Source organism: Pseudomonas sp. GW821-FHT05H12 (genome assembly GCF_059419385.1).
In genome coordinates this window covers 55,477-110,044 of the sequence record NZ_JBWKRS010000003.1, presented here as the reverse complement: position 1 = coordinate 110,044, position 54,568 = coordinate 55,477, and the positions used below count along the sequence as shown (strand labels likewise).

At 61.9% G+C, this 54,568-nt stretch carries 57 protein-coding genes (2 of these 57 running past the window's edge); 25 read left to right on the top strand and 32 right to left on the bottom strand.

What is annotated here, in order from left to right; all coding sequences use genetic code 11:
• Positions 1-904, bottom strand: the 5' portion of a protein-coding gene (locus tag AC07SU_RS03795; protein ID WP_494996246.1) for a DUF2868 domain-containing protein. It extends 476 nt beyond the left edge of the window; only the first 904 of its 1,380 coding nucleotides appear in the window; its start codon is at positions 902-904; its stop codon lies off the left edge, out of view.
• 69 nt (positions 905-973) lie between these two features.
• Here AC07SU_RS03795 and AC07SU_RS03790 point away from each other — a divergent pair, with 69 nt between their 5' ends.
• Positions 974-1,486, top strand: coding sequence for a dihydrofolate reductase (locus tag AC07SU_RS03790; protein WP_176996794.1), 513 nt, complete (start codon positions 974-976; stop codon positions 1,484-1,486).
• 96 nt (positions 1,487-1,582) lie between these two features.
• Here the strand turns inward: AC07SU_RS03790 and AC07SU_RS03785 are convergent, their stop codons facing one another.
• Positions 1,583-2,974, bottom strand: a complete 1,392-nt coding sequence (locus AC07SU_RS03785) for an L-cystine transporter (protein WP_176996793.1) — start codon at positions 2,972-2,974, stop codon at positions 1,583-1,585.
• 241 nt (positions 2,975-3,215) lie between these two features.
• On the opposite strand from AC07SU_RS03785, the gene AC07SU_RS03780 reads away from it, so the two are divergent.
• The 4 genes from AC07SU_RS03780 to AC07SU_RS03765 all read left to right on the top strand — a co-directional run bounded on the left by AC07SU_RS03780 (position 3,216) and on the right by AC07SU_RS03765 (position 8,561).
• The gene (locus AC07SU_RS03780) at positions 3,216-4,277 is read left to right on the top strand and encodes an HAD family hydrolase (RefSeq protein WP_256349846.1); all 1,062 of its coding nucleotides are present in this window, start codon (positions 3,216-3,218) and stop codon (positions 4,275-4,277) included.
• Positions 4,278-4,492: 215 nt separating this feature from the next.
• Positions 4,493-5,026, top strand: coding sequence for an RNA polymerase sigma factor (locus AC07SU_RS03775; RefSeq protein WP_176996792.1), 534 nt, complete (start codon positions 4,493-4,495; stop codon positions 5,024-5,026).
• The gene (locus AC07SU_RS03770; RefSeq protein ID WP_494996245.1) at positions 5,023-5,970 is read left to right on the top strand and encodes a FecR family protein; all 948 of its coding nucleotides are present in this window, start codon (positions 5,023-5,025) and stop codon (positions 5,968-5,970) included. Before AC07SU_RS03775 ends, AC07SU_RS03770 begins: the two co-directional genes overlap by 4 nt.
• Before the next feature lie 131 nt (positions 5,971-6,101).
• Complete coding sequence (locus tag AC07SU_RS03765; RefSeq protein ID WP_494996244.1) at positions 6,102-8,561, top strand: TonB-dependent siderophore receptor; 2,460 nt, start codon at positions 6,102-6,104, stop codon at positions 8,559-8,561.
• A 174-nt stretch (positions 8,562-8,735) separates the two neighbouring features.
• Here the strand turns inward: AC07SU_RS03765 and ilvD are convergent, their stop codons facing one another.
• From ilvD to AC07SU_RS03750, 3 genes are all read right to left on the bottom strand, one after another.
• Positions 8,736-10,577 (bottom strand): dihydroxy-acid dehydratase, encoded by a 1,842-nt coding sequence (gene ilvD / locus AC07SU_RS03760; RefSeq protein ID WP_176996789.1) that lies wholly within the window; start codon positions 10,575-10,577, stop codon positions 8,736-8,738.
• Between the two features lie 226 nt (positions 10,578-10,803).
• Positions 10,804-11,991 (bottom strand): Bcr/CflA family efflux MFS transporter, encoded by a 1,188-nt coding sequence (locus AC07SU_RS03755; protein WP_494996243.1) that lies wholly within the window; start codon positions 11,989-11,991, stop codon positions 10,804-10,806.
• Positions 11,992-12,200: 209 nt separating this feature from the next.
• Positions 12,201-13,397, bottom strand: a complete 1,197-nt coding sequence (locus AC07SU_RS03750) for a class I SAM-dependent rRNA methyltransferase (RefSeq protein WP_003195152.1) — start codon at positions 13,395-13,397, stop codon at positions 12,201-12,203.
• Positions 13,398-13,676: 279 nt separating this feature from the next.
• Between AC07SU_RS03750 and AC07SU_RS03745 the strand changes: the two genes are divergently transcribed.
• Complete coding sequence (locus AC07SU_RS03745) at positions 13,677-14,489, top strand: HDOD domain-containing protein (RefSeq protein WP_176996901.1); 813 nt, start codon at positions 13,677-13,679, stop codon at positions 14,487-14,489.
• 21 nt (positions 14,490-14,510) lie between these two features.
• Positions 14,511-15,323, top strand: coding sequence for a bifunctional DNA-formamidopyrimidine glycosylase/DNA-(apurinic or apyrimidinic site) lyase (mutM, locus tag AC07SU_RS03740; protein WP_178920022.1), 813 nt, complete (start codon positions 14,511-14,513; stop codon positions 15,321-15,323).
• Between the two features lie 115 nt (positions 15,324-15,438).
• Here the strand turns inward: mutM and AC07SU_RS03735 are convergent, their stop codons facing one another.
• The 5 genes from AC07SU_RS03735 to AC07SU_RS03715 form a co-directional block, all read right to left on the bottom strand.
• Positions 15,439-15,690, bottom strand: coding sequence for a YfhL family 4Fe-4S dicluster ferredoxin (locus AC07SU_RS03735; RefSeq protein WP_017139475.1), 252 nt, complete (start codon positions 15,688-15,690; stop codon positions 15,439-15,441).
• Positions 15,691-15,793: 103 nt separating this feature from the next.
• A complete protein-coding gene (gene coaD / locus AC07SU_RS03730; protein WP_003176711.1) occupies positions 15,794-16,273 on the bottom strand; it encodes a pantetheine-phosphate adenylyltransferase in 480 nt (159 codons plus the stop codon).
• Positions 16,274-16,376: 103 nt separating this feature from the next.
• Positions 16,377-17,972, bottom strand: coding sequence for a GMC family oxidoreductase (locus tag AC07SU_RS03725; RefSeq protein WP_494996242.1), 1,596 nt, complete (start codon positions 17,970-17,972; stop codon positions 16,377-16,379).
• A gap of 147 nt (positions 17,973-18,119) precedes the next feature.
• Positions 18,120-18,665 carry a twin-arginine translocation pathway signal protein gene (locus tag AC07SU_RS03720; RefSeq protein WP_494996241.1) on the bottom strand — a complete coding sequence of 182 codons (546 nt, stop codon included), beginning with the start codon at positions 18,663-18,665 and terminating at the stop codon, positions 18,120-18,122.
• Positions 18,666-18,693: 28 nt separating this feature from the next.
• Positions 18,694-20,121, bottom strand: coding sequence for a coniferyl aldehyde dehydrogenase (locus AC07SU_RS03715; RefSeq protein ID WP_494996240.1), 1,428 nt, complete (start codon positions 20,119-20,121; stop codon positions 18,694-18,696).
• A 146-nt stretch (positions 20,122-20,267) separates the two neighbouring features.
• On the opposite strand from AC07SU_RS03715, the gene AC07SU_RS03710 reads away from it, so the two are divergent.
• Together AC07SU_RS03710 and AC07SU_RS03705 are read left to right on the top strand one after the other, a co-directional pair.
• On the top strand, positions 20,268-20,939 hold the full coding sequence (locus tag AC07SU_RS03710) for a TetR/AcrR family transcriptional regulator (protein ID WP_176996783.1): 672 nt from the start codon (positions 20,268-20,270) through the stop codon (positions 20,937-20,939).
• Between the two features lie 33 nt (positions 20,940-20,972).
• On the top strand, positions 20,973-21,827 hold the full coding sequence (locus AC07SU_RS03705) for a sulfurtransferase (protein WP_494996239.1): 855 nt from the start codon (positions 20,973-20,975) through the stop codon (positions 21,825-21,827).
• A gap of 74 nt (positions 21,828-21,901) precedes the next feature.
• On the opposite strand, the gene AC07SU_RS03700 is transcribed toward AC07SU_RS03705, so the two are convergent.
• From AC07SU_RS03700 to AC07SU_RS03685, 4 genes are all read right to left on the bottom strand, one after another.
• Positions 21,902-22,906, bottom strand: coding sequence for a hydrolase (locus AC07SU_RS03700; RefSeq protein WP_494996238.1), 1,005 nt, complete (start codon positions 22,904-22,906; stop codon positions 21,902-21,904).
• Positions 22,907-23,042: 136 nt separating this feature from the next.
• Positions 23,043-23,651, bottom strand: a complete 609-nt coding sequence (gene rsmD, locus AC07SU_RS03695) for a 16S rRNA (guanine(966)-N(2))-methyltransferase RsmD (RefSeq protein WP_494996237.1) — start codon at positions 23,649-23,651, stop codon at positions 23,043-23,045.
• A complete protein-coding gene (locus AC07SU_RS03690) occupies positions 23,651-25,141 on the bottom strand; it encodes a M16 family metallopeptidase (protein WP_494996236.1) in 1,491 nt (496 codons plus the stop codon). Before AC07SU_RS03690 ends, rsmD begins: the two co-directional genes overlap by 1 nt.
• Positions 25,134-26,489, bottom strand: coding sequence for a M16 family metallopeptidase (locus tag AC07SU_RS03685; protein ID WP_494996235.1), 1,356 nt, complete (start codon positions 26,487-26,489; stop codon positions 25,134-25,136). Before AC07SU_RS03685 ends, AC07SU_RS03690 begins: the two co-directional genes overlap by 8 nt.
• 232 nt (positions 26,490-26,721) lie before the next feature.
• Between AC07SU_RS03685 and ftsY the strand changes: the two genes are divergently transcribed.
• The 4 genes from ftsY (at position 26,722) to rpoH (ending at position 30,751) form a co-directional block, all read left to right on the top strand.
• Positions 26,722-28,077: a signal recognition particle-docking protein FtsY gene (gene ftsY, locus AC07SU_RS03680; protein ID WP_176996777.1), complete on the top strand. Its 1,356-nt coding sequence runs from the start codon at positions 26,722-26,724 to the stop codon at positions 28,075-28,077.
• Positions 28,074-28,745, top strand: coding sequence for a cell division ATP-binding protein FtsE (gene ftsE, locus AC07SU_RS03675; protein WP_003234627.1), 672 nt, complete (start codon positions 28,074-28,076; stop codon positions 28,743-28,745). Before ftsY ends, ftsE begins: the two co-directional genes overlap by 4 nt.
• Positions 28,742-29,767, top strand: a complete 1,026-nt coding sequence (gene ftsX, locus AC07SU_RS03670; RefSeq protein WP_176996776.1) for a permease-like cell division protein FtsX — start codon at positions 28,742-28,744, stop codon at positions 29,765-29,767. The genes ftsE and ftsX overlap by 4 nt, the downstream gene beginning before the upstream one ends.
• A 129-nt stretch (positions 29,768-29,896) precedes the next feature.
• Positions 29,897-30,751 carry an RNA polymerase sigma factor RpoH gene (rpoH, locus tag AC07SU_RS03665; protein WP_016972967.1) on the top strand — a complete coding sequence of 285 codons (855 nt, stop codon included), beginning with the start codon at positions 29,897-29,899 and terminating at the stop codon, positions 30,749-30,751.
• Positions 30,752-30,988: 237 nt separating this feature from the next.
• Here rpoH and mtgA read toward each other — a convergent pair whose 3' ends face one another.
• Positions 30,989-31,711, bottom strand: coding sequence for a monofunctional biosynthetic peptidoglycan transglycosylase (gene mtgA / locus AC07SU_RS03660; RefSeq protein ID WP_494996234.1), 723 nt, complete (start codon positions 31,709-31,711; stop codon positions 30,989-30,991).
• 74 nt (positions 31,712-31,785) lie between these two features.
• Here mtgA and AC07SU_RS03655 point away from each other — a divergent pair, with 74 nt between their 5' ends.
• The 5 genes from AC07SU_RS03655 (at position 31,786) to AC07SU_RS03635 (ending at position 34,908) form a co-directional block, all read left to right on the top strand.
• Complete coding sequence (locus tag AC07SU_RS03655; RefSeq protein ID WP_494996233.1) at positions 31,786-32,163, top strand: DUF423 domain-containing protein; 378 nt, start codon at positions 31,786-31,788, stop codon at positions 32,161-32,163.
• Between the two features lie 71 nt (positions 32,164-32,234).
• Positions 32,235-32,435, top strand: coding sequence for a sulfur carrier protein ThiS (thiS, locus tag AC07SU_RS03650; protein ID WP_025859525.1), 201 nt, complete (start codon positions 32,235-32,237; stop codon positions 32,433-32,435).
• A 52-nt stretch (positions 32,436-32,487) separates the two neighbouring features.
• The gene (locus AC07SU_RS03645) at positions 32,488-33,282 is read left to right on the top strand and encodes a thiazole synthase (protein ID WP_105521099.1); all 795 of its coding nucleotides are present in this window, start codon (positions 32,488-32,490) and stop codon (positions 33,280-33,282) included.
• A gap of 9 nt (positions 33,283-33,291) precedes the next feature.
• Positions 33,292-34,017, top strand: coding sequence for a tRNA (guanosine(46)-N7)-methyltransferase TrmB (trmB, locus tag AC07SU_RS03640; RefSeq protein WP_176996773.1), 726 nt, complete (start codon positions 33,292-33,294; stop codon positions 34,015-34,017).
• A gap of 78 nt (positions 34,018-34,095) precedes the next feature.
• Complete coding sequence (locus tag AC07SU_RS03635; protein ID WP_494996232.1) at positions 34,096-34,908, top strand: hypothetical protein; 813 nt, start codon at positions 34,096-34,098, stop codon at positions 34,906-34,908.
• Between the two features lie 187 nt (positions 34,909-35,095).
• On the opposite strand, the gene AC07SU_RS03630 is transcribed toward AC07SU_RS03635, so the two are convergent.
• The 9 genes from AC07SU_RS03630 to AC07SU_RS03590 all read right to left on the bottom strand — a co-directional run bounded on the left by AC07SU_RS03630 (position 35,096) and on the right by AC07SU_RS03590 (position 41,830).
• A complete protein-coding gene (locus AC07SU_RS03630) occupies positions 35,096-35,419 on the bottom strand; it encodes a DUF3392 domain-containing protein (RefSeq protein WP_010207241.1) in 324 nt (107 codons plus the stop codon).
• A gap of 18 nt (positions 35,420-35,437) precedes the next feature.
• A complete protein-coding gene (gene hemW, locus AC07SU_RS03625; protein WP_494996231.1) occupies positions 35,438-36,640 on the bottom strand; it encodes a radical SAM family heme chaperone HemW in 1,203 nt (400 codons plus the stop codon).
• Positions 36,637-37,233 (bottom strand): RdgB/HAM1 family non-canonical purine NTP pyrophosphatase, encoded by a 597-nt coding sequence (gene rdgB / locus AC07SU_RS03620; protein WP_176996771.1) that lies wholly within the window; start codon positions 37,231-37,233, stop codon positions 36,637-36,639. Before rdgB ends, hemW begins: the two co-directional genes overlap by 4 nt.
• The gene (locus tag AC07SU_RS03615) at positions 37,230-37,664 is read right to left on the bottom strand and encodes a DUF4426 domain-containing protein (protein ID WP_159960660.1); all 435 of its coding nucleotides are present in this window, start codon (positions 37,662-37,664) and stop codon (positions 37,230-37,232) included. The genes rdgB and AC07SU_RS03615 overlap by 4 nt, the downstream gene beginning before the upstream one ends.
• Positions 37,665-37,685: 21 nt before the next feature.
• Positions 37,686-38,306, bottom strand: a complete 621-nt coding sequence (metW, locus tag AC07SU_RS03610) for a methionine biosynthesis protein MetW (RefSeq protein WP_016972957.1) — start codon at positions 38,304-38,306, stop codon at positions 37,686-37,688.
• A gap of 7 nt (positions 38,307-38,313) precedes the next feature.
• The gene (gene metX / locus AC07SU_RS03605) at positions 38,314-39,453 is read right to left on the bottom strand and encodes a homoserine O-succinyltransferase MetX (protein WP_494996230.1); all 1,140 of its coding nucleotides are present in this window, start codon (positions 39,451-39,453) and stop codon (positions 38,314-38,316) included.
• 227 nt (positions 39,454-39,680) lie between these two features.
• Positions 39,681-40,268, bottom strand: coding sequence for a YggT family protein (locus AC07SU_RS03600; RefSeq protein ID WP_494996229.1), 588 nt, complete (start codon positions 40,266-40,268; stop codon positions 39,681-39,683).
• Between the two features lie 23 nt (positions 40,269-40,291).
• Positions 40,292-41,110: a pyrroline-5-carboxylate reductase gene (proC, locus tag AC07SU_RS03595; RefSeq protein WP_494996228.1), complete on the bottom strand. Its 819-nt coding sequence runs from the start codon at positions 41,108-41,110 to the stop codon at positions 40,292-40,294.
• A gap of 33 nt (positions 41,111-41,143) precedes the next feature.
• Positions 41,144-41,830 carry a YggS family pyridoxal phosphate-dependent enzyme gene (locus tag AC07SU_RS03590; RefSeq protein WP_494996227.1) on the bottom strand — a complete coding sequence of 229 codons (687 nt, stop codon included), beginning with the start codon at positions 41,828-41,830 and terminating at the stop codon, positions 41,144-41,146.
• A gap of 57 nt (positions 41,831-41,887) precedes the next feature.
• Here AC07SU_RS03590 and AC07SU_RS03585 point away from each other — a divergent pair, with 57 nt between their 5' ends.
• A complete protein-coding gene (locus AC07SU_RS03585; RefSeq protein WP_494996226.1) occupies positions 41,888-42,922 on the top strand; it encodes a type IV pilus twitching motility protein PilT in 1,035 nt (344 codons plus the stop codon).
• Positions 42,923-43,059: 137 nt separating this feature from the next.
• On the opposite strand, the gene AC07SU_RS03580 is transcribed toward AC07SU_RS03585, so the two are convergent.
• Positions 43,060-43,698: a C40 family peptidase gene (locus tag AC07SU_RS03580; protein WP_259172546.1), complete on the bottom strand. Its 639-nt coding sequence runs from the start codon at positions 43,696-43,698 to the stop codon at positions 43,060-43,062.
• Positions 43,699-43,948: 250 nt separating this feature from the next.
• Here AC07SU_RS03580 and AC07SU_RS03575 point away from each other — a divergent pair, with 250 nt between their 5' ends.
• Positions 43,949-44,377, top strand: a complete 429-nt coding sequence (locus tag AC07SU_RS03575) for an NINE protein (protein ID WP_494996225.1) — start codon at positions 43,949-43,951, stop codon at positions 44,375-44,377.
• Positions 44,378-44,525: 148 nt separating this feature from the next.
• Here the strand turns inward: AC07SU_RS03575 and AC07SU_RS03570 are convergent, their stop codons facing one another.
• The 7 genes from AC07SU_RS03570 to gshB all read right to left on the bottom strand — a co-directional run bounded on the left by AC07SU_RS03570 (position 44,526) and on the right by gshB (position 50,523).
• Complete coding sequence (locus AC07SU_RS03570; protein ID WP_176996763.1) at positions 44,526-45,797, bottom strand: dihydroorotase; 1,272 nt, start codon at positions 45,795-45,797, stop codon at positions 44,526-44,528.
• Positions 45,794-46,798, bottom strand: coding sequence for an aspartate carbamoyltransferase catalytic subunit (locus AC07SU_RS03565; RefSeq protein ID WP_010207224.1), 1,005 nt, complete (start codon positions 46,796-46,798; stop codon positions 45,794-45,796). The genes AC07SU_RS03570 and AC07SU_RS03565 overlap by 4 nt, the downstream gene beginning before the upstream one ends.
• Before the next feature lie 24 nt (positions 46,799-46,822).
• Complete coding sequence (pyrR, locus tag AC07SU_RS03560; RefSeq protein WP_494996224.1) at positions 46,823-47,329, bottom strand: bifunctional pyr operon transcriptional regulator/uracil phosphoribosyltransferase PyrR; 507 nt, start codon at positions 47,327-47,329, stop codon at positions 46,823-46,825.
• Between the two features lie 73 nt (positions 47,330-47,402).
• Complete coding sequence (gene ruvX, locus AC07SU_RS03555; RefSeq protein WP_003195067.1) at positions 47,403-47,840, bottom strand: Holliday junction resolvase RuvX; 438 nt, start codon at positions 47,838-47,840, stop codon at positions 47,403-47,405.
• On the bottom strand, positions 47,840-48,409 hold the full coding sequence (locus AC07SU_RS03550) for a YqgE/AlgH family protein (RefSeq protein ID WP_176996760.1): 570 nt from the start codon (positions 48,407-48,409) through the stop codon (positions 47,840-47,842). Before AC07SU_RS03550 ends, ruvX begins: the two co-directional genes overlap by 1 nt.
• Positions 48,410-48,586: 177 nt before the next feature.
• Positions 48,587-49,492 carry an energy transducer TonB gene (locus AC07SU_RS03545; protein WP_494996223.1) on the bottom strand — a complete coding sequence of 302 codons (906 nt, stop codon included), beginning with the start codon at positions 49,490-49,492 and terminating at the stop codon, positions 48,587-48,589.
• A 77-nt stretch (positions 49,493-49,569) separates the two neighbouring features.
• Positions 49,570-50,523 (bottom strand): glutathione synthase, encoded by a 954-nt coding sequence (gene gshB / locus AC07SU_RS03540; protein ID WP_159960633.1) that lies wholly within the window; start codon positions 50,521-50,523, stop codon positions 49,570-49,572.
• Positions 50,524-50,762: 239 nt separating this feature from the next.
• On the opposite strand from gshB, the gene pilG reads away from it, so the two are divergent.
• From pilG to AC07SU_RS03515, 5 genes are all read left to right on the top strand, one after another.
• Positions 50,763-51,170 (top strand): twitching motility response regulator PilG, encoded by a 408-nt coding sequence (gene pilG, locus AC07SU_RS03535; RefSeq protein ID WP_016972942.1) that lies wholly within the window; start codon positions 50,763-50,765, stop codon positions 51,168-51,170.
• Positions 51,171-51,216: 46 nt separating this feature from the next.
• On the top strand, positions 51,217-51,582 hold the full coding sequence (gene pilH / locus AC07SU_RS03530; RefSeq protein ID WP_016976047.1) for a twitching motility response regulator PilH: 366 nt from the start codon (positions 51,217-51,219) through the stop codon (positions 51,580-51,582).
• 12 nt (positions 51,583-51,594) lie between these two features.
• A complete protein-coding gene (locus tag AC07SU_RS03525) occupies positions 51,595-52,119 on the top strand; it encodes a chemotaxis protein CheW (protein WP_494996222.1) in 525 nt (174 codons plus the stop codon).
• Complete coding sequence (locus AC07SU_RS03520; RefSeq protein ID WP_494996221.1) at positions 52,116-54,167, top strand: methyl-accepting chemotaxis protein; 2,052 nt, start codon at positions 52,116-52,118, stop codon at positions 54,165-54,167. The genes AC07SU_RS03525 and AC07SU_RS03520 overlap by 4 nt, the downstream gene beginning before the upstream one ends.
• Before the next feature lie 185 nt (positions 54,168-54,352).
• Positions 54,353-54,568: the 5' portion of an Hpt domain-containing protein gene (locus AC07SU_RS03515; RefSeq protein WP_494996220.1), read on the top strand. It continues 5,604 nt past the right edge of the window; only the first 216 of its 5,820 coding nucleotides appear in the window; the start codon lies at positions 54,353-54,355; the stop codon falls past the right edge of the window.

Below are 54,568 nucleotides of genomic sequence, written 5' to 3'. Positions count from 1 at the left end.
GCAGTTGGCTGTAGCCGGGCAGGTTGAGGTCCAGGCGCAGGGCGGCGCGCCCGCGTTTCCAGCGCCACAGGCACAACAGGGCGAGGATCAACCTTGGCAGCAGGCCGTACACCAGCAGTACGCCCACCAGCCACGCGGCCCAGGCCTGGCGGGCGCTTTCGATATTCAGGGCGGCATCACCGCTGGCGCGGATCATCTCGACAGTGGGCACGTTGAAGCCCAGCAGGGCAGGCAGGGTGCCCAGGGCTTGGGTGACGGCGACAAAGGTGTCGGCGCCCAGGATGGTGGTTTCCCACACGAAGCCGTAGCGACGGGTGGCGAGCAGCGTAAGAAGAATCACCAGGGCACTGAGCAGCGCCAGCAGCCACACGCTGTTGACCAGCACGCCCACGGCCCAGCGATTGAGCTTCTGCCGTTGCAGCAACAGCAACAGCGCCGGTGCCAATTGCGCCGCCTTGGCATCCCGGGCGAGTTTTTCGCTGAGCCACAACCACAAGCGCCCCAGGCTGGCGCTGTGTTCGCCGGCAAACAGCAAGCCCAGGGCCCAGCTGATCAGCAGGATCAGGTTCAAGCCGAGCAGGCTGCCCAGGGCCCAGAACACGTTCACCGGGGTCAGGCCGTTGCCCAAGGCGGCAAAGGCCAAGCCGGCGCCGCTGATGACGGCGACGATAGCCAGCAACACCAGCGCCAGGCGCGCCCCTTGCAGCCAGCGGGTGAGGGCGGCGGTCAGGCCGTCGCGCTCGGCCAGGTGCAGCGCGCGGTGCTGGATACGCGTCGGCAGGTCGCCACCGGCCGTGCGGGCCAGGCGGTTGGCTTCCAGGTCTTCCAGTGGGCCTGCGTGTTCTTCGCGCAGGCGCACGGTTTCTGTCAGCCAGAGTGTGTGCAGCGGGTTCAGTGCAGTCACGCGTCATCCTGTTGAGCCAGTGAGGACTGAGCATAACCGCTGGCTCGTACCTCTGGTATTCTCGTCGCCATGAAAAAAACTCTCCCTTTAAGCCTGATCGCAGCCCTCGGTGAAAACCGTGTGATCGGCGTCGACAACAGCATGCCCTGGCATTTGCCGGGGGATTTCAAATATTTCAAGGCCACCACGCTCGGCAAGCCGATCATCATGGGGCGCAAGACCTGGGACTCCCTGGGCCGACCGTTGCCGGGGCGCTTGAACCTTGTGGTCAGCCGTCAGACCGATCTGGCGCTGGAAGGTGCGGAAGTTTTTCCGTCGCTGGACGCCGCCGTGGAACGTGCCGAGGCGTGGGCACTGGAGCAGGGCGCGGATGAGCTGATGCTGATCGGCGGTGCGCAGTTGTATGCGCAAGGGCTGGAGCAGGCGGATCGCCTGTATCTGACGCGGGTGGCGTTGAGCCCGGAAGGGGATGCGTGGTTTCCGGAGTTTGATCGGGGCCAGTGGACGTTGGTGTCGAATCGGGAGAATGCGCCGGAAGGCGACAAGCCAGCGTACAACTTCGAAGTCTGGGAAAAAGCCTAAAAGCATCGCAGGCAAGCCAGCTCCCACAGTTTGATCCGGTTTCTTCAGGAAAACTCGGTCAAATGTGGGAGCGGGCTTGCCCGCGATAGCGGTCTATCAGCCTTGCGCTAACTCGGCATGCTCATCGGCATTCAACAGCGCTTTGTCTGTCTGCCCCATCACCTGGCTGGTAATCGCGCCGGCCGTCATCGAACCGTTCACGTTCAACGCCGTGCGGCCCATGTCGATCAGCGGCTCCACGGAAATCAGCAGCGCCACCAGTGACACCGGCAAGCCCATGGCCGGCAGCACGATCAGCGCAGCAAAAGTCGCACCGCCGCCCACGCCGGCAACGCCTGCCGAACTCAAGGTCACAATCGCCACCAGGGTCGCGATCCACAGCGGATCCAGCGGGTTTATGCCCACGGTTGGCGCGACCATCACCGCCAACATCGCAGGGTAGAGACCGGCGCAACCGTTCTGGCCGATGGTCGCGCCGAACGAGGCAGCAAACCCGGCGATAGACTGCGGGATACCCAGGCGGCGGGTTTGCGCTTCGATGCTCAGCGGGATCGCCGCCGCGCTGGAGCGGCTGGTAAAGGCAAAGGTCAGCACCGGCCACACCTTGCGGAAGAAGCGCAGCGGGTTGATCCCGGCCAGGGACAGCAGCAGGCCGTGCACCACGAACATCAGGCCCAGGGCCAGGTACGACACCACCACGAAACTGCCGAGCTTGATGATGTCTTGCAGGTTGGAGCCGGCGACTACCTTGGTCATCAGCGCCAGTACGCCGTAGGGCGTGAGCTTCATCACCAGGCGCACCAGGCGCATCACCCAGGCTTGCAGGGTGTCGATGGCGTTGAGCACTTTCTGGCCTTTTTCCACGTCATCCTTGAGCAGTTGCAGCGCGGCAACTCCCAGGAACGCGGCAAAGATCACCACGCTGATGATCGACGTGGGCTTGGCCCGGGCCAGGTCGGCGAACGGGTTGGCGGGCACGAAGGACAGCAGCAGTTGCGGAATATTCAGGTCGGCGACCTTGCCCGCGTAATCACTCTGGATCACTTGCAGGCGCGCCATTTCCTGGGTGCCGGCCACCAGGCCTTCGGCGGTGAGGCCGAACAGGTTGGTCAGGCCGATGCCGATCAGCGCCGCAATCGCGGTGGTGAACAGCAGCGTGCCAATGGTCAGGAAGCTGATCTTGCCCAGGGACGAGGCGTTGTGCAGGCGCGCCACGGCGCTGAGGATCGAGGCGAACACCAGTGGAATCACGATCATTTGCAGCAGTTGCACGTAGCCGTTGCCGACCAGGTCGAACCAGCCGATGGAGGCCTTGAGCACCGGGTTGCCGTCACCGTAGATCGTGTGCAGGACCGTGCCGAACACCACGCCGAGGGCGAGGGCAAACAACACCTTCTTGGCGAGGCTCCAGTTTGTGCGACGGGTTTGTGCCAGGCCCAGCAACAGGGCCACGAACACCAGTAAGTTGAGAATCAGGGGCAGATTCATTGAAGCTCCGTTGAGAAGGCAGCCAATCGCGTGAGCCTGCGATTGCGAACCGGAAAGCCTAACAGCTTGAAATATATTGATTTAATACCGATATGGAATGGTGACTGTCGTTTTTGGAATAAGCGTTTGACGCTCAGGCACATGCCGTTGGCGCAATCACGATGCAAGCGGTCGTGCTCGGACGATAACTGTCATACGGATTTGTTAGCGTCGATGTCTTTCACTCAGGGAGAAAACGCTTATGAAGCTTGCGCCGAAACTACTGGTCTCTGCCGCCTTCTGCCTTGGCCTCGCCAGCCAGGCCTTTGCCGCCACCGAGTTGAAGCATTGGCCAGCGCCGGCGGCCAAGCAACTGAACGAAATGATCGCTGCGAATGCCAACAAAGGTAACTTCGCAGTGTTCGACATGGACAACACCAGCTACCGCTACGACCTCGAAGAGTCTTTGCTGCCTTACCTGGAAAACAAGGGCCTGATCACCCGCGACACCATGGACCCGTCCCTGAAACTGATCCCGTTCAAGGACACCGCCGACCACAAGGAAAGCCTGTTCAGTTACTACTACCGCCTGTGCGAAGTGGACGACATGGTCTGCTACCCGTGGGTTGCGCAAATCTTCTCCGGCTTCACCCTCAAGGAACTCAAAGGCTACGTGGATGAGCTGATGGCTTCCGGCAAGCCGGTACCCGTCACCTATTACGAAGGCGACGTGGTGAAGAACTCCGAAGTGCAGCCGCCGAAAGTCTTCACCGGCCAGGCTGAGCTGTACAACAAGCTGATGGAAAACGGCATCGAGGTGTACGTGATGACCGCTGCTTCGGAAGAGCTGGTGCGCATGGTCGCGGCCGATCCCAAGTACGGCTACAACGTCAAGCCCGAGAACGTTATCGGCGTGAGCACCCTGCTCAAGGACCGCAAGACCGGCGAGCTGACCACCGCGCGCAAGCAGATTGCGGCCGGCAAGTATGACGAGAAGGCCAACCTCGGCCTCGAACTCACGCCGTACCTGTGGACCCCGGCCACCTGGATGGCGGGCAAGCACGCGGCGATCCTCACCTACATCGACGAATGGAAAAAACCAGTGATCGTCGGCGGCGACACGCCCAGCAGTGACGGTTACATGCTGTTCCACGATGTGGACGTGGCCAAGGGCGGCATTCACCTGTGGGTCAACCGCAAAGACAAATACATGACCCAACTCAACGGCATGATGGCCAAGCACGCCGCGGCTCAGGCCAAAGAAGGGCTGCCGGTGACTGCGGACAAGAACTGGGTGATCGTCAAGCCGGACGAAATCCAGTAACACCGAGTCGTCTGCATCGCAGGCAAGCCAGCTCCCACATGTGGACCGCATTCTCATCTTAGAACTCGGTCAACTGTGGGAGCTGGCTTGCCTGCGATAGCGACCCTAAGAACACCACAACCCTCACGGCAAAAATAGATATCAATTGCGAACCAATCTCATCCTCTGCTAGCGTGCGCACTTCCTGAACCTCTCGTTCTTCTCAAGGTAGTGCTGTGCCCTCCTGGAATTCGCAGATCGCGCGCCTGTTCGCGGAGCAGAAGAAAGCCCTCGAAGCCTTCGTCACCCGCCGCACCGGCAGCGCCCAGGTGGCCGCCGACCTGACCCAGGAATCGTTCCTGCGCCTGGCACGCATGGACTGCGGCGAGAAGATCGACAACCTCCCTGCCTTCCTCTTCACCATCGCCAGCAACCTGGTGCGCGATCACCAGCGCCAGGCCATCCGCCGTGAGCGCCTGGACGCCGGCGAACCCAGTGAAGAACTGCCGTGCAGCAACCCGGGCGCCGATGAGCAATTGGCCGCCTACCAGCAGGAGCAACTGATGCAGGACGCGATCCTGGCGTTGCCCGAAGCGACTCGGCAGATCTTCCTGCTTTATCATGTCGACGAACTTTCCTACCGCGAGATTGGCGAACGCCTGTCGATCACCCCGCGCAGCGTGGAATACCAACTGCGTCGTGCCCTGATTGAATGCCGCGCCTACATCAAGACGCGGCTCGCCTGCGATACACAAGGACGTCGGTCATGACCGCTGCACACACTGCCGATGGGCTGTTCGAAGAAGCCACCGGTTGGTACTTCCGCCTGCAGGCCGACGACGTGACCTCGGCCGAAATGGAAGCTTTCGCCGCCTGGCTCGGACAGGGCCAGGCCCAGGACGATGCCTGGCAGGAAGTGCAGGCGATGCTGGGCGGCTTGCGCGAGCCGGCGCGGGTGATCCGCCGTGCCGAACAGGCCGCTTGGCGCAAGCCCGCGCGGCGCTGGGCCTATGCTGCCGCGGTATTGCTGGCGGTTGGGCTGACCGTTCAAAACACCCCTTGGCTCGACCGCCTGCGGGCCGATTACGCTACCGGCACTGGCGAATCGCGCACCGTCGAGTTGGCGGACGGCTCCCAGTTGCAACTCAACACCGACAGCGCGATTCAAGTGCGCATGAGTGCCGGCGAGCGTCAGATTCGTTTGCTGCGCGGTGAAGGATTTTTCAGCGTGACCAAAGACCCGACCCGGCCGTTCGTGGTGCAGTCGGGCGATGGCTGGGTGAAGGTGGTGGGTACCCAGTTCAGCGTGGCCCGGCGTGAGTCGCAGACGCGGGTGCAAGTGGCCCAGGGCAAGGTGCAGGTCAGTGCGGGCAGTGGGGATCCGGTCTACTTGGAGCCCGGCCGGGCTGTGGAATATCAAGGTCAGCGGCTTACGGATGTCCATGGCTTCGACCCGGCCAGCGGCTTTGCCTGGCGCCAACGGCAACTGGTGTTCCGCCAGCAGCCGCTGTCGGAAGTGGTCAGCGAGCTGAACCGTTATTGGCCGGGCAAGACCCTGGTGCTGGGCGATGCGCTGCGTAACCGCGTGGTGTCCGGGGTGTTTGAGATCGACAAGCCCGAGGCCGTGATCAAGGCGCTGGAATACACCCTCAACCTGCACGCCGAGCACTACACCCCGTATTTGCTGGTGCTGCGCGAAGGCAAAGCGTCCTAGCCATCATTTTTTTCAAAAACTTTCAGGGTTTCTCCGCAAGGCATCGTCCTTGATCACTGAGGCGCAAATAGTAAGCACTCTCAAGTAGTGCAGCGCCGACCACTGACTTTTTGCACCGGGGAGCATCATCCATGGCACACCGATACGTCGCACGGCCTTTGCTGGCATTGGCTATTTCCATGGCCTGCGGCACTGCGCCGCTGGCCTTGCAGGCCGCCGAGACCACCCAGGCCCAGACCTATCGTTTTGATATTCCGGGGCAAAGCCTGGACGGCGCGCTGGCGGCGTTTTCGGCGGTGACGCGGGTGCAGGTGCTGGTTTCCGGGGAATTGACGCAAGGTGTGGTGTCGCCGGGGGCGCGTGGCAACCTGGGCCAGCGTGAGGCGCTGGGCTTGCTGCTGGGCGGCACGGGGTTGAGTGCGGCGTTCATCAATGCCGATACGGTCACTCTGGAAAAACGCGTGGCCACGGGTTCCGCGCTGGAAGTGGGGGCCACGATGGTCAGCGCCGAGCATCTGGGCACGACCACCGAAGGCAGCGGCTCCTACACCACGGGCGCGGTGACCCTGGGCAAGAGCACGCAAAAACTCAAGGACATCCCGCAATCGGTCAGCGTGCTGACGCGCAAGGCCATGGATGACCAGAACATCACCACCCTGACCCAGGCGATCGAAGCGGTGCCGGGCATGGCGTCGGTCAAATCCCCGGGGCCGGGGATGTTCATGTTTGCGCGTGGCTTCGAGATTGAATCGCTGCAATACGACGGCGTACCCGTGCCGCGTAACGTGTACGCGTTGGGCAGCTACATCACCGAAAACATGGTGATCTACGACCGCATGGAAGTCATGCGCGGTGCTGCGGGCCTGCTGCAAGGTGCCAACAGCCCGGGCGGCGCGGTGAATCTGGTGCGCAAGCGCCCGCAAGCGACACCCACCGTCACCCTGAGTGCCAAGGCCGGCAGTTGGGACCGGTATGCCTCCCAGGCCGATGTCGGTGGCCCCTTGAACGAGGCGGGGACGGTCCGTGGTCGCGCCGTGGTCAACTATGAGAAGGGCCACTCCTTCACCGACTACGTGTGGAACTGGGAGCAGACCGTCTATGGCGCGCTGGACTTCGATCTGGACGATGACACGACCCTGGGCGTCGGTTTCAGCAACAAGAAAAGCCACGGGCGCCCTTACCTGATCGCATTGCCGCGCCACACCGATGGCAGCCCGCTGGATGTGTCGCGCTCGACCTACACCGGGGCAACCTGGAACCGTTCGTTCAATGATCAGACGGCGGTGTACCTGGACCTTGAGCATCGCTTCAACGACCAGTGGAAGTTCAAGGCTTCGGCGATTGCGATGAATGAGTCCAATGAGGCGACCTATCAATTCATCGTCGGCGCGGTACCGCCGGGCAGCACCAAAAGCGGTAACTACGCCGACTATTCCACGGACTTCTCCGGCAAGAACCGGGGTCTGGATGCCTTTGTCAGCGGTGAGTTCGAGGCGCTGTCATTCAAGCAAAGTGTGGTGTTGGGCGCCAACTACTCCAAGTACAACACCGATGATGGTTATGCCCGCGCCTTCACGCCGGGAGCGGATATCGGTGCAATTGACCATCACCGCCCACAGCCGTCCTACAACAGCATTGCTGACAGCGCCAACCTGGCCCTGAGCACCTACGACATCACCCAGAAAGGCATTTATGGCACGTGGCGGGTCAACCTGACCGAGCCCCTGACGTTGATCCTCGGCGCCCGTACCAGTTGGTACGACTTCGCGTTCGACCAAGACAACTACTACGCCCGCCAGTATGAGGAAGGTGGTGAGAAAAACTCGGTCAAGAGCAATGGCAAGGTCACGCCGTTCGCCGGCCTGGTGTATGCCTTGGATGACCAGTGGTCGGTGTATGGCAGCTACGCCGAAGTGTTTATCCCGCAAACCCAGTTGACCCAGCAAAAAAACGGCCTGCCGCCGATCGAAGGGCGCAACTACGAGGTGGGTATCAAGGGTGAGTTGATGGATGGGCGGCTTAACACGTCTCTCGCCCTGTTCCGCTATATCCACGAAAACCGCGCCGTCACCGACTTCAGTACCGATATTGACGGTCCGAATGCCTGCAGTGGCTGGTACTGCTCCACCGCCTCGGGCAAGGTGCGCAGCCAGGGGCTGGAGGCAGAAGTCACCGGTCAATTGGCGCCGGGCTTGCAGGTCAGCAGCAGCTACACCTACAACACCACGGTATTTTTGAAAGACACCGAACTCAAAGGCAAAGTCTTCAGTACGGCCGTGCCCAAGCACATGCTGCGGATCTGGGGCGATTACACGCTGCCGGGGGATTTCAGCCGCGTCAGCCTGGGTGCCGGGGTTAACGCACAGACGGCGACCACCAGCTTCGACCGCAAATTCGGCCAGGCCGGCTTCGCTATCTTCAATTCACGCGTCGCGTATGAAGCCAGCGATGAAGTGACCCTCGCGGTGAACTTCAACAACCTGCTCGACAAGCGCTACTACATCCCGTCCTACAGCCAGCTGGTGGGCAACAACTACTTCGGCGACCCGCGCAACATGATGTTCAGCGTGACCTACAAACCGCAATTCTAAACGCTGTGGGAGCTGGCTTGCCTGCGATGGCGGTGCGTCAGCTTGCATCTATGAACCTGACTGGCCGCCATCGCAGGCAAGCCAGCTCCCACATTTGATCTCCACCCGTCTCGGGGATTTTCTTCAGGCAAAAAAATGCCCCGCACCTGGCGGGGCATTTTTTATGAGCGAGGCTTACAGGCCGTCGAGCATCGCCTTGTTACGCACAGCACCCTTGTCGGCACTGGTGGCCAGCAGGGCGTAAGCCTTCAACGCGGTGGTGACTTTGCGCGGGCGCTTCTCCACCGGCTTCCAGCCTTTCTTGTCCTGCTCGACCCGGCGCGCGGCCAGTGCTTCATCGCTGATCAACAGGTTGATCGAGCGGTTCGGGATGTCGATCAGTACCTTGTCACCATCCTGCACCAGGCCAATCGCACCACCGGCTGCGGCTTCTGGCGAAGCGTGGCCGATGGACAGGCCCGAGGTGCCGCCTGAGAAACGGCCGTCGGTGAGCAAGGCACAGGCTTTGCCCAGGCCCTTGGATTTCAGGTAGGACGTCGGGTACAGCATCTCCTGCATACCCGGGCCGCCTTTCGGGCCTTCGTAGCGGATGATCACGATGTCGCCTTCTTTGACTTCGTCGGCGAGGATGCCGCGCACGGCGCTGTCCTGGCTTTCGAAGATCTTGGCGTTGCCTTCGAACACATGGATGGACTCATCCACGCCGGCGGTTTTCACCACGCAGCCGTCGAGGGCGATGTTGCCGTACAGCACGGCCAGGCCACCTTCTTTGGAGTAGGCGTGCTCGACACTGCGGATGCAGCCGTTTTCACGGTCGTCGTCCAGGGTCTCCCAACGGGTTGACTGGCTGAACGCGGTTTGCGTCGGGATGCCAGCCGGGCCTGCCTTGAAGAAGGTGTGCACGGCTTCGTCGTCAGTCTGGGTGATGTCCCACTTGGCGATGCCTTCGGCGAGGGACTTGCTGTGCACGGTCGGCAGGTCGGTGTGCAGCAGGCCGCCGCGGGCCAGCGAACCGAGGATCGAGAAGATCCCGCCGGCGCGGTGCACGTCTTCCATGTGGTACTTCTGGATGTTCGGCGCGACTTTGCACAGCTGCGGCACGTGGCGGGACAGGCGGTCGATGTCGCGCAGGTCGAAATCGATCTCGGCTTCCTGGGCCGCGGCCAGCAGGTGCAGGATGGTGTTGGTGGAACCGCCCATGGCGATGTCCAGGGTCATGGCGTTTTCGAACGCCTTGAAGTTGGCGATGTTGCGCGGCAACACCGACTCATCGTTCTCGCCGTAGTAGCGCTTGCACAGCTCGACGATGGTGCGGCCGGCCTGCAGGAACAGCTGCTCGCGGTCGCTGTGGGTGGCCAGGGTGGAGCCGTTGCCCGGCAAGGCCAGGCCCAGGGCCTCGGTCAGGCAGTTCATCGAGTTGGCAGTGAACATGCCGGAGCACGAACCGCAGGTCGGGCAGGCGCTGCGCTCGTATTCCGCGACCTTCTCGTCAGAAGCGCTGGAATCGGCGGCGATGACCATGGCGTCGACCAGGTCCAGGCCGTGGGAGGCGAGCTTGGTCTTGCCGGCTTCCATCGGGCCGCCGGAGACGAAGATCACCGGGATGTTCAGGCGCAGTGCGGCCATCAGCATGCCGGGGGTGATCTTGTCGCAGTTGGAGATGCACACGATGGCGTCGGCGCAGTGGGCGTTGACCATGTATTCCACGGAGTCGGCGATGATCTCGCGGCTCGGCAGGGAATACAGCATGCCGTCATGGCCCATGGCGATGCCGTCATCCACGGCGATGGTGTTGAATTCCTTGGCGACGCCGCCAGCGCGTTCGATCTCGCGGGCGACCAGTTGGCCCAGGTCCTTGAGGTGGACGTGGCCCGGTACGAACTGGGTGAACGAGTTGGCAATCGCGATGATCGGCTTTTTGAAGTCGTCATCTTTCATCCCCGTGGCACGCCACAGTGCGCGCGCGCCGGCCATGTTGCGGCCGTGGGTGGATGTTTTCGAGCGGTAATCAGGCATTGGAGCACTCCGGGCGGCTAATCGGTATCAAAAGGGAGTGAGCTTCTATTGACGTCTGGAACACTCAGAAATGGCCGTGTGTCCGGAAGTTGCCACTCGCGTCGCGGGATCGCCGCTTGCTTGGGCCTCGAGCTCATAAACCCGCCGGGGGATGACTGGCGATGAATAGCGTCGATTCTACACCGCTGGCGGCGGGAGGGAATGGCCGCCAGTGTGAAGTTAGCGCTTACGAGACGTGCGCAGGCCTTTGCACCAGGGCATTGAGGCCCATGCCGATTGCGCTCAGGATCAGGAAGGTCATCGGCAGTACGCTCATGACCTGTGCGCCGGTCTGGCTGACCAGCCCGCTGATCAAACCGCCACTGACGAAAATGATCACGTTGCCGGCCGATGCTGACGTCCCGGCGCTGTGTGGAAACAGCCCCATGGCACGGGACGTGGCTATCGGCCGGGTGATGGTGGTGCCGGCTGTGCACAGAATCATCGGCAGCATCACCGTTATCACGCTCAAGCCCCACACGTTATGAAGCACCAGCATCAGCACGCCCGCCAACGCGATCAGCCGCTGGCCGGTGACGATTTGAGTGTGGCCTTCCATTCGTCGGTTCATCCAGCCCGCGCCCACGCCACCCAGCACATAGGCCGCGCCATAGAGCAGCAGCGCCAGGGAGAATTGGTAAGGCGTGAGGGCCAGTTGTTCCATCAGGATGATCGGCGACACCACGATAAAGGCGAAGTGACAGGTGAAGGCCAGCGCCGAGATCAGCCAGTAGCTGACAAAACGTCGGTCGGACAACACCTGACGATAGGCCTTCAGAATGGGAACGCGGGCTGATGGCGTGGAACCTGGGCTTTCCAGCAGCCACCAGGCCTTGAATACCAACACCAGGCCAATGACCCCAAACACCTGGAAACTGCCGCGCCAGTCCAGCCAGGTTTGCAGCCAACTGCCGAACAAGGGCGAGACTGAAATGCAGATCCCGCCCGCCGTGACGATGGCGATTCGCAGCCGCTCCTGCTCCTTGCCCACAAACAGGTCCTGAACCAGCGCCTGGGACAGCACAAAGCTGCCGCACCCGACTGCCTGCACCACCCTGAACAACAGAAACGTAGTGAAGTCGTCTGCCATCGCGCAGCCTGCCGAGCCTATGACGGCAACGGTCATGCCGATCATCAGCAGGCGTTTACGCCCCAGGTTGTCGGACAGGGGGCCGACCAGCAGCAGCGACAAGGAAAGACCGATGGAAAACAGGCTGACGGAGAGCGCAATGTCGGCCACCGACGTGCCGAAATGTGTCGCCATGGACGGGAACGAGGGGAGGATTACATCAAGGGGGAACACGCCTAGGACCGTCATCGTCATCAGCAGGAAGATGGCGGCGGTTTTGCGGGCGGGGGTGGCGAGGGTGGTCATCAGGTCAAAACTCAGTCCTTGAGCGAGGACGCAGAATTGATTTGATGAGGGGGAAAGTCAATGCTCAGAGGCATTGGAAACAGGCATGACACAACGCACAAAAATGTAGGAGCCGGCTTGCCGGCGATAGCGGTGGGTCAGGCGCTGATGCAGTGCCTGATCTGGCGTCATCGCCGGCAAGCCGGCTCCTACAGGTGTTGCGGTGTCAGTCAGCTGTTAGGCAGCAGGCGGCACGTAATGCTCTTGATGTAGCGCGTCTCGGCAATCGCCGGGTGCACCGGATGGTCCGGGCCCTGGCCGCCGCGTTCGAGCATCTGGATATTGCGGTCCAGGTGGCGGGCGCTGGTCAGCAGGATGTTTTGCAGGTCGTCTTCCGGCAAGTGCATGGAGCACGAGGCGCTGACCAGGATGCCGTCCTTGCTGAGCAGGCGCATGGCTTGCTCGTTCAGGCGGCGGTAGGCGCCTTCGCCGTTCTTCATGTCTTTTTTGCGTTTGATGAAGGCCGGTGGGTCGGCGACGATCACGTCGAAGCGCTCTTCGCTGGCTTTCAGTTCTTTCAGCGCTTCGAACACGTCGCCTTCGATGCAGGTCATTTTTTCGGCAAAGCCGTTCAACGCGGCGTTGCGCTCCACGCCGTCGAGGGCGAAGGCGGAGGCGTCGACGCAGAACACTTCACTGGCGCCGAACGCGGCAGCTTGCACGCCCCAGCCGCCGATGTAGCTGTACAGGTCGAGCACGCGCTTGCCTTTGGCATACGGGGCCAGGCGCGCACGGTTCATGCGGTGGTCGTAGAACCAGCCGGTCTTCTGGCCCTGGATCACCGGGGCTTCGAATTTCACACCGTTTTCTTCCAGCGCCACCCACTCCGGTACCAGGCCGAACACGGTTTCGACGTAGCGGTTGAGGCCTTCAGCGTCGCGTGCGGCGGAGTCGTTCTTGAACAGGATGCCGCTTGGCTTGAGCACTTGGGTCAGTGCCGCGATCACGTCTTCTTTGTGGGCTTCCATGGTCGCCGAGGCGATCTGCACCACCAGGATGTCGCCGAAACGATCAACCACCAGGCCTGGCAACAGGTCGGAATCGCCGTAGACCAGGCGGTAGAACGGCTTGTCGAACAAGCGGTCACGCAGGGACAGAGCGACGTTCAGGCGGTGCACCAGCAGCGACTTGTCCAAAGGCAACTTGATGTCGCGCGACAGCAGGCGGGCGCAGATCAGGTTGTTCGGGCTCATGGCCACGATGCCCAGGGTCTTGCCGCCGGCTGCTTCCAGGATAGCCTGGTCGCCTGCCTGGAAGCCGTGAAGTGGGGTGGCGGCCACGTCGATTTCGTTGCTGTAGACCCACAGGTGGCCGTTGCGCAAACGACGATCGGCGTTGGCTTTGAGACGCAGGCTTGGCAGGGACATGACGTCGCTCCGGAAAAAAGAGCGGGAGTATACCTGTTGCGGCGCTGTTCATGTGGGAGCTGGCTTGCCTGCGATGCGGACGGCGCGGTGTATCTGACGTACGGCGGTGATGCTTTCGCAGGCAAGCCAGCTCCCACATTTGATTGGGTTTGCATTCAGGTTTTTGAGGTGTCAGTCAGGTTCCCATAGAGGTTAGAATCCCCGCCTAGCCCAGAGTAAGTACTTATGTCCCAAGAGCTTTCCGCCGAACAGATCCAACAGGCCCTGCAAGGCATCAGCGTGCCGCCCCAACCGCAAATCATGGTGGATTTGCAGATGGAGCAGTACATGCCCGACCCGGACCTGGAAGTGATCGCACGGTTGATCTCCCAGGACCCGGGCTTGTCCGGCGCACTGCTGAAAATCGTCAACTCGTCGTATTTCGGCCTGAGCAACAAGATCGCCTCGATCCAGCGTGCAGTGAACCTGCTGGGCAGCCGCTCGATCATCAACCTGATCAACGCGCTGTCGATCAGAGGCGAGATGAGCGACGACACCATCGTCACCCTCAACCGTTTCTGGGACACCGCCCAGGACGTGGCCATGACCTGCCTCACCCTGGCCAAACGCACCGGCGCCCAGGCGGTGGACGAAGCCTATGCTTTGGGCCTGTTCCACGATTGTGGCGTGCCGCTGATGCTCAAGCGGTTCCCCAATTACATGGCCGTGCTGGAAGAGGCCTACGCCAACGCCGGCCCGGATTGTCGCGTGGTCGACACCGAGAACAACGCGTTCAACACCAACCATGCAGTGGTGGGCTACTACACCGCCAAATCCTGGCGCCTGCCGCAACATGTGACCGACGCCATCGCCAACCACCACAATGCCCTGGCGATCTTCAGCGATGAGTCGTCGCGCAATTCCCAGCTGAAAAACCTGCTGGCGATCCTCAAGATGGCAGAGCACATCTGCTCGTCCTACCGCGTACTGGGCAACCAGTCGGTGGACCACGAATGGAATGCCATTGGCCACCTGGTGCTGGACTACGTGGGCCTGTCGGACTACGACTTCGAAAGCATGAAGCTGTCGATCCGCGAGCTGGGCGCCCACTAAACCGTTCTTCACGAGGTACACATGCCCGAGTTACCAGAAGTCGAAACCACCCGACGCGGGATCGCACCGCACCTGGAAGGCCAACGCGTCAGCCGCGTGGTGGTGCGTGAGCGGCGGCTGCGCTGGCCGATTCCGGAAGACCTCGATGTGCGCCTGTCGGGGCAGCGCATCGTGTTGGTGGAGCGGCGGGCCAAGTACCTGCTGATCAACGCCGAAGTGGGCACCTTGATCAGCCATTTGGGCATGTCGGGCAACCTGCGGCTGGTAGAGGTCGGGATGCCCGCCGCCAAGCATGAGCATGTGGACATCGAGTTGGAGTCGGGCCTGGCCCTGCGCTACACCGACCCTCGGCGTTTTGGCGCGATGCTGTGGAGCCAGGACCCACACAACCATGAGCTGCTGATTCGCCTGGGGCCGGAGCCGCTGACCGACCTGTTTGACGGCGATCGCCTGTTCCAGCTGTCTCGCGGGCGTTCGATGGCGGTGAAGCCGTTCATCATGGACAACGCGGTGGTGGTGGGCGTGGGCAATATCTATGCGACCGAAGCGCTGTTCGCGGCGGGGATCGATCCGCGTCGCGAGGCAGGCGGCATTTCGCGGGCGCGTTATTTGAAGCTGGCGATCGAGATCAAACGCGTGCTGGCGGCTGCTATCGAGCGGGGCGGCACGACGTTACGCGATTTTATCGGTGGGGACGGGCAGCCGGGGTATTTCCAGCAGGAACTGTTCGTCTACGGCCGAGGCGGCGAGGCGTGCAAGGTGTGCGGGACTGAATTGCGCAATGTGGTGCTGGGGCAGCGGGCGAGTGTGTTTTGCCCTAAGTGCCAGCGCTGATTCTGTGTGATGGCTGATATCGCCATCGCCGGCAAGCCGGCTCCTACAGGAGGAATGCGATCAACTGTAGGAGCCGGCTTGCCGGCGATAGCGCCCTTACAGACGCCACAAAACTTCAGGCCTTACCGGTAATCAACCGATACTTGGCCATCAACTGCTCTTCCGTCTCCGGATGGGCTTCATCCAATGGAATGCAATCCACCGGGCATACCTGCTGGCACTGGGGTTCGTCGTAGTGGCCGACACACTGGGTGCACAGGTTCGGGTCGATCACATAGATCTCTTCGCCTTGGGAAATCGCAGCGTTCGGGCACTCGGGTTCGCAGACGTCGCAATTGATGCAATCGTCGGTGATGATCAGGGACATGGAAACTCCTGCCAGGGCCGTCAGCCAAGGCATCTGAAAAACTAATGCGCGCAATTGTGCCGCATTGGCGCCCGCAGTGCGAGCAGGCGCCGATTGAGCGGTCTTACTTCTTGAAGCGCAGGGTCAGCGCATCGGCCACGGCGGGGTGGACGAACTTGGTGATATCTCCGCCTAAAGCGGCGATTTCACGCACCAATGTCGAGGAAATGAACGAATAACGTTCCGACGGCGTGAGGAACAGGCTTTCCACGTCTGGCGCCAGTTGGCGGTTCATGTTGGCCAGCTGGAATTCGTATTCGAAGTCCGACACCGCACGCAGGCCACGCAGGAACACATTGGCGTTCTGCTCTTTGGCGAAATGCGCCAGCAAGGTCGAAAAGCCCACCACTTCCACGTTGGGCAGGTGCTTGGTGACCTCACGCGCCAACTCCACGCGCTGTTCCAGGGGAAACAGCGGGTTTTTCTTGGGGCTGGCCGCGACCGCGATGATCACATGGTCGAACAGGCGAGAGGCACGTTCGACCAGATCGCCATGGCCTTTGGTAATCGGGTCGAAGGTACCTGGGTACAACACTCGGTTCATCGCGTCGTCCTGGCGGAGTCCGTTGGGGAACCGGATGGTATCGCAGCCATCCCGGTCGGCCAAGTCAACTTATGTAGAAGAAAGCCCGATAGACCGTGTTTTTTCACGCCGTTTTCAGACGTTCGGCCAATGCTGTCGCCAGTTGCGCGGTCAATCCATACACCGACAATTGGGGGTTGGCCCCAATGCTGGTGGGGAACAGCGAGCCATCATGGATCGACAGGTTGCGCAGTTGGTGATGCCGACCGAGGCTGTCGGCCACGGCATTTTTAGGGTCTTCGCCCATTGCACAGCCGCCCATCACGTGAGCACTGCCCAAGGTTGTGCGGTGCAATTCAAGGTTCAACCCGTCAATCACACTGCGGGCTTCGGCCAGGGTGGTCACGTAACGCGCGTCGTGGTGCAACGGCTTGACTGACTTGGCACCGGCCGCGAACTGGATCTCGGCCATGCTGTGGAAAGCCCGGCGCAGGCCATCCCAGGCGTAGGGCGAGACCTGATAGTCGAGCACCGGCGTGCCGTCGCCGCGCAAATCCACCGTGCCGCCCTGGCTGTCGGGGTGGAAGCCGTCGCGCAGCAGCGCCAGCATCGCGTGGGTGTGGGGCAGTTGGCTCATCTCCAGGGCGTTCTGCCCGCCATAGCCGCCGAACAAGGTGCTGGCCAATCCTGGGTGCAAGGGTGGAGCTTCCAGCTTGTAGGACATTTTGCCGGTGGTGCCGTCCTGCCATTGGAAATGGTCGGAGTAAATGGACTGAGGTGCGCCGTAGAACGGGTTGATCACTTCGTCGAACAGGCCCGCAGAGAAATTCACCAGGTGCAGGAAAGTGCGCTTGCCGAGCCGCGAATGCGGGTCGGGCGCGTCCGAGCGCATCAGCAGTGCCGGGCTGTTGATGCCGCCACCGGACAGCACGTAATGCTTGGCCTTCACCGTGATCTTGCGCCCTGTGGGCGCCACGCAGCGTTCATCCATGGCAACGCATTCCAGGCTGCTGATGCTGTCGCCGCTGTATATGAGGCGTTCGGCCCGCGCGAGGTACAGCAGCTCACCGCCTTTTTCCAGGGTGGACGGGATGGTGGTCACCAGCATCGATTGCTTGGCGTTGACCGGGCAGCCCATGCCGCAATACCCCAGGTTAAAGCAGCCGCGCACATTGCGCGGGATCACGTGCCAGCTGTAGCCGAGCTTTTCGCAGCCTTTGCGGATCACGTCGTTGTTTGCATTTGGCGGGATGGCCCAGGGCGCAATGCCCAGGCGCTGCTCCATTTTTTCGAACCACGGCGCCATCTCGGCACTGCTGTGGCCCTTGACCGCGTATTCACTGGCCCAGTGGGCGAGGGTGGCGTCCGGGGTGCGAAAGCTCGACGTCCAGTTGATCAACGTGGTGCCGCCGACGGCCCGGCCCTGCAGGATGGTGATTGCGCCATCCTTGCTCATGCGGCCGATGCCCTCCTGGTACAGGCTGGCGTAGGCCTCGTCCTCAAGCAGCTTGAAGTCGCTGCTGGTCTTGAGCGGGCCTTCTTCGATCAGCAACACCTTGTAGCCGGCAGCGCTGAGGATCTCGGCGGTGGTGCCGCCACCGGCGCCGCTGCCGATGATGGCTACATCGGCTTCCAGGGTCAGGTCGCTTTCAAGGGCGGCGCCATTGTGGGTTTTCCAGCCACGGGCCAGGCCCTCGCGGAACAGATCGGGTACGGGCATAAACATGCACTCTTATTTTTGTACGACGTTGCAGTCACTGTGGGAGCTGGCTTGCCTGCGATAGCGGTCTGCCGGCCAGTGCATTTATTGCTGATCCACCGCTATCGCAGGCAAGCCAGCTCCCACAATTGATTTGGGGTGTCAGGGCTAGATCTTCGGCGGGCCGGGGTAGCCGCAATGCGCCCAGGACGCCGGTCGGAAATACCAGGCCATGATCACCAGCTTGAGCAGCGAGCCCTGGCCCATGCGCAGCAGGTTCAGGTAGCTGTTTTCCCAGCGGTGCAGGAAATTGCGGATCTGCTCGGCACTGGCGTTCTCCCAACTGCCCCAAATGCCGGTCAGCGGGCCACGGGTGATGCCCATGCCCAGCACGTCGAACAGTTGCTGGGTGAGCTTGAACATCTCCGGCGACAGGTGCTGCAGGCTGTAGTCGAGTTTTTTCAGAGTGTCCTCGATACCGGCGACCACCTCCTCGGCGCTGGCGGCGCCTTCCAGCAGCACCGGAATGACCGCCCGCAGAAACGGCAGGTCACTGCTGCGCAACATGGCAAAGCCGCTGGCCGGTGTGCTGCTGGAGCAGCCACTGAGGCTGGCGCCCATCCCGGCCGTGGCCAGAAAGGCACTGGCACACAGGCCGATCTTGAGGACGCCGCGCCGCGACAGTGCGGGTGTTTCAGTCAGGCTTGGGTTCATTGTTATTGTTATCCCGAGGGTGGTGGTTTCAGCGCACGAACAGTTTCTGGATCAGTTTCTGGATCGATTTGCCATACGGCGGGTAGATCAGCTTCGCCGCGTTCAGGCGCTGTTTCACCAGCACACCCTTGGCCTTGCTGAACGTGAGGAAGCCTTCGTGGCCGTGGTAGTGGCCCATGCCGGAAGGGCCGATACCGCCAAACGGCATGTCGTCCTGGGCCACATGCAGCAGGGTGTCGTTCAGGCACACGCCACCGGAATGGGTCTCATGGAGCACGCGGTTTTGCTCGGCCTTGTTGTAGCCGAAGTAATACAGGGCCAGTGGGCGAGGGCGCCCGTTGATGTAGGCAAACGCCTGATCGAGGCCGCGATACGGCACGATGGGCAGCACCGGGCCGAAGATTTCATCCTGCATCACCGTCATGTCGTCGCTGACATTCAGTAGCAGGCTGTGAGCCATGCGCCGGGCCTGGCCCTGGTCGTACAGCGAAATCAAGGTCGCGCCCTTGTCGGTGGCGTCCTTGACGTAGGCATTGAGCCGGGCCAATTGCCGCTCGTTGATAATCGCGGTGTAGTCCGGGTTGTCGGCCAGAGTCGGATAGAACCCGCGAACGGCCTGGGTGTAGGCCTCGACGAAACCGTCTACCCGATCCTCTGGAACCAGCACGTAGTCGGGGGCCACACAGGTTTGCCCGGCGTTCAGGGCTTTGCCGAAAGCGATACGTTCGGCGGCGTCTTTGAGTGGCACGTCGGCCGAGACGATCGCCGGGGACTTGCCACCCAGCTCCAGGGTGACCGGGGTCAGGTGTTCGGCCGCCGCCCGCATCACGTGTTTGCCGATGCTGGTGGCGCCGGTGAACAACAGGTGATCGAAGGGCAGCTTGGAAAACGCCATGCCGACTTCGGCTTCACCCAGCACCACGCACACCAGGTCCTCGGGAAAGATTTTCGCCAGCAAGGCCTTGAGCAATTCGCCGGTGGCGGGGGTGGATTCACTGAGCTTGAGCATCACCCGGTTGCCGGCCGCCAGCGCGCCCACCAGTGGCCCAATGGCCAGGTACAGCGGGTAGTTCCAGGGCACGATCACCCCGACCACCCCCAGCGGTTGATAAATGACTTTGGCTGACGCTGGCTGGAAGGCAATGCCTACGGCGCGGCGAGAAGGTTTCATCCAGCGTTTGAGGTGTTTGCTGGCGTAGTGAATGCCATGCAGGCTGGGCATCAGTTCGGCGAACAGGGTTTCGTCGGCGCTGCGATGGCTGAAGTCCTGGCTGATCGCGTTGATCAATGCCTGGCGCTCGTCGCTGAGCAGGTCACGCAGGGCCTTGAGCCATTGCTGGCGTTGCGCGGCGGGCGGCATCGGGTTGGCCGCATAGGCTCGACGCTGGGTATCGAACAGGTCCTGGAGTTGATCCAGCGCCTGGGAATCTTGCAGGTAGGCAACGTTGGCAGACATGGCACAGTTCCCGATTGTTATTTGAATGGTTCATTTATTAGAGTCATTGCTCTAAATTGTCAAATAACATTGCAGCAACATGTGGATTTATCCCGGCAAGGATAGGCCGTAAGATGCCCCTTCACGTGTACAGAAGCTGATTCCCTATGGCACCACGAGTAAAGACCAGCGAGCGCATTGTGCAAACCAGCCTGGAGCTTTTTAACCAGCAGGGCGAGCGCAGTGTCAGCACCAACCATATTGCTGCCCATATGGAAATCTCCCCGGGCAACCTGTACTACCACTTCCCCAACAAGCAGGCGATCATCGCCGTGCTGTTTCGTGAATACGAAGCCCTGGTGGACAGTTTCCTGCGCCCGCCCCAGGGCCGCGCCGTCACCGTCGAAGACAAACGCTTCTACCTGCAAGCCGTGCTGGCCGGCATGTGGCGCTACCGTTTCCTGCACCGTGACCTCGAACACCTGCTGGAAAGCGACCCGGAGCTGGCCACCGGTTACCGGCGTTTTTCCCAGCGCTGCCTGACCCAGGGCGGTGCTATCTATCAAGGGTTCGTCGACGCGGGGATCCTCAATATGGACCCGGTGCAAACCGAGGCCCTGACCCTCAATGCCTGGATCATCCTCACCTCGTGGGTGCGTTTCCTGTGCACCACCAACGAAAATTCCACCCATTTGAGCGCTGAGGCGATCAAGCGCGGGGTGTATCAGGTGTTGGTGTTGGAAGCAGGTTTCGTCACCCCCCAGGCGAAAGAGGCGGTGGATGCCCTGTTCAAAGAGTTTTACGTGCCGTTGAACCAGGCACTGGAAGAAGTGAAGTAGGACCTTTCCCGAATCTGTTCACAGGAGTCCGTCATGCCGCTTGCCCAATTGATCAGCCCCCAGCAACTGGCCGAGCGCCAGAAGGCCGGCGGATGGGTGATCCTCGACTGCCGCTTTGCCCTGGAAGACCCGGACTACGGGCTGTGCAGCTATGCCGAAGGGCATATCGACGGCGCGCAGTATGCTGACCTTGAGCGCCACCTGAGTGGCCCGGTGACCAAGGGGGTGACCGGTCGTCACCCGCTGCCTGCTGCCGATGTTCTGGTTCGACAATTGCGCGCCTGGGGCATCAGCGCCGACACCGACATCGTGCTGTATGACGACGGCCCCGGCGCCTATGCCGCCCGCGCCTGGTGGTTGCTGGCCTGGCTGGGCAAGCGCGAGGGCGTGTTTGTGCTGGACGGTGGCCTCAAGGCCTGGCACAGCGCAGGGTTCCCGCTGAGTCTGGACGCACCGGTGATCGAGCCCGGTACATTTGCCGGCACACCGGACAACCACCTGGTGCTGGACGCCGAACACCTGCAAAAACGCCTGGGCCAACCGGGCCTGACCTTGATCGATGCCCGGGCCCCGGCGCGGTTTCGTGGCGACGTGGAGCCTATCGACCCGGTCGCCGGGCATATTCCGGGCGCGCAATGCGCGGCGTTCACTGAAAACCTGGGCAGCGATGGGCGCTTCCTGCCGGCCGAACAACTCAAGCAGCGCTTCGCCGCGCAACTGCAGGGGCGTTCGCCGGATGAACTGGTGGCGTATTGCGGATCGGGCGTCACGGCGTGCCACAACCTGTTCGCCCTGAGCCTGGCGGGTTACCCGTTGGGCAAGTTGTATGCGGGGTCGTGGAGTGAGTGGATTACCGACCCGCAGCGTGAAGTTGCAACGGGTGATTGATCACACAATCCTGTAGGAGCCCGGCTTGCCGGCGATGACGGTCTTAAGGGCCCCATCGCCGGCAAGCCGGGCTCCTACAGGTGCGGTTTGTATTGTGTCAGTAGCCAGGCAGGAATACGGCGCTCCAGGTAATAACCGGGGCGTTTGAGCGAACCGTCGACAAACCCCACATGCCCACCCTTGGCCAGCAGCTCAAACTCGGTGCACGCCGACAGTTCACTCGCCTCGGGCAAGCTGTGGGCAAACACAAACGGGTCATCCGCTGCCTGGATAATCAGGGTCGGCGTACGAATTGCCCCCAGGTAATAACGGCTCGACGCGCGGCGGTAATAGTCCTCGGCACTCAGGAAGCCGTGCAGCGGCGCGGTGACCCGGCCATCGAAATCCCAAAACGTGCGCATCTTCTCCAATGAGCCAAGGTCTTCCAGGGTCTTGAGCCCGTCCGCCCGGCCATCCTGCTCAAAGCGGCTCTGCTTGACGCGGATGTACGCCAGCATCTCGCGCATGAAGTGCTTCTGGTACACCCGCGAAAAGCCCAGCCCGATGCGATCGGCGCATTGGTCCAGGCGAAACGGTACCGACACTGCCGCCGCGCCTTGCAGCCCTGACGCCTCGCCCGTCTCGCCCAAATGCTTGAGCAGCACGTTGCCGCCCAGCGAATACCCGACGGCATACAGCGGCGCCAATGGCCGCTTGGCGCGCAGATGGGCAATCGCGGCGGCCAGGTCTTCGCTGGCGCCCGAGTGATAGCTGCGCGCCAACAGGTTGGGCTCTCCCGAACACCCACGCCAGTTCAACGCGGCGCTGGCCCAACCTTGAATGGCCAAGGCTTTTTGCAGCCCGGCCACGTAGGGCGAATTGGACGAGCCGGTCAGACCGTGCAACACCAGCACCAACGGCGCTTGCGCGTCGTGAGGGCCGTGCCAGTCGAGGTCGAGGAAGTCGCCGTCGTCCAGCCACAGGCGTTCGCGCTGGCGTTCAATGTGGGTGGTGGGGCGCCACAACGGTCCCCACAAGGTTTGCAGGTGAGGGTTGCCGAGGCCAAGGGCGGGTTTGAACAGGTCGGCAGAAGGTTTCATCAATGTCTCTATGGCGAACGCACTTGTAGTGAGCGGGCTTGCCCCGCGCCGGGGGCGCCGCTCCCTAAACCCAGGCACCTCGGATTTTCTGAAGCACCGCGGTTCCCCTGGCGCGGGGCAAGCCCGCTCACTACAGTCAAGCGATGCTGCGTTGCCACAGCGCGTAGTAGACGCGGCCGGACTTTTGCTCGCGGTGCAAGCGCCAGGTGCCGGGCAAGCCCAGGGTCGAGGGCGCGGTTTCGCTTTCAGTGTAGATCCACGAATCCGGCGCCAGCCATTGGCGTTCTTCCAGCAGCGCGCAGACGGTCGGCAGCAGGTTCTGGTTGAACGGCGGGTCGAGGAACACCACGTCGAACTCGCTGGCCGGCTGGGTTTCCAGGTAGCGCAGGGCGTCGGCGGTCTGTACCTGGCCGGTGGTGCAGCGCAGGGTGCCCAGGTGTTCCTTGAGGCTGGAAACCGCCACATTGCTGGCGTCCAGCGCCTGGCCCAGGGCGGCGCCACGGGACAGTGCTTCCAGGAACAGCGCACCGCTGCCCGCGAACGGGTCCAGCACCTTGGCGCCCGCAATGTACGGCGCGAGCCAGTTGAATAGGGTTTCGCGCACGCGGTCCGGCGTGGGGCGCAGGCCCACCACGTCGGGGAAGCTCAGCTTGCGGCTGCGCCATTCGCCGCCAATGATGCGCAGCTGGCCCACACCGTTATGCACGTTGTGGACAGGTTTTTTCGGGCGAGATGAACTGGCCATTAATGCTCCGGAACCCCGAGCGGCTGCTCGGCGGGTTTATCAGTGGGGGGCGGTAGTGGCTTTTGCGCAATCGTCGGGCCGGCGGTCACGATGACCATCTTGTCGGCGCTCAAGTGTTTATTCATTGCAGCCTTGACCTGCTCTACGGTCAGGGCCTGGGATTGTTTCATGAAATCCTCAAGATAGCTCAGCGGCAGGTTATAGAAACCCATGGCGCCCAGCTGCCCGACGATGTCGGCGTTGCTGGCGGTGGACAGCGGGAAGCTGCCCGCCAGCTCGCGCTTGGCGTCGTCCAGTTCCTTCTGGGTCGGGCCGTTCTTGAGGTAATCGGCCAGCACATCCTCCACCAGGCGCAGGGTGCCGCCGCTCATTTCGGCGCGGGTCTGCAGCTGGATCATGAACGGGCCGCGCACCTGCATCGGCGAGAAGCCGGAGTACACGCCGTAGGTCAGGCCGCGTTTCTCGCGCACTTCGCTCATCAAGCGGGTGCCGAAGCCGCCGCCGCCGAGGATCTGGTTGCCCAGGGACAACGCGGCGTAATCCGGGTCGGCGCGGTCGATGCCCAGTTGGGCGAACAGCAGGTGGGTCTGCTTGGACGGGAACTCGATATGGCTTAGGCCGGCCTTGGGCTCGGCAGGCTGGGCAATCTTCGCCAGGGCCGGGCCTTTGGGCAGCGAGGCCGAGACCTTGGCGGTCATGGCTTCGGCCTCGGCGCGGGTAAGGTCGCCGACCACGGCGATCACGGCGTTGCCGGCGGCATAGGCCTTGGCGTGGAACGCCTGCAGCTGCGCCAGGGTAATCGCGGGAACGCTCTGGGGCGTGCCCTCGCTCGGGTGAGCGTAAGGGTGGTCGCCATACAGGCGCTTGAACAGCTCCAGGCTCGCCAGCTTGGCGGGGTTCTGTTTCTGGTACTCGAAGCCCGCCAGGATCTGGTTCTTGATCCGCGCCAGGGAATCGGCCGGGAACGTCGGCTTGCCAATCACCTGGTCAAACAGCGCCAGCGCGGCGTCGCGCTTGTTGCTGTCGCTGAGGCTGCGCAGGGACACCAGCGCCATGTCGCGGTAGGCGCCATTGCCAAAATCGGCGCCCAGGCCTTCAAAGCCACTGGCGATCTGGCTGACATCCTTGCCCGGCACGCCTTCGTTGAGCATGGCGTTGGTCATCAGCGCCAGGCCCGGGACGTTGCCGTCCTGGCTGCTGCCGGCCGCGAACAGGATGCGCATGTCGAACATCGGCAGTTCGTGGGCCTCGACGAACAGCACCTTGGCGCCCTCGGCGGTGGTCCAGGTCTGCACGTCGAGCTTGCGGTTGGTCGGCGCTTTGCCATCCAGCTCTGCCAGGGATTGTAGCTTGTTGGCCGATTGGGCTTTTTCCAGCGCCGGGCTGGCCACGGATTCGCTCGGGCGCAGGAAATACACGGCGCTCGCCGCGATCAGGGTGACCACGACCAGGCCGGGGAAGATCAAGCGGCTGCTTTTGCGATCACTCATGAGCGGTCTCCTCAGGCAGGACATGGGCGACGCTGAGGCGTTCGCGGGTGAAATAGGTGCGCGCGGCTTTCTGGATATCTTCCGGGGTCACGCTTTGCAGGTCAGCCAGTTCGGTGTCCATGAGTTTCCAGGACAGGCCGACGGTTTCCAGGGAGCCAATGGCCGTGGCCTGGCTGGTGATGGAATCGCGCTGGTAAACCACGCCGGCAATGACCTGGGCGCGAATACGCTCCAGCTCTTCGGTGGTCGGCGGCTTGGCTTTCAATTCATCCAGCAGGCGCCACAGGCCGGCTTCGGCTTGGGCGATGGTCTTTTTCTTCTGCTGGTTCGGCGTAGCGCTCAGGGTGAACAGGCTGTCGCCACGGGTGTAGGCGTCGTAGCTGGTGGAGGCGGCCGAGACCAGCTCTTCACCACGCTCCAGCTGTTCCGAAATACGCGCGCTGTAGCCGCCATCCAACAGGGCCGAGAGCAGGCGCAGGGCTTGCACCGAGCGTTTGTCCTCGGCGGTGGCGAGGCCTGGCACGTTGAAGCCGAGAATGACGCTCGGCAGTTGGGTCTGCACATGCATGGTCAGCAGGCGCTCGCCGGGCTCGGCCAGTTCCAGCGGGACCTTGGCGGGTGGCACGTCACGTTTGGGGATCGGGCCAAAGTAGCGCTGGGCCAGTTTTTTTACTTCATCCGGGGTGACATCGCCCACGACGACCAAGGTGGCGTTGTTGGGCACGTACCAGGATTGGTACCAGTGGCGAAGCTCTTCGACCTTCATGCGTTCCAGGTCGGCCATCCAGCCAATGGTCGGCGTGTGGTAGCCGCTGGCCGGGTAGGCCATGGCCTTGAAGCGTTCGTAGGCCTTGGACATGGGGTTGTCGTCGGTGCGCAGGCGGCGTTCTTCCTTGATCACCTCGATCTCGCGGCTGAACTCGTCGGCCGGCAGGCGCAGGCTGGCCATGCGGTCGGCTTCCAGTTCGAAGGCGACACCCAGGCGGTCACGGGCCAGTACCTGGTAGTAGGCGGTGTAGTCGTCGCTGGTAAAGGCATTTTCTTCGGCGCCCAGGTCGCGCAGGATCAGCGAGGCTTCGCCGGGGCCGATCTTGGCGCTGCCCTTGAACATCATGTGCTCCAGGGCGTGGGACAAACCGGTCTGGCCCGGGGTTTCGTAGCTCGAACCGACCTTGTACCAGACCTGGGAAACCACCACCGGCGCGCGATGGTCTTCGCGCACGACCACCTTGAGGCCGTTATCCAGGGTGAATTCATGGGTGGGTTGTGGGTCGGCAGCCAGGGCTGAAAGAGGCAGACAAACTGTGCTGAACAGCAGGCCTGCGGCGTGGCGGGCTAGAGCATTCATTCGTTTTTAAACCTGTTGGGCTGCCCGCTTGGTCTTAGCGTCGGCGGGCGAGGAGGTGCTAGGATACTGGTCGGATTTACGAACGGCCACTGCGGCTGTCCTGTTAAGGCTCTATTTAGGCCTTACAAAATGTTGCGCATGAACGAGCTGGCTAAAAAACAGTCTGTTACGCATCGAATTTTATTTACCGACGCGCCTGCTGGCGCGTCGCTACCTTGAGATAGCCGTCTCCATGTTTGGTTCCAACGACGACAAGAAGACCCCAGCTGCGGCTGGCGAGAAAAAAGGCCTGTTCGGATGGCTGCGCAAAAAGCCGCAGGAAACCGTCGACGAACAGCCGCAGGTTCAGCCTGAACCTATCCCTGAGCCCATCGTAGAAGCCCAACCGGTTGTAGAAACCCCGGCGCCAGTGGTATTGCCGATGGCTGAACCGGTGTTGCAGCCCGTGGTTGAAGCTGCACCAGAGCCCGAACCAGAGCCCAAGCCGTGGCTGGAGCTGCCGGTCGCTGAAGAACCGGTGGCCCTGGTTGAAGACGTGCAGGCCGAACACATCACGCCGCCGATTCCAGCCGTGGTTGAGCCAGTGGTTGTCGCCGTCGAAGCCGCAGCGCCTGCGGTCATCGAGCCTGCGCCCGTCGTTGCAGCGCCCGAAACCAGCAAAACCGGCTTCTTCGCCCGCCTCAAGCAAGGTCTGAGCAAGACCAGCGCCAGCATTGGCGAAGGCATGGCCAGCCTGTTCCTGGGCAAGAAGGTCATTGATGACGAGCTGCTGGAAGACATCGAGACTCGCCTGCTCACCGCCGACGTGGGTGTTGAAGCCACCGCGGTGATCATCCAGAGCCTGACCCAGAAGGTCGCGCGCAAGCAGTTGACCGACGCCGACGCCCTCTACAAATCCCTGCAGGCCGAGCTGGCCGCGATGCTCAAGCCTGTGGAAGCTCCACTGGTGATCAAGCCGAACAAGCCGTTCGTGATCCTCGTTGTGGGCGTGAACGGTGCGGGCAAGACCACCACCATCGGCAAGTTGGCCAAGAAGCTGCAGTCCGAAGGCAAAAAAGTCATGCTGGCGGCCGGTGATACCTTCCGTGCCGCCGCCGTAGAACAGCTGCAAGTCTGGGGTGAGCGCAACAAGATCCCGGTGATTGCCCAGCACACCGGCGCCGATTCCGCCTCCGTGATCTTCGATGCCGTGCAGGCCGCCAAGGCCCGTAACATCGATGTGCTGATCGCCGACACCGCAGGCCGCCTGCACACCAAAGACAATTTGATGGAAGAGCTGAAGAAGGTACGCCGCGTGATCGGCAAGCTCGACGCAGACGCTCCCCACGAAGTGTTGTTGGTGCTCGACGCCGGCACTGGCCAGAACGCCATCAGCCAGGCCAAGCAATTTAACCAGACGGTGCAACTGACCGGTCTGGCATTGACTAAGCTCGACGGCACGGCCAAGGGCGGCGTGATCTTCGCCCTGGCCAAACAGTTCGGGTTGCCGATTCGTTATATCGGCGTCGGTGAAGGCATCGACGACCTGCGCACCTTTGAAGCCGAACCCTTTGTACAGGCACTGTTTGCCGAGCGGGAGCGTTCATGATTCGATTCGAACAGGTCGGTAAACGCTATGCCAACGGGCATGTGGGCTTGCATGAGCTGAGCTTTCGAGTGCGTCGCGGCGAGTTTCTGTTTGTAACCGGCCACTCCGGCGCCGGTAAAAGTACCTTGTTGCGCTTGCTGCTGGCCATGGAACGCCCGACCACCGGCAAGCTGCTGCTGGCCGGCCAGGATCTGGCAACCATCAGCAATGCGCAGATTCCGTTCCTGCGCCGCCAGATCGGCGTGGTGTTCCAGAACCACCAGTTGCTGTTTGATCGCACCGTGTTCAATAACGTGGCGCTGCCGCTGCAGATCCTCGGGCTGTCCAAGGCCGAGATCGTCAAGCGCGTGGATTCGGCCCTGGAGCGCGTGGCGCTGTCGGACAAGACCGATCTCTACCCGGGCGACCTGTCCACCGGCCAGCAACAGCGCGTCGGCATCGCCCGCGCCATCGTCCATCGCCCGGCCCTGCTGCTGGCGGACGAACCCACCGGTAACCTCGACCCGCGCCTGGCGGCCGAGATCATGGGCGTGTTCGAAGACATCAACCGCCTGGGCACCAGCGTGCTGATCGCCAGCCACGACCTGGCGCTGATTGCCCGCATGCGCCACCGCATGCTGACCCTGCAACGCGGCCGCCTGATCGGTGACGGGGAGGCCGGAGTATGAGTGCAACACGCAGCCCCAAGGTTTCCGAGCGCGTGGCGCCCAAAGCCGCCGACCCGCAACCGCAGAAAAAGAAAAAACACGACGAGGATGATGGCCCGGACTTCGGTACGCTGCTGCGCGCCTGGATCGAAAGCCATCGCGCCAGCCTGCTGGACAGCCTGCGTCGTCTGGGCAAGCAGCCCATCGGCAGCTTCTTTACCTGCCTGGTGATGGCCGTGGCCTTGAGCCTGCCGATGGGCTTGTCGTTGCTGCTTAATAACGTGGAGCGCCTGGGCGGCTCCTGGCAGCGTGCGGCGCAGATTTCGCTGTACCTGAACATCGATGCCAGCGCCAAAGAGGGCGAAGCCCTGCGCGACGACATCAAGAACCTGCCCGGCGTGGCAGACGCCGAGTACATCAGCCGCGACCAGGCCCTGGAAGAGTTCCAGCAACAGTCCGGGCTGGGCGAAGCGCTGAAAGAGCTGCCGCAGAACCCGCTGCCGGGCGTGGTGCTGGTCACGCCAAATGAAGTGGACAAGCCCGCGCTGGAAGCCCTGCGACAAAAACTCGCAGAGATGCCCAAGGTGCAGCAGGCGCAGCTTGATCTAGTCTGGGTGGAGCGCCTGGCGGCGATTCTCAAGCTGGGCGACCGCTTTGTGTTCGGCCTGACGGTGTTGTTGGTGTCTGCATTACTTTTGGTGATAGGTAATACCATTCGTCTTCATATTGAAAACCGTCGCACCGAGATAGAAGTGATTAAACTGGTCGGCGGCACAGACAGCTATGTGCGTCGTCCTTTTCTGTACATGGGCGCGCTTTATGGCTTTGGTGCCGGGATTTTGTCCTGGGGAGTGCTGGCGTTTGGCCTTGACTGGCTGAACGACGCGGTTATCGGGCTGGCTGGCTTGTACGGCAGCGATTTCGCTCTGGCGGGCGTGCCGGTAGCCGATGGTCTGAGTCTCTTGCTTGGCGCAGTCTTGTTGGGGTATATCGGTGCTTGGATTGCGGTCGCCCGTCACTTACGTGAGTTGGCACCGAAGTAGTTAATGTCAGATTAATGTGGTTTCGTTTGTATTGACCGTATTGGTGGTTTAGGGAACTTGTCCTACGGTTCCCGGTCAATTTTCGCAGTGCTTCACTGCACGAGTTATGTGAGTCGGAGGTTTTTTCGTATGACCACTTCTTTGCAACCTGCTTATGCCTTGGTCCCGGGTGCGAACCTAGAAGCCTATGTGCACACGGTCAACAGCATTCCATTGCTGACGCCCGAGCAGGAGCGTGAACTGGCCGAGAGTCTCTACTATGAGCAGGATTTGGGGGCGGCTCGGCAGATGGTGCTCGCCCACCTGCGTTTTGTCGTACATATCGCCCGTAGCTACAGCGGCTACGGCCTCGCCCAGGCTGACCTGATCCAGGAAGGCAACGTCGGCCTGATGAAGGCTGTGAAACGCTTCAACCCTGAAATGGGTGTGCGCCTGGTGTCGTTCGCCGTGCACTGGATCAAGGCGGAAATCCACGAGTTCATCCTGCGCAACTGGCGCATCGTGAAAGTCGCGACCACCAAGGCCCAGCGCAAGCTGTTCTTCAACCTGCGCAGCCAGAAGAAACGCCTGGCGTGGCTGAACAACGAGGAAGTCCACCGCGTGGCTGAAAGCCTCGGCGTGGAGCCCCGTGAAGTGCGCGAGATGGAAAGTCGCCTGACCGGCCATGACATGGCCTTCGACCCTGCTGCTGAAGCAGACGACGACAGCGCCTTCCAATCGCCGGCCAACTACCTGGAAGACCACCGGTACGACCCGGCGCGTCAACTGGAGGATGCGGACTGGAGCGACAACTCCAACCACAACCTGCACGAAGCGCTGGAAGTGCTGGACGACCGCAGCCGTGACATCCTCTACCAGCGCTGGCTGGCAGAAGACAAAGCCACGCTGCACGACCTGGCGCAGAAGTACAACGTGTCGGCCGAGCGAATTCGTCAGCTTGAGAAGAGCGCGATGAACAAGCTGAAGTTGTCGATCGCCGCTTAACACGCAGCGATAAGACAAAAAAATGCCCCGATCGAAAGATCGGGGCATTTTTGTTTCCGGCCTCACGCACCCCCCTGTAGGAGCTGGCTTGCCAGCGATAGCGGTCTATCAGTTGCCTTGAGCTGCCTGACACGCCGCCATCGCCGGCAAGCCGGCTCCTACAGGTTATGGGGTGTCAGCCAGATTTTGTGCGATGCCAGTCAAGTTTTGTTGGGGGCAGTTAGGCCTTGCGGTATGTCAGTCGGACCAGGGGGCCTTGCGGGAGTTGTTAAGCTCCAGTAGATAGCCATCCCCACCCAACTGACTCATCTGCTGCCGAATCCACGCCGCCCGCCTTGCCACATACGCCGTCGGATGGCTGGCACTCCACACCCTCGGATTAGGCAACACCGCCGCCAGGTAACTGGCCTGCTGCCGCGAAAGCGCCTTGGCACTCACCCCAAAGTGATGCCGGGCGGCCGCTTCTGCGCCAAACACCCCTTCATCCCATTCCACGCTGTTGAGGTACACCTCAAGAATCCGCTGCTTGGGCCACAACACCTCGATCAGCCCGGTAAACCACGCTTCCAGGCCCTTGCGCAAATAACTGCGGCCGGCCCACAGGAACAGGTTTTTCGACACCTGCTGGCTCAAGGTGCTGGCGCCACGGATCGAGCCACCGCGCTCGTTGTGCAGGATCGCCGCCTGGATCGCGCCAAAGTCGAAACCCCAATGCTGCGGGAAGCGCTGGTCTTCACCGGCCATCACCGCCACTTTGAGGTCATCGGAGATCTCGTCCCACGGCACCCAGGTGCGCTGCAGGTCAATCGGTTCGCCGTCGACCCAGGACTCCACCTTGCGCTCCACCATCAGCGCGGTGCCGGGCGGCGGGACGACACGGAACAGCAGCACCAGCAGCACACTGCCGATGGCAAACCATTTCACGACTTTGAGAAAACGTTTGAAGAGGAGACGCAGCATAGAGATGGCTTGGCCGAACCCGTTGAGCGGGCCATTATACAGACCCGGCCCTTTGCGTCTGACTGGAGTTCCTCATGTTGCGTGGCTTTCTGATGTTGGCTGCCTTTTTCGGCTTCACCGGTGTCGCCCTTGGCGCCTTCGCGGCCCATGGTCTGAAAAACCGCCTGAGCGCCGAGTACCTGGCGATCTTCCATACCGGCGTGACCTATCAGTTGATACACACCTTGGCGTTGTTCGGCGTGGGGTTGCTGGCGGCGCATATTCCTGGCCGGTTGGTCAGCTGGGCGGGTATCTCGTTTACCGTCGGCATCCTGCTGTTCTCTGGCAGCCTGTATGTGCTGACGCTGACAGGTTTCAGCAAGCTGGGCATCATCACACCGTTTGGTGGCTTGGCGTTCCTGCTGGGCTGGTTCTTCCTCGGCTTGGCGGCGTGGCGCCTGCAAGCGGCCTGACCAAGGGACTTGGGCCCGCAACCCCAATCGGGCTAGAATGCGGGCCCCTAAAAACGATGGCGGCCCGTGGCATGCGCATTCAGTTGAACGGCGAATCCTTTGAACTGCCCGACGGTGAAACCGTTGCGGCCCTGCTGACCCGTCTGGACCTGACCGGGCGTCGCGTCGCAGTGGAACTCAACCTGGATATCGTCCCGCGTAGCCAGCACGCCGAGACCGCGCTCACCGACGGTGACCAGGTGGAAGTAGTCCACGCCATCGGCGGCGGTTAGTCGCGCAGCTTTCTGAATTCTGCAGAACCTCACCCCATTTCGAGGATTTCCCATGAGCATCGTTCGTAGCGACAAGCCCTTCGTCCTGGCCGGTCGTACCTACCAGTCCCGTTTGCTGGTCGGCACCGGCAAGTACCGCGACATGGAAGAAACCCGCCTGGCCATCGAGGCCTCCGGCGCCGAGATCGTCACCTTCGCCGTGCGCCGCACCAACCTGGGCCAGATCGAAGGCGAGCCGAACCTGCTCGAAGTGCTGTCGCCAGATCGCTACACCTTCCTGCCGAACACCGCTGGCTGCTACGACGCCATCGAAGCCGTGCGCACCTGCCGCCTGGCCCGTGAGCTGCTCGACGGCCACAACCTGGTGAAGCTGGAAGTGCTGGCCGACCAGAAAACCCTGTTCCCCAACGTGATCGAAACCCTCAAGGCCGCCGAAACCCTGGTCAAGGAAGGCTTCGACGTGATGGTCTACACCAGCGATGACCCGATCATCGCGCGCCAACTGGCGGAAATCGGCTGTATTGCGGTGATGCCGCTGGCCGGTCTGATCGGTTCCGGCCTGGGGATCTGCAACCCGTACAACCTGCAGATCATCCTCGAGGAAGCCAAGATCCCGGTGCTGGTGGATGCGGGCGTAGGCACGGCCTCCGACGCGACCATCGCCATGGAACTGGGCTGCGACGCGGTGCTGATGAACTCGGCCATCGCCCATGCCCAGCAACCGGTCATGATGGCCCAAGCCATGCAACACGCAATCGTCGCAGGCCGCCTGGCGTACCTCGCCGGGCGCATGCCGAAAAAACTCTACGCCAGCGCCTCTTCGCCGCTGGATGGTCTGATCAAGTAAGAGCCATTGATGACTGAATCAAACGAAACGCCGAACACCGTGGAAGAAGGCGACGAGTCCAAGCACCGCCGCATCAAGAGTTTTGTGATGCGCGCCGGTCGCATGACCGAAGGCCAGCAAAAGGGCCTGGAGCAAGGTACGCCGCTGTTCGTGCTGCCATTGGCGGATGCGCCAGTGGACTACGACCAGGTGTTCGGCCGTTCGGCCCCGCGTTCCCTGGAAATCGGCTTCGGCATGGGCCACTCCCTGCTGGAAATGGCGGCCGCCTCGCCGGACCAGGATTTCATCGGTGTGGAAGTTCACCGCCCGGGTGTCGGCGCGCTGCTCAATGGCGTGCTGACTCAAGGCCTGACCAACCTGCGGGTGTATGACTGCGACGCGATCGAAGTGCTCAACCGCTGCATCGCCGACAACAGCCTCGACCGCCTGATGCTGTTCTTCCCCGACCCATGGCACAAGGCCCGTCACCACAAGCGCCGCATCGTCCAGGCGTCCTTCGCGGAACTGGTGCGCAGCAAGCTGAAAGTGGGCGGCATCCTGCACATGGCTACCGACTGGGAACCCTATGCCGAATACATGCTGGAAGTGATGAACGTCGCCCCTGGCTACCGCAACATCGCCGAAGACGGCAAATGCGTACCGCGCCCGGCGGAGCGCCCGATCACCAAGTTCGAACGTCGCGGTGAGCGACTCGGGCATGGGGTGTGGGATTTGAAGTTCGAGAAGCTGGCTTAAACGGCTACGCATCAGCGGCGGTGAAGCAGGTTTGCTTCACCGCCGTTTTCGTTTCTACTTGTAAAGGAATACAAGGGTTTGAAATTTACGTTCCCCTGCTTGTTGCTGCTGAGTCTGCTGTCTGCGGCAGTATTCGCCACCACGACCGCCTCCCTTCCAGTGATTTCTCCGGACGACTACTTTGAGCGTGCTCAAAAGAAAGCGGAACAACTGCGCGTGTTGATTGAGGAAAACCTGCCTCTGGAAGCCAGTGGCAAACTGGATCCCAAGGTCTCGGCTGAGTTGGCCAAAGAAGGTAAGGATAAGATAGCTGCGTTGCAAAGCGACCTGAAGATGGCTTCCGACGGTGGGCATACGGTAGCGACTTACATGCTGGCCAATATGCAAAGTCGGTTCGGGATGTCGGACGCCGAGCGCAAACAGGTCTGCGAACCGATGCACAGGGCAATGGATCAAGGCCTGTTGGCAGCCGCGGTAGGTTATTACTACCAATGCGACCAGACTTACATGCGCCTTAATTTTCTTGACCCAGGCCATGTGAAGTATCTGGAGGATCTTAAGCAGATGCTCCTGCGCGCTGATGGGTTTCAGGGCTATTACCCTTTGTACACACAGCGCTCGCTCTGTTTCGAGAAAGATCGTCTGGCTGAGATCAAGGAGGAGTGGACCGTAGCCAACCAGCAGGCGCAGGCCAGTGCGCGAATGCTGACCTATGACCAGTACCGAGCCGACGCCTACTACATACTGGCCGCAACTCGAATGAACGAAAAAGGTATGCCCGACAGCCTCAACCTGACCTATCTGAACCAAGCGCTGGCGTTGGGCTGCAAAGACCCGATGACGCTTAAAGAGTATTACGAGAAAGCGTTTGGAGGGCCGGCGTCCAAATAGGGATGCTTCGTTTAACGCTGGTCAGTGACCTGTGTCGCTGAAATTCAAAAAATCGGCCAGCCCAAAACGCACCCCTGTAGGCGCTGGCGTGCCAGCGATAGCGGTCTATAGGCGGCCAATGAACTGCCTGACACACCGCCATCGCCGGCAAGCCGGCTCCTACAGTTGATTTGTGTCGGGCCTTAAGTCAGCGGCGGTCGGCGACTACGCCAATCAATACCAGCACCACGACTAACACCGGTGCCAGGCTGTAGTTATTGAACTGGCTCAAGCCCCGCACAATCCACGGCGTGGCGTAGATCAGCGCCGCGCCGCTGCCGATCATGCACAGCAGCGCCATCAGCGGCACGCGCAAGGCGCCGGCGACGCTGCCCAGGCGGGCTTCCACCCAACCTTTGATGTCGGCGCCGAACAGCACCAGCAGGCAGCCCACAAGGGCCAGGGAGATTTCCGACAGGTTGCTACGGCTCCAGCGGGATACGGTGGCGAGCAGGTCGAGTACCAAATCCATGTGATTTCCTTAAGAGCGTCAGCTCAAAAACTTCTGCAGCAGGTCATTGAGAAAGAGTTGCCCGCGGTCGGTCGCCGCCAAGCGTGACGGTTCGACCTGCATCAAGCCACTTTGTTCGGCCTGGCGGCGGCCTTCATCCAGGCTCGCCAGGTCCAGCCCGGTGCGCTCGGCGTATAGCTTGGCGTCCACACCTTCGGTGAGGCGCAAGGCGTTCATCAGGAACTCGAACGGCAGCTCCTCGTTCGTCAGCTCTTTCGCACCGGCCTGAAAGCTTTTGGCCGGGTTGAGGTAGTCCTTCGGTGCGCGTGTCTTCCAGGTGCGCACGATGCGCCCGTCCGGGTGGCTGAGCTTGCCATGGGCGCCCGCGCCGATGCCGATGAAGTCGCCAAAACTCCAGTAGTTCAGGTTATGCCGTGCCGGGCGACCCGGTTGGGCGTAGGCCGACACTTCGTATTGCGCATAGCCGTGCTCGGCGAGCAGCGCCTGACCCGCTTCCTGGATATCCCACAAGGTGTCGTCTTCCGGCAGCGCCGGTGGCTGGTTCCAGAACACCGTGTTGGGTTCCAGGGTCAGCTGGTACCACGACAAGTGCGTCGGCTTGAGCGCGATCGCCTGGCGCAGGTCGCTCAGGGCGTCGTCCAGGGACTGATCGGGCAAACCATGCATCAAGTCCAGGTTGAAGTTATCGAAGCCGGCCTCGCGCGCCATGCCGGCCGCACGCACGGCTTCGTCGCCGTTGTGGATGCGCCCCAGGGCCTCAAGCTTCTGCTGCTGAAAACTCTGGATGCCAATGGACAGCCGATTGATCCCCAGTTGGCGGTACGCCACGAACTTCTCTTGTTCGAAGGTGCCGGGGTTGGCTTCCAGGGTGATCTCGATATCGCTGGCAAACGGGATGCGTGCTTCCACACCCTTAAGCAAACGGCCCAGCGCCGCAGCGCTGAACAGGCTCGGGGTGCCGCCACCAAAGAAGATCGAACTCAGCTCGCGGCCATACACCGCGTGCAGGTCCTGGTCGAGGTCGGCCAGCAGCGCGTCCACATACTCTTCTTCCGGCAGCACCTTGCTGGCGGTGTGGGAGTTGAAGTCGCAATAGGGGCATTTGCGCACGCACCACGGGATGTGGATATACAGCGCCAGGGGCGGCAGCACCGGCAGCGCCGCCCGAGGAGTTTGCGCGCCGCCGTGGATCAGCGGCTGCGCGGAGGTGTTCTGGGTCATTTCAGGCTCAGGCGTTGGCGCAGCAAATCCATTGCGCGAGCACGGTGGCTGATCTGGTTCTTGTCGGCGGGGCTCAGTTCGGCGCTGGAGACATTGCGCTCCGGCACCCAGAACAGCGGGTCGTAGCCAAAGCCATGCTCACCGCTGGCCGCATGCAGGATGCGCCCGTGCCACAGGCCTTCACACAGGATCGGCAACGGGTCGTCGGCGTGGCGCACCAGGGCCAGCACGCAGACGAACTGCGCGCCGCGCTCGGCGTCCGGCACGTCCTTGAGGGCGTCCAGCAGCTTGGCGTTGTTGGCCGCATCGCCCTTGCCGTCGGCATAACGCGCCGAATAGATGCCCGGGGCGCCGCCGAGGAAATCCACCGCCAGGCCCGAGTCGTCGGCCAATGCGGGCAGGCCGGAGATGCGTGCGGCATTGCGAGCCTTGAGGATGGCGTTTTCGACGAACGACAGGCCGGTCTCTTCCGGTTCCACCTGGCTGAACTCGCCAATCGAGCGCAGCTGCACGGACTCACCGAGCATGGCTTGCAGTTCTTTGAGTTTGCCGGCGTTATGGCTGGCCAGTACGAGTTGGGTGAGTTTCATCATTCGGCCGGGAAGAGTTCTTGGACAAAACTGAAGCCGTGGGCTTTGCCGCCGGTTTCAACATTGATGGTGAAAGTCTTGAATTCCTGCTGCGGCACCGAGTAGGGCGCGAGGTAGTTGGTCACGCCTTTTTCGGTGATCTGCTTGAAGGTCAGCACTTCGCTTTTGCCGAGCGAGTCCTTGATGGTGCCGGTCACTTGCGCCACCACCGGGGTCACGCCCTTGAACACGGACACGTTGATCAGGCCCTTGTTCTTGCTGCGCACCACGCCAACGGCCTGGGCGGTTTCCGGCTGCAGAAAGCTGGAGGTGAAGGTGTTGTAACGCACGGTGATATCGCCGAATTCCTTCGTGCGGTTAGGGTCGATAACGTCGGCGGCCATGGCGTTGGCGCCAAGCAGTGCGGTCAATAGAAAAACAGCCAAACGACTCATGAGCGTCCCTCTTGAAAATGATTAGACGGCAATCTTGTGGTCGGTCAGGCCAGGGCTGCTGACCCGGTAAATGCCGATTTCTCCCAACAGATTAGGCCACAGCTTACTCGCCCAGCCATGGCGGTGCTGTTGATCGACGGCAAGGCGGTTGATCACCTTGGCTTCACGCTCGCCACACAAGGCTTCGAAGTCTTCGAAGGTGCAGAAGTGGATGTTCGGCGTGTTGTACCACGTGTACGGCAGGAAGTCCGACACCGGCATGCGGCCCTTGGTGGCCAGGTACCAGCGGCAGCGCCAGTGGCCGAAGTTGGGGAAGGTGATGATGCACTGGCGGCCTACGCGCAGCATCTCGTCGAGGATGCGGTCCGGGTAGTGCACCGCCTGCAGGGCCTGGGTCATCACCACGATGTCGAAGCTGTTGCTGGCAAAGTTGCCCAGGCCCTTGTCCAGGTCCTGCTCGATCACGTTGATGCCCTTGGCCACGCACTGGGCGATGTTGTCCGGGTCGTTTTCCAGGCCGTAGCCGGTGACTTGCTTGTTGTCGCGCAGCCAGCTCAGCAGTTCGCCATCGCCGCAGCCCAGGTCGAGCACGCGGCTGCCGGCGGGGATCCAGTCTTGGATGATTTCCAGGTCGGCTCTCATGGCGTTCTCACACAGTAATCCGGTTCATGTAGTTGCCGAACGCCTGCAGGTAGCGCGGGATCGGAATCAGGAAGGCGTCGTGGCCCTGCGGTGCGTCGATCTCCAGGTAGCAGACGTCTTTGCGCGCCGCCATCAAGGCATCCACCAGCTCGCGGGAGCGCGCCGGCGAGAAGCGCCAGTCGGTGGTGAACGACATCACGCAGAACTTGGCCGTGGCGCCTTCGAAGGTTTTCGCCAGGTCATCGTCGTGGTTGGCTGCAGGGTCGAAGTAGTCCAGGGCCTTGGTCATCAACAGGTAGGTGTTGGCGTCGAAACGCCCGGAGAACTCCTCGCCCTGATAACGCAGGTAGCTTTCCACCTGGAACTCGACGCTGTGGAAGTCGTAGTTGAGCTTTTCGCTCTTGAGGCCACGGCCGAATTTCTCGCCCATGGAGTCATCGGACAGGTAGGTGATATGCCCGACCATCCGCGCCAGCATCAGGCCGCGCTTGGGGATCACACCGGCTTCCTGGAACGAACCGCCGTGGAACTCAGGGTCGGTGAGGATGGCCTGGCGCGCCACTTCGTTGAAGGCGATGTTCTGCGCCGACAATTTGGGGGCCGAAGCGATGGCCAGGCAATGGCGCACGCGATCCGGGTAGGTGATGGTCCATTGCAGGGCCTGCATGCCGCCCAGGCTGCCGCCGATCACGGCGGCCCACTGGCTGATGCCCAGCAGGTCGGCCAGGCGCGCCTGGCTGTGCACCCAGTCTTCCACGGTGAGCACCGGGAAGTCCGCGCCGAATGGCTTGCCGGTTTCCGGGTTGAGGCTGCTCGGGCCGGTGGAGCCGTTGCAGCCGCCGAGGTTGTTCAGGCTGACCACAAAGAACTTGTTGGTGTCGATGGGCTTGCCGGGGCCGATGCAGCTGTCCCACCAGCCGGGCTTGCGCTCGTCGGCCGAGTGATAGCCTGCGGCGTGATGATGGCCGGACAGGGCGTGGCAGATCAGCACGGCATTGCTCGCTGTAGCGTTCAATTGGCCGTAGGTTTCGTAGATCAGGTCGTAGGCTGGCAGCGACCGGCCGCAGGCCAGGGCCAGCGGTTCGCTGAAGTGCGCCATTTGGGGCGCGACCAGTCCAACAGAATCGGGGGGGAAGGCAGCTGGCATCGACCCTGCTCTCGTTTAAATGAGGCGTAAGTCTAAAGAGCGGGGGGGCCAGCGGCAAGCAAAGGCCTGCACGGATTCAAATCAGGGCACAGATACAAAATGTGGGGGCTGGCTGTGTGGGAGCTGGCTTGCCTGCGATACAGGCACCTCGGTCTTTCAGATGCACCGCGGTGATGCTATCGCAGGCAAGCCAGCTCCCACACAAGCCAGCTCACACAGGAGGCTTGTCAGATCAGGCCGAACAATTCCTTAGGCATGAACGCGTAGTAGGCCAGGCGCGGGATCACCCAGCTTTGCAGCAGCTGGATCGCGATGAATGCAAAGATCGGCGAGATATCCAGGCCGCCCAGGTTGGGGATCAAGCGACGGAACGGCGCCAGCACCGGCTCGGTGATCTGGTACACCAGCTCGGCGCCCGGGCTGCGGCTGCCGGGAGCGACCCACGAGAGGATCACGCTGATGATCATCGACCAGAAGATGATCTTCAAAAACAGCGAGAAAATGCCGATCAGGCCCCACGGCAACAGCAGCACGGTGTTGGCCTGGTAGCCGTTGAGCAGCAGGATCACCGCAAACAGCAGGATTTGCAGCAGCAGTGCCAGCACCAGCGACGACATGTCCAGGCCGAACATGCTCGGCACAACCCGGCGCAGTGGCTTGAGCAGCGGCTGGGTGGCCTTCACCACGAACTGGCACAGCGGGTTGTAGAAGTTCGCCCGCACCAGTTGCAGGATAAAGCGCATCAGCACGATCAGCAGGTACAGGCTGCCCAGGGTCTGGATGATGAAAATGGCAGCGTCATTGATTCCAAGCATGTTTGATTCCTTGTAGGGGACGACTATTTGCCCAGCTGCTCGGCCATCTCGGCCGAACGATGTGCTGCAGCACCCAGTGCTTTTTCCACCAGGGCTTCAAAGCCCCCGGCCTGGAACGATTCGATGGCAGCCTGCGTGGTACCGCCCGGGGAGGTCACGCGGCGGCGCAGTTCGGCGGCGTCCACGTCGCTGGTCACCGCCATCTTCGCGGCGCCCAGGGCCGTTTGTTCGGCCAGTTGCTTGGAAATGTCCTGCGGCAGGCCCAGTTTCACGCCGGCGGCGGTCATGGCTTCGATCAGCAGGAAGAAATACGCCGGGCCGCTGCCTGACACGGCGGTGACGGCGTCCAGTTGCTGTTCCTGTTCCAGCCACAGCGCGATGCCCACGGCAGACAGCAGTTCCTGAGCCTGGCCACGCTGCTCGGCGCTGACTTCGGATGTGGCGTACAGGCCACTCACACCCTGGCGCAACAACGAAGGTGTGTTGGGCATGCAACGCACGATCGGCTGCGCGCCAAGCCAATTAGTCATGCTGGCACAGGTGATGCCAGCGGCAATCGAGACCACCAGTTGATGGGGCAGCAGGCTTGGGCGCAGGCTTTCGCACACGGCCTTCATGGCTTGCGGCTTGACCGCCAGCACGATCACGTCGACGCCTTGAATGGCCTCGGCGTTGTCGGCAAAGGTTTCAATGCCGTGCTCGGCGCTGACGCGGGCGCGGGTTTCGGCGCCCGGGTCGCTGGCGCGGATCTGCTGGGCTTGCAAGCCCTTGGCCCGCAGGCCACCGATCAGGCTGGCCGCCATGTTACCGGCGCCGATAAAGGCAATACGCGTGTTACTCATGACAGGTCCTTACTCAGAGGGAAGTCAGCCATTTCAAGGCTGGCCGTAGTCGCGGGCGCCAAACAGGGCGGTACCGATCCGCACCCAGGTGGCACCTTGGGCGATGGCCGACTCAAGGTCGTGGCTCATGCCCATGGAAAGTGTGTCCAGCGGCAGGTTCAAACTGGCTTGCAGGTTACGCACCGTGGCGAAGGCTGCATCTTGCGCGGCACGATCTTCCGTCGGCTCAGGGATTGCCATCAAGCCCCGCAGTTGCAAGCGCGGCAGTGCGCTGATCGCCTGGGCCAGCGCCGGCAGGTCGGCGGGCGTACAGCCGGACTTGCTGGCTTCGCCACTGACGTTGACCTGGATGCAGATGTTCAGCGGCGGCAGGTCGGCCGGGCGTTGTTCGGACAGGCGTTGTGCGATTTTGAGGCGGTCCACGGAATGCACCCAAGCGAAGTTCTCGGCGATAGCGCGCGTCTTGTTCGATTGAATGGGGCCGATGAAGTGCCAACTCAAGGGCAGGTCGGTTAATTCGGCCTGTTTGCCCAAGGCTTCCTGCAGGTAGTTTTCGCCAAAGTCGCGCATCCCGGCGGCATAGGCTTCACGCACGGCTTGCGCGGGTTTGGTCTTGCTCACGGCCAGCAGGTGGATGCTGCTTGCGTCACGTTGCACGGCGTCGGCGGCGGCGCGGATGCGCTGGCTAACCTGGCCTATGTTGTCTGCTATCGTCGACATTCAAGATGCGCCCGTGGATATGGAGTCCGCGGCATTCTACTGGAAATGGAAAGCCCTATGGATATCACTGAATTGCTGACGGTCAGCGTGCGCCGAGGCGCCTCCGACCTGCATTTGTCGGCCGGCCTGGCGCCGATGTTGCGTGTGGATGGCGAGGTATGGCCCTTGGACGGGCCGGTGCTTTCAGCCTCGCACGTTGCGGATTTATTGCGCCCTTTGCTCAACCAATACCAACAAAAGGATTTCGAAACATCTCTTGAAACGGATTTTGCCTTCGCGCTGCCAGGCGTGGGGCGGTTCCGCGCGAACGTGTTCCAGCAGGACCGTGGCATGGGGGCCGTATTTCGTACGATTCCCGCTGAGGTCCAGAGCCTGGAAAGCCTGGGACTGGGCGATGTGTTCCAGCGTATCGCCCAGTTACCGCGTGGCCTGGTGCTGGTCACCGGGCCTACCGGGTCCGGCAAGTCCACGACACTGGCGGCGATGATCGATTACCTCAATCAGCATCGGCGCCAGCACATCCTGACTCTGGAAGACCCCATCGAATTTATCCACCGGCCGAAAACGGCGTTGATCAACCAGCGCCAGGTGCATCGGGACACCCACAGCTTCTCGACGGCCTTGCGCTCGGCGTTGCGCGAAGACCCGGACGTGATCCTGGTGGGCGAACTGCGCGACCTGGAAACCATCCGCCTGGCCCTGACGGCGGCCGAGACCGGGCACCTGGTGTTTGGCACCCTGCACACCACGTCGGCGGCCAAGACCGTGGACAGGCTGGTGGATGTGTTCCCGGCAGGGGAAAAGACCATGGTGCGCTCGATGCTGTCCGAGTCGCTGCAGGCGGTGGTGTCTCAGGTGCTGGTGAAGAAGATCGGCGGCGGGCGCGTGGCGGCCCATGAAATCATGCTGGGCACGCCGGCAATCCGGAATTTGATTCGTGAGGACAAGGTGGCGCAGATGGTCTCGGCGATCCAGACAGGCGGGGCGCTGGGGATGAAGACCCTGGATATGAGCTTGAAGGCGCTGGTGAGCGAGGGGGTGGTCAGCCGGGAGCACGCGCGGGAGAAGGCGAGGGTGCCTGCAGATATCTAAAGGACACAAAAATCACTGTGGGAGCTGGCTTGCCTGCGATAGCTGTCTGGCAGCTTGCACAGATATTGCCTGACAGTCCGCTTTCGCAGGCAAGCCAGCTCCCACAGTTGACTGCATTTCAAATGGGGAGCTAGGTATCAGCGCTGAACGACGCGCAGGTTGTTCTGCTCTTTCGGCAATACACGCTTGGCAATCACGTAGTTCTTGTCCCAGAACGGCTTTTTCAGCGTGTCGATGCTGACGGCCTTGCCGCGACGCGGTGCGTGGATAAAGCGGTCATTGCCCAGGTAGATGGCAACGTGGTTGACCTGGCGGCTCTTCAGTTTGAAGAACAACAGGTCACCGGGTTTCAGGTCCTTGCGATCAACCTTCAGCCCGTGGCCAGCGGCCATGGCGTTGGAAGTGCGCGGCAAATCCACGGCTTTTACGTCGTTAAACGCATATTTCACCAAACCACTGCAGTCGAACCCTTTACTTGGGCTGCTGCCGCCCCAACGATAAGGAGTACCGAGCACGTTGACGGCGCGGCTGAGGACGTTGCTGCTTTGCTTGGTGTTGCTGGCAGCCAGTGCGGTGTGAACAGCTTTACCGTGAACCTTGCTCACTTGAGTCGGGCGGTTGACGGTCAGCTTTACCGACTTGGCGGTGCTCGGTGTGCTGTGGACTTTAGGGGTGAAACCATTAACGTTCGGAAGTCGTTGCTCACGATTGGTGGCGTGGGCGGCCAGTGGCATTAATAGGCAGATGGTTAGCCATGTCTTGAAAAATGGTCGCATTAGGCGTGGCTCTTTTAGGTTTGCGCGCAACTTTATAACAGCTTTTTGTGTCGTTCTCAGGCCGTTTGTCGACTGAATGTTGACGTCAAAATCAGGAAATACGCGACGAATCGCCGCAATTGTCCTACACAAGTCAGGTGGCATAAGGCTTTGAGGGGAGGGAAGATACCATTTGCCGTACGTCGGGCGCCCGTAAAAAAGTCACAAAGAAAATGAAAAAATTTATCTATCGAGGCAAAAGAGGTCCTTCATGAACACCTATCGACAGGATTATTCGCAGTCAGACACCCATAGCAAGGTGATTGGCTACCTGCTGTGGATTTTCGGTTTTACCGGTGCCCATCGCTTCTACTACGGCAAACCGGTGACCGGGACGATCTGGTTTTTCACCTTCGGCTTGTTGGGCATCGGTTGGCTGATCGACCTGTTCCTCATCCCGGCCATGGACCGTGAAGCGGACCTGCGTTTCACCGCCGGACCGATCGAATACAACGTGGCCTGGATTCTATTGGCGTTCCTCGGCGTGTTCGGTGTGCACCGCATGTACCAGGGCAAATGGATTACTGGTCTGATCTACCTGCTGACCGGTGGCTTGTTCCTGGTGGGGGTGCTGTACGACTTCTGGACGCTGAATACGCAGATTTCGATCCGCAATGCCGAGCGCAATAACGGCCGCTGAGTCTGCACACCCTTAAATGTGGCGCTGGCTTGTGTGGGCGCTGGCTTGCCTGCGATGCAGGCACCTCGGTCTTTCAGTTCAACCGAGGTGATGCTATCGCAGGCAAGCCAGCTCCCACAGGGACCGAACCCACATTAGATGTGTTCTATCAGGCCTGGTAGCTGATGCGTCCGTCTACCAGCGTGTAACGCACCGTCGCCGGCAGGCTATGGCCGATGAACGGGCAGTTTTCACCCTTGGACAGCCACTGCTCCCCGGCAACCGTGGAGCTGCCCAGGTCGAACAGCACCAAGTCGGCTGCCGAACCCACCGCCAGCTTGCCCGCCGGCAGGCGCAGAGCCTGGGCCGGGCCTGCACTCAGGCGTGCCAGCAGTGTCGGCAAGTCCAGCAAACCGTCTTCCACCAGCGTCATGGCCAGCGGCAGCAACAGTTCGACACTGCTGATCCCCGGCTCAGTCGCACCGAACGGCGCCAGCTTGGCGTCGCGCTCGTGCGGCTGGTGATGGCTGGAGATCGCCGAAACCACCCCCGACTTCACCGCCGCGCGCAAACCTTCGCGGTCGGCGTGGGTGCGCAGAGGCGGCTGCACGTGGTAAAGGCTGGAGAAATCGATCAGCGCCTCATCCGTCAGAATCAGCTGATACAGCGCCACATCCGCCGTGACCGGCAGGCCACGGGCCTGGGCCTGGGCGATCAGGGCGACACCGCGTGCGCTGGTCAATTGGCTGAAGTGCGCGCGCACGCCGCTTTGTTCCACCAGCAGCAGGTCGCGGGCCAGGGCCACGGTCTCGGCGGTTTCCGGAATGCCCGGCAAGCCGAGGAAGCTGGCCACGGCGCCTTCATGGGCCAGGCCGCCTTCGGCCAGGTCGCGGTCCTGGGAATGGAAGATCACCGTCAGGTCGAAGGTGGCTGCGTATTCCAGGGCGCGCAACAGCGTGCGGGTGCTGCGAAAGCTCTCCAGGCCATTGCCGAAGGCCACGCACCCGGCGTCACGCAAGGCGATCAGCTCGGCGAGCTGTTCGCCTTCCAGGCCTTTGCTCAGGGCGCCGATAGGGAACACCTTGCAATTGCCGGCTTCGCGGGCGCGGTCGAGGATCAGCTCGGTCACGGCCGAGGTGTCCAGGATCGGCTTGGTGTGCGGCGGGCAGCACAGGCTGGTCACGCCACCGGCAGCGGCGGCGCGGGTTTCGCTGGTGATGTTGCCTTTGCGGCTGTAGCCCGGCTCGCGCAGGGCGACGTTCAGGTCGACCAGGCCGGGTGCAGCCACCAGGCCTTTGGCATCGATGGTTTCAATCGCGCTGAAACCCGCAGGCGCAGCGCCGATGGCGATGAGCTTGCCGGCTTCCATGTGCAGATCGGTAACGTGATCCAGGCCACTGGCCGGATCGATGACTCGGGCGCCGAGAATGCTGAGCTTCACTGGGCGTTCTCCTGCTCGAATTGACGTTGCGCGGTTTGCCCGCTCATGGCCATGGACAGTACGGCCATGCGCACGGCGATGCCGTAGGTGACCTGGTTGAGGATCACCGACTGTGGGCCGTCGGCCACCGCCGACTCAATCTCCACCCCACGGTTGATCGGGCCCGGGTGCATTACGATGGCATCCGGCTTGGCGCCGGCCAGGCGCGCAGTGGTCAGGCCGAACAGGCGGTAGAACTCGCCCTCGCTCGGCAGCAGGCCGCCAGCCATGCGCTCGCGCTGCAGGCGCAGCATGATCACCACGTCCACATCCTTGAGGCCTTCGGCCATGTCGGTGTAGACCTTCACGCCGTATTGCTCGATGCCGATCGGCAGCAGGGTTTTGGGTGCGATCACGCGGATATCCGGGCAGCCCAGGGCCTTCAGGGCCAGCATGTTCGAGCGTGCTACCCGCGAGTGCAGGATGTCGCCGACGATGGCCACCGAGAGGTTTTCAAAGCTGCCCTTGTGCCGACGGATGGTGAGCATGTCGAGCATGCCCTGGGTCGGGTGGGCGTGACGACCGTCGCCGCCGTTGATGATCGCCACCTGTGGGCACACGTGCTCGGCGATGAAGTGCGCGGCGCCGGAGTCGCCGTGGCGCACCACGAACATGTCGGCGGCCATGGCTTCCAGGTTGCGCAGGGTGTCGAGCAGGGTTTCGCCCTTGCTCGCCGACGAGGTGGACACGTTCAGCGTGATCACGTCGGCTGACAACCGCTGGGCCGCCAGTTCAAAGGTGGTGCGGGTGCGGGTCGAGTTCTCGAAGAACACGTTGCAGATGGTCTTGCCGCGCAGCAGCGGGACCTTTTTCACCGCCCGGCCACCGACTTCGAGGAACGAGTCGGCGGTGTCGAGGATCTCGGTGAGCAGTTCGCGGGGCAAACCGTCGAGGGACAAGAAGTGTTGCAACTGGCCCTGAGCATTGAGCTGCAGCGGGCGCTTGGCATCTAGAGGCGTCATCGCGGGGACTCTTTACAAGGCGGTTTAAAGGGCGAGGTCTTGCAGTTCGAGTTCGAGCGGCGTAGGACCGGTCAATTTTACCCGCTGGTGGGGTGCAAGCGACAGTGTGGCGCCGACCACATCCGGGCTGATCGGCAACTCGCCGGCGTCCAGGTCCAGCAGGCACACCAGGGTCACGCTGGCCGGGCGGCCGTAGTCGAACAGTTCGTTCATGGCGGCGCGGATGGTGCGGCCGCTCATCAGCACGTCGTCGATCAGCACCAGGTGCTGGCCTTCGATCTCGAACGGCAGGGCAGAAGGGCGCACTTGCGGGTGCAGGCCGTTCTGGCTGAAGTCATCGCGGTAGAAGGACACGTCGAGGGTACCCAATGACGAATCGCTGCCCAGCGCTTCCAGCAGCGCCTGGGCCACCCACACACCGCCGGTGCGAATGCCGATGAAGCGCGGCTCGCTGATGTTGCGGTGTTGCAGATGGGCCGTGAGGCTTGTGGCCATCTGGCTGATCAGTTCGGCGGGGTTCGGCAGGCTCATGCAGGCTCCTTCAGGACCTTGCCGCAGGCAGGGTCCGGGCTCAAACGTAAAAAGACGCGGCAAGCCGCGTCAGTCAGGATTCAAATAAAGCGGTGTTTTCATCCAGCCAGCCCTGCAACAACAAGGCCGCGGCGATGGCGTCCACGGGGTTATCGCGGTAGCTGCCTTTCTGCCCGCCACGGTCACGGCGTTCACCCTTGGCTTCAAAGGTGGTGAGGCGTTCGTCGTGGGTATAGAAGGGCAGGTTGTAGCGGCCGTTGAGGCGGCGGGCGAATTTCTCAGCGCGCAGGCACATGTCGCTGGGAGTACCGTCCATGTTCAAGGGCAGGCCGACCACCACGGCGTCGGGCTTCCACTCTTTAATGAGGGCTTCGACCTGGTTCCAGTCCGGCACGCCGTTCTGGGCTTTCAAGGTGCACAGCTCGCGGGCCTGGCCGGTAATGACCTGGCCGACCGCCACGCCGATCTGTTTGGTGCCGTAGTCAAACCCTAAAATCAGCCGCAAAGCCATCAGGCGTGCCCCGCCTGGCTGGTCAGCAGGCTGAGGTTGACCCGCAGCTTGGCCGCCGCTGCTTCCAGGCGCAGTTCGCTGGGGGTGTTGAACAGGATTTCGGCATCGAACGGGCAGGTCAGCCAGGCATTACTGGCCAGTTCGGCCTCCAGCTGGCCTGCTTCCCAACCGGCGTAACCCAGGGTGATCACGCTTTGTTCGGGGCCTATGCCGTCGGCGATGGCGAACAGCACGTCCTGGGACGTGGACAGCGAAACCCCTTCAAGGTCGACCGTGGCCTGGAACTTCGGCCCGGTGGGGTGCAGTACGAAACCGCGATCGGTCTGCACCGGCCCGCCAACGTAGATCGGTACATGCTGGCAACGGGCTGGCGGATCGATTTCCGGGCGCAGTTGCTCAAGGATGTCCGCCAGGTTCAGCTCTTGCGGGCGGTTGATCACCAGCCCCATGGCACCATTGGCGGTGTGCTCGACGATGTAGGTCAAGGTCTGCGCAAAGTTCGGGTCGGCCATGTGGGGCATGGCGATCAGGAATTGGTGCTTGAGGTAGGTCGGGCTGACATTTTTCATGTCCGCTAGTGTGGCGGTGGAGGGGCGAACTGACAAGCCGGGGATGCACGGCAGGCCCACCTTTCATATCAAACGCGAACCCTGTAGGAGCCGGCTTGCCGGCGATGGCGTCCGTTCAGACACCGCAAGACACACATGCCGCATCGCCGGCAAGCCGGCTCCTACGGGGGATCTGCGTCAGTTGCTGGACAGGCGGTCGCCCTTGGCGAACTTCCAGGTGCGGATAATTTCCAGGCGGTCGACATCGTTCAGGTCCCCGGTAAACGGGGCAAAGGGCGCGGCCAGGCGCACGATGCGCTGGGCGGCCTGGTCCAGCAGCGGCTGGCCGGACGATTCCAGCACCTGCACTTCATAGAGTGTGCCGTCGCGGTTGATCGACACCAGCAAGCGCAAATTGCCGTAAATCTGCTGGCGACGTGCCTCATCCGGGTAGTTGAGGTTGCCGATGCGCTCGACCTTCTTGCGCCATTCGTCCTTATACCAGGCGCCTTTGTCGCGCATGGTCGAGGCCGCGTTCAGCCGGTAGATGCGCGGGCGCTTGGCGTACAGCTGTTGTTCGTTGGCCAGTTCGGCTTCCAGGCTGGAGATCTGGTCGGAAAGCTGTGAGCTGTCGAAGGTGGGCGCCGGCTTCACCGGTTCAGGGGTTGGTTCGGTCTTGGCTTTTTCGCGCTGGGTTGGTGCTTTTTGCGGCTTGGGCGCGACGGTAGTCACGGCGGCCTTGGGCGCGGCTTGCTTGACCTCGGGTTTGGGGGCCGGAGGCGGGGTGACTTTATTGACCTTGTTGTCCTGGAACGGCGCCACTTCGGTGGTCTTGGGCACGGCCTTCTTGTCGAGGGTGCCGCTGCCTTGCTGGTTCTCCTGGGCGAGAAAGTCGGCTTTTTCCGGCTTTTTCTCGCTCTTGAACGTGGCGAGGGTGATTTCCAGGGTCTTGGTGATCTGCTTGGGCTCGACCATGGTGAAACCCACGCCGAGGATCAGGGCCAGGTGAATCAATGCTGCCAGGAACAGGGTAAATCCGAGCCGATCAGCCGGGCGCACGCCGCTGTGGGAGAGTTCGGGGGGCAGATCGGACGGGAGTGTCATGACAAAAAAACCAACATCGCGCGTTTCACAGGTGGCGCATGATAACGCAATGTTGGTTGGTGTCCGGCTGTTCTATGTCACTTGGCTTGTAGCTTGCGCTCGATGGCGGCCATCAACATTTCGCCGATGTTGGTACCAAAGGCGTTGTCGATCTCGCGGATGCAGGTCGGGCTGGTCACGTTGATTTCGGTGAGGTTTTCACCAATCACGTCCAGGCCTACAAACAGCAGGCCTTTTTCGCGCAGGGTCGGGCCGACCTGGGAGGCGATCCAGCGATCCTTGTCCGACAACGGGCGTGCTTCGCCACGGCCACCGGCCGCCAGGTTGCCACGGGTCTCGCCGGCTGCCGGGATGCGCGCCAGGCAGTAATCCACGGGCTCGCCGTCGATCATCAGGATGCGCTTGTCGCCGTCCTTGATCGCCGGCAGGTACGCCTGGCCCATGATCTGCTGGGTGCCCAGCGCGGTCAGGGTTTCGAGGATCACCGACAGGTTCGGGTCTCCGGCGCGGTGACGGAAGATCGAGGTGCCGCCCATGCCGTCCAGTGGCTTGAGGATTACATCACCGTGCTTGGCCGCGAATTCACGCAGCACGTCGGCGCGGCGGCTGACCACGGTCGGCGGCGTGCACTGCGGGAACAGGGTGGCGAACAGCTTTTCATTGCAGTCGCGCAGGCTCTGCGGCTTGTTGACGATCAACACGCCGGCGCGCTCGGCCTGCTCCAGCAGGTAGGTGGAGTAGACAAACTCCATGTCGAACGGCGGGTCCTTGCGCATCAGGATCACGTCCAGATCGCTCAGCGGGCTGTCGATTTCGTCGGCCAGCTCGAACCACTTCTCCGGGTTGGCGAACACCTGCAGCGGGCGCATGCGTGCACGGGCCTCGCCGTCGCCCTGGTACAGGTCGCGCTGCTCCATGTAGAACAGGGTCCAGCCGCGGGCCTGAGCGGCCAGGAGCATGGCCAGCGAGCTGTCCTTTTTATAGGAAATGCTGGCGATAGGGTCCATGACAATGCCGACGCGAACGCTCATGGGGGATTTCCTCTAGCAAATTAGGGCGCATAAAAGTGGCGTCAGAGTGGCGCTGCGGCTGTTGTGGGTCAAGGAAAAACCACCGGGCAGGCCGCTCGATAGATTGCACCCCAAGACTGTGCTAAAAAGACTGCCACGGTGCAGCAGCCCTTGGATTTCAGGGCTTGCGGCGCTCATCCTGTGAGACATCAGGCAGTACACACCGAAAACCGATTCGCTGTGGCGATGGTAGAGCAGATATGGAACAGCATTCCAACGCCTTGAGAGTGATGGTGATCGACGATTCGAAAACGATCCGCCGCACCGCCGAAACACTGTTGAAGAACGCAGGGTGCGACGTCATCACGGCCATCGACGGTTTCGATGCCCTGGCCCGGATTGTTGATCATCACCCGCACATTATTTTTGTCGACATCATGATGCCGCGCCTGGATGGCTACCAGACTTGCGCGCTGGTGAAGAACAACCCGGCGTTCAAGTCGATTCCGGTGATCATGCTGTCCTCCAAGGACGGCCTGTTCGACAAGGCCAAGGGGCGCATCGTGGGTGTCGATCAGTTTTTGACCAAGCCTTTCAGCAAGGAAGAACTGCTGGGTGCGATCAAGGCCTACGTGCCTGCCTTCGCCGCAGTAGAACAAGCACACTGACGTCGCCTCACAAGGGCTGGCGCCAACCAATGTAGTGGGGAAAACCATGGCACGTGTTCTGATCGTCGACGATTCGCCGACCGAAATGTACAAACTGACCGGCATGCTGGAAAAGCATGGCCACCAGGTCCTGAAAGCCGAAAACGGCGCGGACGGCGTGGCCCTGGCCCGCCAGGAACTGCCCGACGCTGTGCTGATGGACATCGTGATGCCGGGCCTCAATGGCTTCCAGGCCACCCGCCAGCTGTCCAAGGAGCCGGAAACCAACGGTATCCCGATCATCATCATCACCACCAAGGACCAGGAGACCGACAAGATCTGGGGCGCCCGCCAAGGGGCCAAGGACTACCTGACCAAGCCGGTGGACGAAGAAACCCTGATTGCCACCCTGAACAAGGTGCTGGCCGGCTGACGGTTCGCCACCATGACCGAGTCGCAAACCGCCTTCGAGCTGTTGCTGGACATTGACCGCCGCTGCCGCCTGCTGGCCGCCGACCTGCCATCCCAGGAAACCCGCCTGCAACGCTGGAGCGGGATCGGCTTTCGCCTGGGGCCGCACTGGTATGTGGCGCCCATGGGCGAAGTCGCCGAAGTCCTGCATGAGCCGCGCTGCACCGTGATGCCGGGCGTAAAACCCTGGGTCAAGGGCGTGGCCAACCTGCGCGGGCGCTTGCTGCCGGTGATGGACCTTGGCGGTTTTCTCGGCCTGGAGCTGTCCCGGGTGCGCAAGCAGCGGCGGGTACTGGTAGTGGAATACAACGACCTGTTCGTCGGACTGCTGGTAGACGAGGTGGTGGGCATGCAGCATTTCGCGCAAGACGCATTGTTGACGGGCACGCTCTCCAGCGCGCCGTTTATCCAGGGCCAGTTCGACGGCGACCAGCTGTGGCAGGTCTTCAGCCCCTTCGCTCTGGCCCAGGCCCCAGGCTTCATGGATGTTGCCGCATGACCACCGCTTCCACGCCCAAACCCCAAGCCGCCTCGCGCAGTCGTTCGCAGATCATCGTGCTGTTCATCGCGCTGATCGTGTTCATCATGTTGCTGTTCGCCAACTTCGCGTACCTCAACACCCAGTCCACCTACGACAAACAGTACATCGGCCACGCCGGCGAGCTGCGCGTGCTGTCCCAGCGTATCGCCAAGAACGCCACCGAAGCCGCGGCCGGCAAGGCGGCGGCGTTCAAGCTGCTGTCTGACGCGCGCAACGACTTTGCTCAGCGTTGGGGTTACCTGAAAAAAGGCGACATCGAGACCGGCCTGCCCGCCGCACCCAACGCCGTGCGTGCCGAGATGCGTGCGGTGCAGACCGATTGGGAAGCGCTGCTGAAAAACACCGACGCGATTCTCGCCAGCGAGCAGACGGTGCTGTCATTGCACCAAGTGGCCGCGACCCTGGCCGAAACGGTGCCGCAGTTGCAGATGGAGTCGGAAAAAGTCGTCGACATCCTTCTGCAGCGTGGTGCCCCGGCCAGCCAAGTAGCCCTGGCCCAACGCCAGTCGTTGTTGGCCGAGCGAATCCTGGGCGCCGTGAACACTGTGCTCGCCGGCGACGAAACCGCCGCCCAGGCCGCCGACGCCTTTGGTCGCGACGCCAACCGCTTCGGCCAGGTGCTCAACGGCATGCTCCAGGGCAACGCCGGGTTGCGCATCAGCCAGGTCGAAGACCACGACGCCCGGGCGCGGCTGGCGGAAATCGCCGAGTTGTTCGAATTCGTCTCGGGCTCTGTGGATGAAATCCTCGAAACCTCGCCGCAACTGTTCCAGGTGCGGGCGTCGGCGAGCAATATCTTCAACCTGTCGCAAACCCTGCTCGATGAAGCCTCGCACCTGGCCACCGGGTTTGAAAACCTCGCCAGCGGGCGCAGTTTCGACACCATCGGCGGCTATGTGCTGGGCCTGCTGGCGCTGACCTCGATCATCCTGATCGGCCTAGTAATGGTGCGCGAAACCAACCGCCAGCTGCATGAAACCGCCGAGAAGAACGAGCGCAACCAGAACGCGATCATGCGCCTGCTCGATGAAATCGAAGACCTCGCCGATGGCGACCTGACGGTGACTGCTTCGGTGACTGAAGACTTCACCGGCACCATCGCCGATTCGATCAACTACTCCGTGGACCAACTGCGCGACCTGGTCGCCACCATCAACCTCACCGCCGGCCAAGTCGCCGGCGCGGTGCAGGACACCCAGGCCACCGCCATGCACCTGGCCCAGGCTTCGGAGCACCAGGCCCAGCAGATTGCCGAAGCGTCCACCGCGATCAACGAGATGGCCCAGTCCATCGACCAGGTCTCGGCCAACGCCGCTGAGTCCTCGGCGGTGGCGGAGCGCTCGGTAGAGATCGCCAACAAGGGCAATGAGGTGGTGCACAACACCATCCACGGCATGGACAACATTCGCGAGCAGATCCAGGACACCGCCAAGCGCATCAAGCGCCTGGGCGAGTCGTCCCAGGAGATTGGCGACATCGTCAGCCTGATCGACGACATTGCCGACCAGACCAACATCCTGGCCCTCAACGCCGCGATCCAGGCGAGCATGGCCGGGGACGCCGGGCGCGGTTTTGCCGTGGTCGCCGACGAAGTGCAACGGCTGGCCGAGCGCTCGTCGGCGGCTACGCGGCAGATCGAAACCCTGGTGCGCGCGATCCAGGCCGACACCAACGAAGCCGTGATTTCCATGGAGCAGACCACCACCGAAGTGGTGCGCGGTGCACGGCTGGCCCAGGACGCGGGGGTGGCCCTGGAAGAAATCGAAGGCGTGTCGAAAACCCTGGCGGCGTTGATCCAGAGCATTTCCAACGCGGCGCAGCAGCAGACTTCGTCGGCAGGGCAGATTTCCCTGACCATGAACGTGATCCAGCAGATCACCACCCAGACCTCGTCGGGCTCCACGGCCACCGCCGAAAGCATCGGCAACCTGGCGAAGATGGCCAGCCAGTTGCGGCGGTCGGTGTCGGGGTTCACCTTGCCGCCGCCCAAGCAGGTCGACAATTGAAATGCATTTTAAAGAACACCACTGTCCAATTGTGGGAGCTGGCTTGCCTGCGATAGCGATCTATCAACTGGCCCATGTATAGCTGACCCACCGCTATCGCAGGCAAGCCAGCTCCCACAGTTGATCTCCACCCGTCTGGAGATCCTAGCAACACCAGCAACCCACGAATTCTAAGCGGAGCAGTTATGGTTGATCGGCACGACTACGTGGCCCTCGAATGGGTCAAGGGCGACATTGCCGAAACCCTGAAACAGGCGCGTTCGGCGCTGGACGCCTTCGTCGAGACCGCTGACGCCGACGCCATCGGCGAGTGCCTGGCCGGCATCCATCAGGTGCATGGCGCGCTGCAGATGGTCGAGTTCTACGGCGCGGCCCTGCTGGCCGAAGAGCTTGAAGAACTC

Coding starts and splice junctions, on each gene's coding strand:
- ruvX (WP_003195067.1), bottom strand. CDS start 47,840: ATGGCTTTGCGGCTGATTTTAGGGTTTGACTACGGCACCAAACAGATC.
- AC07SU_RS03525 (WP_494996222.1), top strand. CDS start 51,595: ATGACCGAGTCGCAAACCGCCTTCGAGCTGTTGCTGGACATTGACCGC.
- AC07SU_RS03600 (WP_494996229.1), bottom strand. CDS start 40,268: ATGCTTGGAATCAATGACGCTGCCATTTTCATCATCCAGACCCTGGGC.
- AC07SU_RS03735 (WP_017139475.1), bottom strand. CDS start 15,690: ATGTCCCTGATCATCACCGACGATTGCATCAATTGCGACGTCTGCGAA.
- hemW (WP_494996231.1), bottom strand. CDS start 36,640: ATGACCCAGAACACCTCCGCGCAGCCGCTGATCCACGGCGGCGCGCAA.
- AC07SU_RS03755 (WP_494996243.1), bottom strand. CDS start 11,991: ATGACCACCCTCGCCACCCCCGCCCGCAAAACCGCCGCCATCTTCCTG.
- AC07SU_RS03765 (WP_494996244.1), top strand. CDS start 6,102: ATGGCACACCGATACGTCGCACGGCCTTTGCTGGCATTGGCTATTTCC.
- AC07SU_RS03630 (WP_010207241.1), bottom strand. CDS start 35,419: ATGGATTTGGTACTCGACCTGCTCGCCACCGTATCCCGCTGGAGCCGT.
- rdgB (WP_176996771.1), bottom strand. CDS start 37,233: ATGATGAAACTCACCCAACTCGTACTGGCCAGCCATAACGCCGGCAAA.
- AC07SU_RS03700 (WP_494996238.1), bottom strand. CDS start 22,906: ATGAAACCTTCTGCCGACCTGTTCAAACCCGCCCTTGGCCTCGGCAAC.
- rpoH (WP_016972967.1), top strand. CDS start 29,897: ATGACCACTTCTTTGCAACCTGCTTATGCCTTGGTCCCGGGTGCGAAC.
- mutM (WP_178920022.1), top strand. CDS start 14,511: ATGCCCGAGTTACCAGAAGTCGAAACCACCCGACGCGGGATCGCACCG.
- AC07SU_RS03720 (WP_494996241.1), bottom strand. CDS start 18,665: ATGAACCCAAGCCTGACTGAAACACCCGCACTGTCGCGGCGCGGCGTC.
- AC07SU_RS03785 (WP_176996793.1), bottom strand. CDS start 2,974: ATGAATCTGCCCCTGATTCTCAACTTACTGGTGTTCGTGGCCCTGTTG.
- AC07SU_RS03615 (WP_159960660.1), bottom strand. CDS start 37,664: ATGAGTCGTTTGGCTGTTTTTCTATTGACCGCACTGCTTGGCGCCAAC.
- ftsY (WP_176996777.1), top strand. CDS start 26,722: ATGTTTGGTTCCAACGACGACAAGAAGACCCCAGCTGCGGCTGGCGAG.
- AC07SU_RS03685 (WP_494996235.1), bottom strand. CDS start 26,489: ATGAATGCTCTAGCCCGCCACGCCGCAGGCCTGCTGTTCAGCACAGTT.
- AC07SU_RS03690 (WP_494996236.1), bottom strand. CDS start 25,141: ATGAGTGATCGCAAAAGCAGCCGCTTGATCTTCCCCGGCCTGGTCGTG.
- AC07SU_RS03575 (WP_494996225.1), top strand. CDS start 43,949: ATGAACACCTATCGACAGGATTATTCGCAGTCAGACACCCATAGCAAG.
- rsmD (WP_494996237.1), bottom strand. CDS start 23,651: ATGGCCAGTTCATCTCGCCCGAAAAAACCTGTCCACAACGTGCATAAC.
- mtgA (WP_494996234.1), bottom strand. CDS start 31,711: ATGCTGCGTCTCCTCTTCAAACGTTTTCTCAAAGTCGTGAAATGGTTT.
- ftsE (WP_003234627.1), top strand. CDS start 28,074: ATGATTCGATTCGAACAGGTCGGTAAACGCTATGCCAACGGGCATGTG.
- AC07SU_RS03585 (WP_494996226.1), top strand. CDS start 41,888: ATGGATATCACTGAATTGCTGACGGTCAGCGTGCGCCGAGGCGCCTCC.
- AC07SU_RS03545 (WP_494996223.1), bottom strand. CDS start 49,492: ATGACACTCCCGTCCGATCTGCCCCCCGAACTCTCCCACAGCGGCGTG.
- proC (WP_494996228.1), bottom strand. CDS start 41,110: ATGAGTAACACGCGTATTGCCTTTATCGGCGCCGGTAACATGGCGGCC.
- AC07SU_RS03580 (WP_259172546.1), bottom strand. CDS start 43,698: ATGCGACCATTTTTCAAGACATGGCTAACCATCTGCCTATTAATGCCA.
- AC07SU_RS03655 (WP_494996233.1), top strand. CDS start 31,786: ATGTTGCGTGGCTTTCTGATGTTGGCTGCCTTTTTCGGCTTCACCGGT.
- thiS (WP_025859525.1), top strand. CDS start 32,235: ATGCGCATTCAGTTGAACGGCGAATCCTTTGAACTGCCCGACGGTGAA.
- AC07SU_RS03750 (WP_003195152.1), bottom strand. CDS start 13,397: ATGTCCCTGCCAAGCCTGCGTCTCAAAGCCAACGCCGATCGTCGTTTG.
- pilH (WP_016976047.1), top strand. CDS start 51,217: ATGGCACGTGTTCTGATCGTCGACGATTCGCCGACCGAAATGTACAAA.
- AC07SU_RS03705 (WP_494996239.1), top strand. CDS start 20,973: ATGCCGCTTGCCCAATTGATCAGCCCCCAGCAACTGGCCGAGCGCCAG.
- AC07SU_RS03520 (WP_494996221.1), top strand. CDS start 52,116: ATGACCACCGCTTCCACGCCCAAACCCCAAGCCGCCTCGCGCAGTCGT.
- trmB (WP_176996773.1), top strand. CDS start 33,292: ATGACTGAATCAAACGAAACGCCGAACACCGTGGAAGAAGGCGACGAG.
- AC07SU_RS03780 (WP_256349846.1), top strand. CDS start 3,216: ATGAAGCTTGCGCCGAAACTACTGGTCTCTGCCGCCTTCTGCCTTGGC.
- pilG (WP_016972942.1), top strand. CDS start 50,763: ATGGAACAGCATTCCAACGCCTTGAGAGTGATGGTGATCGACGATTCG.
- AC07SU_RS03550 (WP_176996760.1), bottom strand. CDS start 48,409: ATGAAAAATGTCAGCCCGACCTACCTCAAGCACCAATTCCTGATCGCC.
- AC07SU_RS03710 (WP_176996783.1), top strand. CDS start 20,268: ATGGCACCACGAGTAAAGACCAGCGAGCGCATTGTGCAAACCAGCCTG.
- AC07SU_RS03645 (WP_105521099.1), top strand. CDS start 32,488: ATGAGCATCGTTCGTAGCGACAAGCCCTTCGTCCTGGCCGGTCGTACC.
- gshB (WP_159960633.1), bottom strand. CDS start 50,523: ATGAGCGTTCGCGTCGGCATTGTCATGGACCCTATCGCCAGCATTTCC.
- AC07SU_RS03590 (WP_494996227.1), bottom strand. CDS start 41,830: ATGTCGACGATAGCAGACAACATAGGCCAGGTTAGCCAGCGCATCCGC.
- coaD (WP_003176711.1), bottom strand. CDS start 16,273: ATGAACCGAGTGTTGTACCCAGGTACCTTCGACCCGATTACCAAAGGC.
- metW (WP_016972957.1), bottom strand. CDS start 38,306: ATGAGAGCCGACCTGGAAATCATCCAAGACTGGATCCCCGCCGGCAGC.
- AC07SU_RS03770 (WP_494996245.1), top strand. CDS start 5,023: ATGACCGCTGCACACACTGCCGATGGGCTGTTCGAAGAAGCCACCGGT.
- metX (WP_494996230.1), bottom strand. CDS start 39,453: ATGCCAGCTGCCTTCCCCCCCGATTCTGTTGGACTGGTCGCGCCCCAA.
- ftsX (WP_176996776.1), top strand. CDS start 28,742: ATGAGTGCAACACGCAGCCCCAAGGTTTCCGAGCGCGTGGCGCCCAAA.
- ilvD (WP_176996789.1), bottom strand. CDS start 10,577: ATGCCTGATTACCGCTCGAAAACATCCACCCACGGCCGCAACATGGCC.
- pyrR (WP_494996224.1), bottom strand. CDS start 47,329: ATGAGCCTGCCGAACCCCGCCGAACTGATCAGCCAGATGGCCACAAGC.
- AC07SU_RS03790 (WP_176996794.1), top strand. CDS start 974: ATGAAAAAAACTCTCCCTTTAAGCCTGATCGCAGCCCTCGGTGAAAAC.
- AC07SU_RS03565 (WP_010207224.1), bottom strand. CDS start 46,798: ATGACGCCTCTAGATGCCAAGCGCCCGCTGCAGCTCAATGCTCAGGGC.
- AC07SU_RS03715 (WP_494996240.1), bottom strand. CDS start 20,121: ATGTCTGCCAACGTTGCCTACCTGCAAGATTCCCAGGCGCTGGATCAA.
- AC07SU_RS03725 (WP_494996242.1), bottom strand. CDS start 17,972: ATGCCCGTACCCGATCTGTTCCGCGAGGGCCTGGCCCGTGGCTGGAAA.